Genomic DNA, 53,903 nt, shown 5'->3' with positions numbered 1-53,903 from the left:
CTGAGGTGACGACCGCCTTGGTATGGTAGCGCGCCTCGACAGCGCGGATCATCGAGACGAGTTTCGGCTCGAAGCAGCTGGTCTGCACGTCCGGACGCTGCACTAAGAGGCCGTTCGGCGCCATGCGGGCCATGCCCGAGAGCGAGGCGACCTGGTACGTGCCCTCGTCGCCGTTGGCCTCTTCGAGGATCTCCGCATCGTAGTCCGCCGAGGCACGCTGGCCGATCTCGAACAGCGAGGCACGGCTTTTCACGCCGGGGAGGGAGGCCATTTCGGTCGGTCCGCCATCGGCCGGCTGAGGCGCCCCCTCAGGCTTCAGGATAACGCGGCGGCTTTTGCCGACGTCCGCATTGCGAATGGGGGTCTTGGCTTCCGACTTCGCGAAAAGGGTGGCGAAGAGCGAGCTGTCGGCCTGCTTGGGGGTCTCGGCAGCGGTAATCGCCGTCTCACTGGACTGGCCGACCGTCGCACCGGCATAAGCGGCGATTGCCGTGCGCCCGGAGGCAAGCGGGAAGGGCTCGGAAGTTGCAGGTTTCGCAGAAGCTGTTTCGGGGGAAGGCTCGGCCGTGACTCGGGCGCTCTTGGTCGTGGCAGGCGCGGCGGTTTCGGCAGCGTCTGCCGGCGGGGTCGCATCGGCGGTCTGGCTGGCCTCCTGGCCTTCCACAGCGGGCTTGGCGTCGGCTGGGGCAACAGGGGCGTTGGCGGTGGCGGCGCCGTTGGTAAACCCGAAAGCCGGATCGTCGACGGCCGAGACGCAAGCGCTCAGGAGCGGTGCGGTGGCCATCATGGCCACCAGGATGCTGTTGCGACGAAGCCGTGTAGCCCAGGATTCCAGGAGCGAATTTGTCAAACCGGATCCACCCTCTCAGGGGAGGATCGGCAATGCGCCGATTGACCCCTCATGATTGAAGCCGTCCTTCGAACAGAAGAACGGCTTGAAGTGACGAACGAACACTCCCCAAGGTCCCCACCTTGCGTCGCCGTGTAATTTAGCGACTGGGAGATGTTCGTTAATCCAATTTTCGCACTATGGCTAGATTACGGCGCGAGAATGGCCGGTCAGCTTACCACTTGCCGGTATTCTGCATTGACGCCCAAGGCTCGGCCTTCGGCTTGGCAGGACCCTTCTGCAGCAGTTCGATCGACACGTTGTCGGGCGAACGGACGAAAGCCATGTTGCCGTCGCGCGGCGGGCGATTGATGGTGATGCCGGCGTCCATCAGCGACTGGCAGGTCGCATAGATGTCGTCGACCTCGTAGGCCAGGTGCCCGAAATTGCGGCCTTCGCCGTAGGCTTCAGGATCCCAGTTGTAGGTCAGCTCGAGCAGCGGGGCCTGCTCGGCGCGGCCTGAAGCCTCATCCTCGGATGCCGCGAGGAAGATCAGCGTGAAGCGCCCGGCCTCGCTCTCGGTGCGGCGGACTTCCACCATCCCCATCTTGTTGCAGTAGAAATCGAGCGACTTTTCGATGTCGCTGACGCGGACCATGGTGTGCAGATAGCGCATGAGATTCTCCCTGTTGCGAAGACGCAGTTCTAGTGCGGCATCGGCAAAGGCCAACCGTTCGACGCGGCGCGGTGTCGTCGCGCATGCTGGCACTCTGTCCTTGCGCCGAGATGTCGGGGAACCTGAGCCGAAATCTTTGAGTTGACGCAGTGGGCACCGGATCAAAAAGGATCCTTGGGATGACACGTATTTCTTCTCTGCTCGCCTCGGTCGCGCTCTCCTTGGCTTCCGCCGGGGTGGCGTCGGCTGATTGCGCCGCCGATATCGCCGCCTTGCGCGCCGACGACCTCAGCGCCACCGGTTCGACCACCGCTGAAGGTGGCAAGACCACCAATTTCGAGGCGCCGACTGGCTCGGCCATGGCGCCGAAGGCCGGACCGATCGTCCAGGACGGCACGACGGCGCCGCTTGAGCCAGCCGGCGCCGCTGCCAAGACCACCAAGGCCGCAGCCATGGCCGCGCCCTCCGGTGGCGGGACCACCACTACGCCTGGCGAAAGCGTGACGCCGGGCAAGGTCGTGCAGGATGGCTCCACGGCACCCTTGGCTCCCGAGGCCGGCGCCACCGATCCGCAGGTCGCGACGTCCGCACAGGATTCGTCGGCGCAGCAAGCCGGCGCCGCGACGGCTGCTACCACTGGAAAAGCGCTCGACGCCGCACAGAAGGCAGCCGATGCCGGTGACGAAGCGGCTTGCCAGAAGGCGCTCGAGACAATCAAGGGCTGAGCTTCATTACAACGAAGGCGGGCGCTCCGCCCGCCTTCGTCCCGGCTGCAGCGGCTTCACTACGGCCGAAAGATAGCCGGCATACAGGTCTTGAAAATTATCGCGGGGGCCCGAGTTTCGGCTTTATTCAAGTGGTCCCGTTAGTGCTATCGTCGGTAACGTCGATGATTCGTCGGGCGTGAGAGGCGGACCCCCCGCATGCCGGAAAACACCCTTGGCCGATTGCTGGACGAGCCTCACCTGTCCGATGGACCGGCTGAGCTGGACGTCGCTTCCGGTCACATCAAGTGGTTCGATGCCTCCAAGGGCTTCGGCTTCGTCGTCCCCGATGCGGAGGGCGACGATATCCTCCTCCATGTCAGCTGTCTGCGCCGCGGCGGCTTTGCTAGCGCGCTGGAGGGTGCCCGCATCGTCTGCGAGGTTCATCGCGGCCAGCGGGGGCTGCAGGTGCTGCGGATCCTGTCGCTCGATGCGTCGACGGCGGTCCACCCGTCGCAGCAGCCGCAGCGAACCCTCAATCCAGTTGAGGCGACGAGTGATCTCGAGCCGGCGACCGTCAAATGGTTCAACCGCAGCAAGGGTTACGGGTTTCTGTCGCGCGGCGAGGGGACGGCCGATATTTTCGTGCACATGGAAACCCTCAGGGTCTTCGGCATGACCGAACTCCGTCCGGGCCAAGCAGTCCTCGTTCGTTTCGGAGAGGGCTCCAAGGGCCTGATGGCCGCCGAGGTGCATCCGAGCGGCGGCTCCGACTTGCCGGCGTCGCACTGATGGCGGCGGTCGTTCAAGATGGGCGGCCGACGTCCCGGCGGCTGATGCTGGTTGTCGGTGTGCTCGCGCTCGCCGCGCTCGTCTTCTTCACCCTCCTGTCCGCCGGAGCGTCCTCGACCGGACGGCTTCAGACCGCCAGCGGGCCACATGAGATCGTCGTCGAACTGGCCTCGACCGAGAAGGAGCGCGAGGTTGGGCTGATGAACCGCGACAGCATGCCGGCCGACCAGGGCATGCTGTTCGATTTCAAGGAGACGCGGCTCGTCACCATGTGGATGAAGAACACGTATATTCCGCTCGACATGGTGTTCATGGACGAGGCTGGTCGCGTCACGCACATCGCCGCCAACGCCCAGCCGCTGTCGCTCGACATCATCTCGTCGCGGGAGCCGGCCCGGTATGTGCTGGAACTGAACGGCGGGGCCGCGGCGCGTTACGGCCTGAAGGCCGGCGACCGTCTCGAGCATCCCGTCATCCCGAAGGCTCCGTAAGGCTCGAGGTCGGCGCTATAAGCTGACCAGCATAGAGTTGCTGACAGTCACGGGCACACATAGCGCCTCGCATATACCGGGGTCAGAACTCGATCTTGCGCGGCACGTAGCCGCCGCGGCGCAGGATTGCCGCGATGGCAATCTGTTCGTGCAGCGGCTTGCTGAGGATCGGCAGGACGCGGCTTTCCCAGACGCTGCGCTGCGCTGGATCGAGGCAGGACTGGCCCTTCTCCGCCACCAGAAGCGCGACGGCGTATTCCGGCGATGCCTGGTCGAGCAGCGACGCGTCGATCACTTCATGGATCAACGCGCTCAGTTCCTGGTCTACCCCTCGGCCCATCCGATGTCTCCGCTTCACTTGCAGCGCGGAGGTAGGCGAAGCCAACGGCGCTTCAAAGACCGAGAAAAACATAATTTTCTCGGCTTGACCGACGCCCGACATCCCGTCAGGCGCCGCGCCCGCCGTGGCTTCCCAGGACGACGAAGCGTCCGGTCCGCGGGCTGCCGGTCTATTCCCGGCGCCCTCGACCGACGCCGTCACATCGATCGCGGCGCTTTGATCGGCGCCTGCCGCGATGTCTCCCATTTCCGTCTCCCGTCCCATGCGAACGGGATAAGCGGCAGGGCGCGCGTTGGTTGCGCCGGCGACAGCAGATCACACGGCTGTCATCGCGCGCGGGGAGACCGGCGTCGTCCAGCTTCGGCGGGGAGGGCCCGGATGCGCGCTCTGTCGCCGCCGAAGGTATCGCCAGGCGAATCGAACAGTGTTTCCGACAGGCGTTTCCGGCGAGGTAAAATGCCGGCGTTAGTGCCCCGTCCGACGCCGCATTCCGCTTGCATTCGACGGGCCGTCCACCGACACTCCAGCCTTGCGACAGCCCGCATGGTCACTTCTCGCGCAGGATTGGTTGCCTTCGCGCGGACGAGGAATTGGTCGCCTTTCGCGCGGAAGAGGAGTTGCTGATGCTGATGGTCCGCCTGGCACTGCTGTCCACCCTTGTTGCCACCGGCGCCCAAGCGGCCGAGCCGGCGCATCTCCTGTCGGCCCAGCGGACGGTGGCGCAGGGCATGGAGGCGGGGCTGCGCTTTGTCGGTCTGACCGATGCCGGTCTTCGGCACCCGATCTTTGCCGACCGCAACCTCAGCTGCGCCGACCTGTTCCGGCGCGACGTGATCGAGATCTGGTCGGAGACGACGCAATCGCGCTGGTTCCTCCTCGCCCCGCGGCGGCTCGGCAAGGCGCGCAGTCCCGCAGGGGTCTGACGCCTCTTCTGTTCAAGCCGGGTGCCGCTCAAGCCACGCGCCGTTCAAGCAGCGCGCTGTTCAGTCAGCGTGCCATCTAGGAAGCGTGCCGTTCAGGCGGCGCGCCGCTCCGGCGCCAGTGGCAGCGACGCCAGCTGCTGAAGCTCGTGCACGCCAAGGCTCGGAAGGTTGGCCTCGAGATGGCGCCGGACCTCGCGCTGGATGAACAGCGCGATCGCCTCCGAAGAGAGTTTCAGGCGCGTCTGGCCATCGCGGCTACGGCGCCGGCTCAAGCCGGCGACCAGGCAATGGTCGCGCATCGCCATCGGCGAAAGGCCGAGCAACTCGCCGGCTTCGGCATAGGTCATCCAGATCTGCGGCATCGCGGTGCTCCTGCTGTTCCCCGCGCACCATCGCAGCCAGCCTTCACCCTTCGATTGCCCCGATCGCTAAACTTCGACGCACCGGTCGTTTTCGTTTCCCGCCATGGCATCTTCTGTGCGGAAGCGCCGAATGTCGGGGTTACGCCCAAGCAATCGTCCACCCGAACCAACTTCGCGCTTGCGCCGCCAGTCCAATCTCTCTAGGGCTTGCGGCAACGGAGCGTAGCGCAGCCTGGTAGCGCATCTGGTTTGGGACCAGAGGGTCGCAGGTTCGAATCCTGCCGCTCCGACCATCTCACAGGACGCCGCGTTCCGGCGGCGCGACGGAGCCGAAATCATGGTTGCGCGCATCTATCGCCCCACCCGTACCGCCATGCAGTCGGGCAAGGCGCTGACGAGGGACTGGGTCCTGGTGTACGAGCCGGAAATCGCCAAGCGCGTCGAGCCGCTGATGGGCTACACTTCTTCCAGCGACATGAACGCCCAGATCAAGCTGTCCTTCGAGACGCGCGAGATGGCGGTCGACTACGCTGAGCGCAACGCCATTCCCTACCGGGTGGAAGAGCCCGAGGAAGCCAAGCGGCGGAAGATCTCCTACGCCGAGAACTTCAACTGGAACCGCCAGCAGCCCTGGACCCATTGAGGACGCATCGATCGCCGAGCCCTGTCCGTCCGTTCACGCCATGTGCGCGGTCCGCTGACCGGGCGACGATCCAGGCGTCACACGCTTCGGCCCCGTAGCTCAGAGGATAGAGCACCGGCCTTCTAAGCCGATGGTCGCTGGTTCGAATCCAGCCGGGGTCACCACCTCTTCATCGCCCACGCCGGCAAACGACCGGGCGAAGCGCCGACAGCCTGAGCCGCGCAGCCCGCATCGACGTCTAAAGCCTGACGCCTTCTGGCCGTCCGCACGGGGACGCCGATGGGCGCGCCATGCCGCGGGCTCGCATTTCCCCATCCCCACCACCCGCCGCCTTGCCGTCTTCGGCCGAGGTTTCCAGACGTCCCGCCTTGCCCCGTCAGCGCAACGGGCGCCGGTCAGACCGCGCGGCGGGCCTCGGCAGCGGCCGGGTTGATCCGGTCGAAGGCGAACTGGTGGCCGTTCTGGCGGGTGATGCGGTGGAGCGTGTCGGGAAGGACGTCGATGTCGCCGGCAGCGGCCTTCACGGCGATCTCGCGGAGGGCGATCGCGGGCCGTCGCCAGTCGATCGGCGCGCCCCGCATCCTCGCGACGTCGTAGCGCCACCAGGGCGCGCGCTGCAGGGCGGCGATGGTGGATGCGTCGAACCGCCAGCGGATCAGCTTGGCCGGAACCCCGCCGACGATGCTGTAGGGCGCGACGTCCTTCGTCACCACGCTGCCATAGCCGACGATCGCCCCGTCGCCGATGGTCACGCCGCCCATCACCGCCACCCGTGAGCCGATCCAGACGTCGTTGCCGATGGTGACGGGCGAGAGCTCGTCGTGACGTTCCGAGGGCGGGAAGGCGGCACCGACGTTGAAGACGTCCTTGTAGGCGAGGGGGCTGGTCGTCAGCCAGTCGGCCGGATGCTGCGTCGGGCCGATCTCGCACTGCGCCCCGATCGAGCAATAGCGCCCGACATGGACCCGGTTGAGCGTCGACTGGGGGGAGACGTAGCTGTAGGCGCCGAGGTGGCAGTCGAGGAGCCTGGCATTCGCGAACAGCCGGATGGTCGGCTCGAACTGCAACTGTCCGGTGATCAGCGGCTCGGAGTCGGTGATCAGGCCACGCTGCAGAAACCAGTCGCGGTTCTTGTAGATGGGTGAGGGGGTCATGGGCAGCCTTGTCGGCATGAGCTTTTCTGTCGGTTGCAAGCCGACACAGGTGATCGAAGGGCCTGTTTTCGCAGGCAAAAAAAAGGGCGGCCCGAAGGCCACCCTCTCTAAAATTCTAAAGCCTTAAGCGACTACGTCGCCAGCGAAATTCGGCGCAGTTGTAACGCCGGTCAGCTGGATGAACACGTCGTTAGCGGCCACACCCGTGCTGGCACCCGAGGCTTCGTAGAGGACGTAGGTGTTGCCACCAAACGTCGCGAAAGACACGCCGTTGTCGGTGGTGTTTGCCGTTGCCATTGCCGACTCGATCTGAGCCGCCGTCGAGCCAACAGCCAGCGCTGTAACAGCCGTCTGAACTGCTGCCTGCTGACCCGACACCACGTCCGTCACGCCTGTGAACTGAAGCTTGTCAGTTCCCGAGACAAAGTCGGAGATAGCATCGAACTGACCGAGTGTTGCACCCGAGGTCGCGGCACCAGCAACGCCGCTGAACGAGAAGGTATCTGCACCAGTACCGCCGGTCAGGACATCGCTACCCGTACCGCCGATGATGGTATCAGCACCAGCACCACCGTTGATCGTGTCGTTGCCGCCGTTGCCGAAAATCATGTCAGCGCCGGCACCGCCGGTGATGTCGTCAGCACCGTCCAAAGCGTCGGTCTGTCCGTTTCCACCATAGATCGTCGATGCGCCACCAAAGCCGCTGGCGTCGATCGTGTCGTTGCCAGAGTTGCCGTAGAGGATCGCCGTCGAAACGGTATCCGTGCCGGACAGGTTGATCGTGTCATTGTCTTGGCCTGCGAAGACAGTCAGCGAAGCGCCGCCATCGATCGAAGCATTGACGACGTCGTTGCCGGCATTCGAGTAGATCGTGTGAACACCGCCCGAAACGTCGAGGTTGACGGTCGTCACGAGATCCGCGGTGTCCGTTTCGCCATTGCCGCCGTAGATGGTGGTGTTGCCACCGGTCCCGAACACGGTGATGTCGTTGTTGCCGGTGCCGCCCTGGATCAGGTTGTCGCCGAGCGCATCACCAACGACGGTGTTGACCGTGATCGCGTCGTCACCAACACCGCCGTAGATGCTGTTGTCGCCGCCGCCGACAACGGAGATCTGATCGTCGCCGCCATTGCCGAAGATCATGTTGTTGCCGTCACCGGTCACGGTGATGGTATCAGCCAGATCGTTCGTCGCGGCGAAAGCCGAACCGCCGTAGATGGTGTTGTTGCCGTTGCCGTTGATCGTGATGGTGTCGGTATCGTCGACGCCGCCAACGATTAGATTGTTGCCATCGGCGCCGTTCACGGTGATTTCGTCGTTACCAAGGCCACCGTAGATGCTGTTGGCACCCGAACCAGTAATGACAACGGTGTCGTCGCCTGCGTTACCGTAGACGAGGTTATCGCCGCCACCGGTGATGGAGATCTGATCATTGCCATCGACGGTCGAGGTAGCGCCCGTGCCACCGTAGACGGTGTTATTGCCGCCGCCGACGATTTCAATCGTGTCGGCATCGTTGAAGCCGCCGACGACCAGATTGTCGCCGTTCGCAGGAGCCGCTGTGGCGCCGAGGGTGATCGTGTCACCGTCCAGGCCGCCGTATACGGTGCTCGACGCGTTGGCATAGATGCTGATGATGTCAGCGCCAGCATTGCCATAGGCGATAACGCCGCCAGCAACAGCGACCGTAGCGGTACCTGCATTGATGGTGTCCGCGCCATCCATCGTGTCGTTCAGCGAGCCGCCGCCGAAAACGGTAGCAACCTGACCAGCCGTCGGGGCAACCGTGATGGTGTCTGCACCAACGCCGCCGTAGATCAGGTCCGCGCCGACGCCGGAAGTGATCGAGTCGTCACCGCCGTTGCCGTAGATGGTGTCATTACCGTTAGAGCTGGTGATGATGTCATCGCCGTCCGCAGCATCGGTCAAGGCACTGCCGCCAAAGATGAGGTTGTCGCCGCCGTTGCCGACGATCGTGTCGCCACCGCCGAGGCCCATCAGGACGTCAGCAAAAGCAGTGCCAGCAGGCACGGTATTGTCGCCAGCGTCAGCAGTCGCTGCGGCAAGGCCGTCACCGAACGACACCGAACCGCCGCCCTGGAGGACGAAGTTGGTGGTGGCGAGGCCGGCAAGGCTGACGCCGGTGATGGTGAAGGAAGTCGCGCCGGTCTGAATGACGACGTTCGCGCCCGACTGGCTAATGTTGGTGATCGAAGCAGGCGCGATGTTCAGCGTGTAAACGTCAGCGGCGGCGTAGGCCGTCGTTACGCTCGCAGCGCCGGTATAGGTGGTGCTAGCCATGTGTCGTCTCTCCTCGAGTCGTTTTTTAAGGACGGGTGCCGGCGTGCACGCCGCGCACCGCCCGTCTCAGATCTCTGCAACCCATTGGGGTCCAATGGTGACGCATGGGAAGGTATGCACGGCGACCCTTAGCTAAGCAATAAGATGATCAACCAATTTATTCCTCTACGTCAGCCTGATGCCGTTTGATCACAGCGGCCCGCGTCCATATTGTCGGCCTTACGAAGCGTAAGCCTTGCAACCTAAGGCTTTTCACTTTCGCAGGCTGCTATCGGCAGCCGCGCGGCGCACAGGGCGATCGGCAAACTTTTCGAGATGCTGCGGCCGGCCGGGGGCCGCCGACGCCGCTAAGCACCTGCAGAAAGAGCGCTTTGTGATTCGGTAGGCCGTCCGCACGGCGATCTGGTCAGGCCGTAACCAAGGCCTGGAAGCCGGAAATCTCATTCTCCGATGAAGCCAAATCGGAGCCGCAAGCAAACGCGTCTTCGATATAGAGGCCGTAGTTAATGTCCAATTTGCGAATGCAAACCGGCTACTGACTTCGCAAACATCATGCAAATAGTACTTTATCGTAAGCCTTATGTATAAAGCATATAGGAATATATACGGGGATCTATTGTTAGGCATCGACGCGCGAATAAAGGAACAAGAACCTTTAGCTGCACTGCTAAATCGTATAGGGGATCAATAGGAATCCCTCTGTATCGCCGTTGATTTGCTGGAGGGGCAATTTCTACAGGGCGGTGAGGCGGAACGGGATTTTGCGCGCTGGGCTGGCGGCGGGATGGTCATGCCGGACGGTCGGGTCGATCGCCTGCTGGCAGTCGGCCGCAGGTCCGGTCTCGGATTGCTGCCGGCCGCCTCTGGTCACGGCCTGTTGTCGCCGGGCGTGCGGGTGAGGGGCGGTCTGGTCCGGGCCGGGAGGTGGTGGGATTGCCGGGGCGGGCCGTGCCGGGCGGGCGCGAGGATGCGCCGTCCGGGCGGCCGAGATTTTGGCGCAGGCGGGCGGGCGGTTTTGGGAGGGCGCGTCTCTTATAGTAGGCGCTGGCCGGTCCCGCTTTGTCCGGGGTGCGTCTCAGGACGGGGTCAGCAGCGCCGTGCGGATCTTGTCGAGGGCGGCCTCGCGGGGTGCGCCGTAGGGGATCATGCCTTTCAGGCGGCCGTCCTTGCCGACCAACATCAGCGAGACCGTGTGGTTCATCTGGTAGCCGCCGTCGGGGAGCGGCACGCGCTCGGCGGAGATGCCCCATTTGTCGATCGCCTTCCGCATCTCTTCGGGGCGGCCGGTGATGCCCTCGATCCGGTCGGAGAAGGCCTCGACATAGTCGTGCAGCACCGCGGGAGTGTCGCGCTCGGGGTCGATCGAGAAGAAGTAGACCTTAATGTCGTCGCCGGCCGGCCCGAGCACGTTCAGCCAGTCGGTGACCTCCATCAAGGTGGTCGGGCAGGCTTCCGGGCAGCTAGTATAGCCGAAGAAGACCAGCGCCGGATGGCCGGTGAAGAGGGATTCATCGACCGCCGCGCCGCGGTCGTCGATCAGGGAGAAGCTGTTGCGGAAGGCGCTGCGGTCGGGCTGCTGCAGGAAGACGGCGCCGAGAAAGCCGAGAAGCACCAGCATCAGCACGCCGGCGCCGCCGGCGGCGAGAAGGGTTCCGGGGGTCCGCGTCATGCTGTTTCCTCGACCGTCTGAGGGTCGGCGGCCTCGGCCGGTCCGCGCGCTCCCATCCGGAGAGTGTGCCACAGGCGCGGGCGGCCGGTACTGGACAGTTTGTCCACGCGCGCCCGGCGCCGGGCGGTTCTGTTTCGCGCGGTCGGTGAAGGTGAGGGGGCGAGAGCGCCGGTGAGGGGCGTGGCCGGCGGCAAGGGCCCGGCACCGCAGCCCCACGTGCAGCTTGGCCTGAGCGCGGCAATACTTTGGCCCGCTGTCATGCGGCCGTCGCAGAGATTTGCCAGAGATCGATCAATACATCGTCTCCCTCCAGTCGCGCTGTATTCTTCAGAGAGGCCCGCCATCGCCGATGGCGGGTCTTTTGTCGTGGAGAAGGCGACCACTCGGCCCGATTGTCTTGAAACTGTCATGTAACAAGGCGCCGCCGATTCGCATCGACTGAGTTAATGGGGCTTTCTGATGTGTATTGGGCGCACATAATACTAATTGCGTCTTAATTCTGTCTTGCACGATATTTCACTTGTTTGTGAATGTTGCCGGCGATACCGAGGCGGAAGGAGCGAATAATCGATCCTTGGCAAGAACGCGGGAAGTAGAACCGATGGTTCTCCAGTAACCCGCGTCATTATTTCGTTAGCTGGAGAAATGACATGAACTTCAAGACTGTTCTTCTGGGCTCCGCGGCGGTTCTGATCGCGGTGTCCGGGGCGCGTGCTGCCGATGCGGTGGTGATGGTCGAGCCGGAGCCGGCCGAATATGTCCGCGTCTGCGACGTCTACGGCGCCGGCTTCTTCTACATCCCGGGCACCGAGACCTGCCTGAAAGTCGGCGGCTACGTCCGCATGCGCCTGCAGGGCAACGACCAGGAGAACAACAGCGATCTCGACAACGCCGACGACAGCCGTTTCGGCACCCGCGTCCGCGCCCGCCTCGATTTCGACGCCCGCGAGGAGACCGAGCTCGGCACCTTGCGCGCCAAGGTCCGCGTCCAGGCGACCAATACCGGCGCCGGCTTCAACACCGGTGACGCCAACTACGGCATGGACGAGGCCTACATCCAGCTCGGCGGCCTGACCATCGGCTATCTCGACACCGTCTGGACCTCGAACGACGGCGGCTTCAGCGACGGCCTGCTGCTCGAAGAGGCCGACTGGGCCGCGGGCGATTCCCAGCAGAACCGCATCTCCTACACCTTCGCCAGCAACGGCTTCTCGGCGACGCTCTCGGCCGAAGACGACGGCACCGGCGACTTCATCCCCGACGTCCTCGGCAAGCTCGCCTACAAGGGCAGCTTCGGCGGCATCTACCTGATCGGCGTCTACGACGAGGAATCGGCGAGCGGCCGCTATACCGGCTTCGACGGTCGCCGCCTCGGCTACACCGCGCTCGACGGCGTGGCTTTCGGCAACATCACCGCCAACGACTATGACGGCAGCGACAGCGCCTTCGCGCTGAAGGCCGGCATCCAGCTGGAAAACCTCTTCGCCGAGAAGTCGATCCTGAAGATCGAGGGACATTACGCCTTCGACCCGACGGAATATGCCGTCGTCGACGACGTCTTCCGCGCCGAGATCGGCGGCAACACCTCCGGGCTGCGCGACATTCCGAGCCAGTTCCAGATCGGTGCCGCCTATTCGCAGAAGTTCGGCAAGCTGACCGCCGCGCTGAACGGCGTCTACGGCCAGACCTTCGACCTCGACGTCACCTATCCCCGCGTCGCCTTCGTCGATCTCGACGGCGCCGACTATTACGGCGTCGGCGCGAACCTCTCCTACGACATCACCAAGAACTTCCAGGTTCTGGGCGAGGTGAACTACCGCGACGTCGACCTGCCGGCCGGCATCGACGATTTCGACGAGACGCAGGGCCTCATCCAGTTCAAGCGCACGTTCTGACGCGCCCGTTCTAAAGCGTATCTGGCGGGGTGGCGTCACCCCGTCAGGGCCGGAAGGATCGCCGCATCGGCGAGACCTCATGAAAACAGAGAAGCCCGGCAGCGATGCCGGGCTTCTTGCGTTGGAAACAGGAAGGGGGCGATGAGCGACGGTGGGACACCGGGGCGGGTGTCCGTCCGAAAGGCGATCAGGCCTTCTTCAGAAACTCGGTCCGCAGCACCAGGCCCTTGACCTTCTCGGCATTGCACTCGATCTCGGCGGGGTCGCCGGTGAGGCGGATGTTCTTGATCAGCGTGCCGCGCTTCAGCGTCACCGACGTGCCCTTGACCTTCAAATCCTTGATAACGGTCACTTGGTCGCCATCGGCGAGTATGTTGCCGTTCATGTCCTTGACGTCGCTCATGCCAGTTCTCCGAAAAAGGGGGCGCGCCTTGCCGTGGCCGGCGACAACGGCCGTCCGTCCGCTGCCGGCGCTAGCCGAGCGACGTTCACCGCAGCGGGCGCTGTCGCCCGATAGCGGAAATCGCCGCCGCCTGCACGCGGTCATTGCCGCTGCGGCGGCGATCCGGCGACTTTACGGGGCGACGTCTGCGGGCGGCAGGCTTGCGAGGGCCGCAAAGCCGCGCTCGAGGTCGGCCTGGAGGTCCGCGGTATCCTCGAGCCCGATCTGCAGCCGGATGACCGGCCCCTCCGCGGGCGCCTTGGCGTGGACGCGGTCGGAGAGGTCGACGAGCACGGCAAGGCTCTCGAAGCCACCCCAGGAATAGCCGAGGCCGAACAGCTTGAGGGTATCGAGGAAGGCCGCGGCCTCACGAAACCCGCCGCCGTCGAGGACGATCGAGAACAGCCCGCTCGCCCCCGTGAACTGCCGTTTCCAGAGATCGTGCCAGGGAAAGGACGGCAGGGCCGGGTGCAGCACGCGCGCCACCTCCGGCCGGGTCTCCAGCCATTCCGCAAGCCGCAGCGCGCTCTCCTGGTGGCGCTCGAGGCGCAGCCCCATCGTCTTCAGCCCGCGCAGGACGAGATAGGTGTCGTCGGGGGCGGCGTTGACGCCGATCGCCATCTGCGTGTCGCGCAGCCGGTCGAACGTCGCCGCATTGGCCGAGACGCTGCCCATCATCACGTCCGAATGGCCGCCCGGATACTTCGTCAGTGCGTGGATCGACAGGTCGACGCCGTGGTCGAGCGGCCGGAAGAGGAGCGGCGTCGCCCAGGTATTGTCGATCATCGTCACCGCGCCGCCGGCATGGGCGATGGCGCAGGCGGCGGCGACGTCGATCATCTCGAAGGTGTTGGAGCCCGGCGCCTCCAGAAACACCACCTTGGTCTCCGGCCGCATCAGGCTGGCGAGTTCGCCGGCGCGGGACGGATGGAAGTACTCGACGGCGATGCCCATCCGCCGCAGCACGGTGTCGGCGAACAGCCGGGTCGGCGAATAGACGGAGTCGATGATGAGCACGTGGTCGCCGCTGGACAGGAAGGCGAGCAACGGAAAGGTCACGGCCGCAAGACCCGACGGCAGGAGGATAGTGCCGGCCGAGCCTTCCAGATCATCCAGCGCCGCTTCCAGCGCATCGGTCGTCGGCGTGCCCCGCAGGCCGTAGATGTATTTGGACTTCCGGCTACGCATTGCCTGCGTGTCGGTGAAGAGCACGGTAGAGGCATGGTAAACCGCCGGATTCACGAAACCGTGCCGGTTTTGCGGGTCATCGCTGTGAATGAGCCGCGTATTGGGGCCGATGACGCCGGCGTCAGAGCTTGAATCGTCCACGATAATGTCCTGAATTCGGGTAAGGGGACATCACAGCCTGTGGGTCCCTGAAATAAAAACTGTCATCTGCTTGACCTGCCAATTTTTATGGCATGAGATCACAACGCAACAAACCATCCGCTGAGCGGCCCACCCGGGGCGGCCGTCGGGACCAAGCCGACCGGCTCCTTTTCGGTTCGCAAGGCAGCCCGTGTCCAGCGCAAAAATCAAGAACCGAAACAGATAACGGGAAGGTATTCTTATGAAATTGAAGCTTCTGACAGCAGCGCTCGGACTTTTCGTCTGTGGCACCGCGGTGACCAGCGGGTCGGCTGCGACGCTTGACGACGTCAAGGCGCGCGGCACGCTCAGATGCGGCGTGAACACGGGCCTGCCGGGCTTCGCCTCGCAGAACGACAGTGGCCAGTGGCAGGGTCTCGACGTCGACTATTGCAAGGCCGTCGCAGCCGCCGTGTTCGGTGACGTCAGCAAGGTGCAGTACGTGCCGCTCTCGGCCGTGCAGCGCTTCCCGGCTCTGCAGAACAATGAAATCGACATGCTCGCCCGCAACACCACGTGGACGATGAACCGCGACACGGCGCTCGGTCTCGATTTCGCGGGCATCAACTACTACGACGGCCAGGGCTTCATGGTGAAGAAGGAGCTGAACATCAATTCGGCTCTGCAGCTTTCCGGTGCGACCGTCTGCGTGCAGAGCGGCACCACTACCGAGCTGAACCTTGCCGACTATTTCAAGTCGAACAACATGACGTTCAACCCGGTCGTCATCGAGGCCCAAAACGACGTGAACGCCGCCTATGACAGCGGCCGTTGCGACGTGCTGACCACCGACCAGTCCGGCCTCTACGCCTCGCGCCTCGAGCTCGCCAAGCCGGACGACAGCGTCGTCCTGCCGGAGATCATCTCCAAGGAGCCGCTCGGACCGGCCGTTCGCGGCGGTGACTCGCAGTGGCTCGACGTGGTCAAGTGGACCCATTTCGCGCTGCTCGACGCCGAGGAGCTCGGCATCACCGCGGCCAACGTCGAGGAAATGAAGTCCTCGCCGAACCCTGAAATCCAGCGCATGCTGGGCGTCGGCTCGACCTTCGGTGCCGATGCCGGACTGCCGAACGACTGGGTCGTCAAAATCGTCCAGGGCGTCGGCAATTACGGCGAGGTCTTCGAGCGCAACATCGGCGCGGCGACCCCGCTCGGGATCGCCCGCGGCCAGAACGCGCTGTGGACCAAGGGTGGCCTGCAGTACGCGCCGCCGATCCGCTGATGCGGCCTCGGTCGGTTGGCCCGTTGACGGCCGGCTGACCTTCGGGTGAAACGTGCCAGGGGTCCGCGCCGCAAGGGGCGGACCCCTGGACCTACCCTCCTCAGGCATCCCGGTCCGACGTTCTACGTCCCGTGGGCGGGCATATCCGAGGGGTGGGCTGATCCGCCGATGACCCGACTTTTCTCCCCTCGAGGAGGCTAGCGCCGCTTCATGACTGCCGAAACCCATTCCTTGCCGCATGGCGCCACCAAGGATTCCTGGCTGACCAATCCGACTGTCCGCAGCACGCTGATCCAGATCGTGCTGATCCTTGCCGTCGTCGCGTTCGCCTGGTGGATCATCGACAACACCGCACGGAACATGGCGCAGGCGCGAATGGCGTCGGGTTTCGGCTTCCTCGGCACCCGTTCCAGTTTCGAGATCGGCCAGGCGGCGATCCAGTATTCCAGCGACTCGACGTATGGCCGCGCCATCGTCGTCGGCCTGTTGAACACGCTGATCATCGCCGTTTCCGGCATCATCTTCGCCACCATCGTCGGCTTTATCGTCGGGATCGGGCGGCTATCGCGCAATTTCCTGATCCGCGGCCTTGCCACCGTCTACGTCGAGACATTCCGCAACATTCCGCCGCTGCTGGTGATCCTGTTCTGGTATTTCGGCGTGCTGGGGCTTTTGCAGGCGCCGCGCAACCTGCCGGTATCGCCGATCGGCGTCTATCTCACCAATCGGGGCCTGCAGATTCCGGCGGCGATCTTCGAGCCGATGGCGATCTCTATCCTCATCGCCTTCGTCGTCGGCATCGCTGCGACCTGGTTTCTCGCCAGGCGTAACCGGGCGCTCCAACTCGCCACCGGTGAACGGCGCCCGCTGCTGCTGCCGGCGCTCGGCCTGATCATCGGCCTGCCGATCGTCGCCTATGTAGCGACGGGCTTTCCGATCGGCCTCGAAGTCCCCGCGGCGACCCGCTTCAACCTCGTCGGCGGCTGGCAGGTGAAGCCGGAATACATCGCGCTGTTCCTGGCGCTGTCGATCTACACCGGCGCCTTCATCGCCGAAATCGTACGCGCCGGCATCCTGTCGGTTTCGAAGGGGCAGTCGGAAGCGGCGATGGCGCTGGGGCTGACGCGCGGCAAGTTGCTGCGTCTGGTGGTCGTGCCGCAGGCATTCCGGGTGATCATCCCGCCGCTGACCAGCCAGTATCTCAACCTCACCAAGAATTCCTCGCTCGGCTTCGCCATCGGCTATCCCGAGCTCTACTCGATCGGCTCGACGGTCGCCAACCAGGCGGGCCAGACCGTCGAGGTGGTCGCCATCTGGATCTGCGCCTATCTTGGCATCAGTCTCGCAGCCTCCTTCCTGATGAACATGTTCAATGCCCGCATGGCATTGGTCGAACGCTGAGCGGGAAGACAGAGACATGGAAGATCCCACCCTGCGTTTCGTTTCGACCGAGCAGAAGCAGCCTTTGCCGCCGCCGCCTGGCGAGACCGGCTGGCCCGCCCGGATCCGCCGCAGCCTGTTCGCAACGCCGCTCGACACCGCGCTGACGCTCGTCGCTGGGCTGCTGATCGCCTACGTCGTCACCAACCTCCTGGAATGGGGCGTCTTTAACGCGGCTTTCGTCGGGGCGGACCGGACGGTCTGCTTGCCGAGGGACGGGCACGAGGCTGGCGCCTGCTGGGCTTTCGTCGGGGCGAAGTTCGAGCTGTTCATGTACGGCATCTATCCAGATGCAGAGCGCTGGCGGATCAATGCGCTGCTGGTGATGCTGGTGCTTCTGGTCGTGCCGATCGCCATTCCAAGCGTGCCGTACAAGCGCCTTAACGCGATCCTGCTCCTCGCCGTCTACCCATTCGTCGCCTTCGTGCTTCTAACCGGCGGCCGGTTCTCGATCTCCGGCGGCGGCATCGCTTTCTTCATGGCCGTCGCTGCTGCGATCACGCTTTACAGCGCCAGCGGCAAGATCGGCTTTCGCTGGAGCCATCCGCTGGTGCGGGTGGCGAGCGGGCTGCTTCTGGTCTCGCTGGTGCTGGTGCTGATCGCGGGGATCGTCTCTTCCGACCAGGTCCTGTTCCTCGACCAGCGCTTCTCGGTGCTGTCGATCGCAGCCTTCGCCGCCGCGCTGCTCTCCGTCGCCGCCACGGTCGCCTCGGCTTTCGGCGGGCCGGACGGTGCAAAGCGCGCCTTGTCGGACCTCGTCCCGTTCATCGCCGTCGTCGCGGCACTGGTGGTGGTCACCGCCGATTTCGGCCTTGAACCGGTGCGCACGAACTCGTGGGGCGGTCTCCTCCTGACGCTGGTCGTCGCCATCTCGGGCATCGTCGCCTCGCTGCCGCTCGGCATTCTCCTGGCGCTCGGCCGCCGCTCGCAGATGCCGGCGGTCAAGCTCTTCTGCGTCGCCTTCATCGAGTTCTGGCGCGGCATTCCGCTGATCACCGTGCTGTTCATGGCAAACTTCATGCTGCCGCTCTTCCTGCCGGCCGGCGTCAGCTTCGACCAGTTGTTGCGGGTGCTCGTCGGCGTCTCGCTGTTCTCCGCCGCCTACATGGCCGAAGTGGTGCGTGGCGGCCTGCAGGCGATCCCGAAAGGCCAGTACGAGGGCGCCGACGCGATGGCGCTGACCTATTGGCAGAAGATGCGGATGATCATCCTGCCGCAGGCGCTGAAGCTGGTCATTCCCGGTATCGTCAACACCTTCATCGGTCTGTTCAAGGACACCAGCCTCGTCGCCGCCGTCGGTCTCGCGGATCTTCTCGGGCAGGTCCGCCGCGGTTTCAGCGACCAGAACTGGTCGACCGAACAGACCCCGGCCACCGGTCTCGTCTTTGCCGCCTTCGTCTTCTGGCTCTTCTGCTTCTCGATGTCGCGCTATTCCGTCTATATGGAACGGCACCTCGACACCGGACACAAACGATAAGGATCTCCCAGCATGTCTTCCGTCGAGCCCATCGCCGCCGCCCCGCGGCCCGCCATGACCATCTCCAACGAGGTCGCGGTCGAACTCGTCAACGTCAACAAGTGGTACGGCGAGTTCCACGTGCTGCGCGACATCAACCTGCGCGTTCGCCGGGGTGAGCGGATCGTCGTCTGCGGCCCGTCCGGGTCCGGCAAGTCGACCATGATCCGCTGCATCAACCGGCTGGAAGAGCACCAGAAGGGCCAGATCGTCGTCGACGGCACCGAGCTCACCAACGACCTGAAGAAGATCGACGAGGTCCGCCGCGAAGTCGGCATGGTGTTCCAGCACTTCAACTTGTTCCCGCACCTCACCATTCTCGAGAACTGCACGCTCGCGCCGATCTGGGTCCGGAAGATGCCGAAAGCCAAGGCCGAGGAGATCGCGATGCATTATCTGAAGCGCGTCAAGATCCCCGAGCAGGCGAACAAGTATCCCGGCCAGCTCTCCGGCGGCCAGCAGCAGCGCGTCGCCATCGCGCGTTCGCTCTGCATGAGCCCCAAGGTCATGCTGTTCGACGAGCCGACCTCGGCGCTGGATCCGGAAATGATCAAGGAAGTTCTGGACGTCATGGTGGGTCTTGCCGAGGAAGGCATGACCATGGTCTGCGTGACGCACGAAATGGGCTTTGCCCGCCAGGTCGCCAACCGCGTCATCTTCATGGACGCCGGCCAGATCGTCGAGCAGAACGAGCCGACGGCGTTCTTCACCAACCCGCAGCACGAGCGCACCAAGCTCTTCCTGTCGCAGATCCTGCACTGAGGGCATGCGTCGACCGAAGGTAGATCGATGGTCGCTCCACCTTTGACAAGCTGTCGGCGTCGCGAGCTTTCGTTGTATCGCGATCGATAGAATGCTGTCGGGCGGGCGACCTTGAGACGAAAACTTCGAAGCGGACGGCGCTCGCGCCGTCCGCTTTTTTGTGCGTGGATCCTGAGGCTCGCAGAGCGAAAGCGGTGAGATCCGAATCGCTTGCGCCGTCTTGCCGCCGTTTTGATTCAAGGGGTTGAGGCAGGATGGCATGAAAAAGCCGGCGGGCCTCAGGGGACCGCCGGCTTCTGTTTTCGTCTAAACCGGATGGATCAGCGTGCGGCCGATGTGATCGGCTTGACCAGAGCCGTAATGCGCCGAAGCGTCACGCGCCGGTTCTCTCGGTTTTCCGTCTGGGTCGCGACCTTCAGGTCCTCCTCGCCATAGCCCTGCGTGATCAGGTTTTCGGCGGGAATGCTGAAATACTGCGATAGGGCGGTAGCGACGGCCTCGGCGCGCTGGTCGGAGAGCGCGAGGTTGGCGACGTTGCTGCCCACCGCATCGGTATGCCCCTCGATCAGGAAGGTCTCACCCGGGTTGTCCTTGATGACGCGGGCGACCGCATCGGCTAGCGCCTGCAGGTTCTTCACTTCGGCCTGCGAGATCGCCGCCGACCCGAAATCGAAGTTAATCGTGTTCACGTCGATACGCCGCACCTTGTCGCGGATACGGGCGGAACGGCGCACCTCGTCGACGGAGTAGATCCGCTCGACCGTCTCCACCGGCGGCGCCACGATGGTGTCGAAGTAGAGCTCCTCGTCCGGCTGGTCGACATCGACGATGTAGCGGTCGCGCGGGATGCGGATGTCGAGCGGTGGCAGATCCTCGCCTGGGTCATCGTAGTAGTCCGGGCGCGGACCGTCGTCCTCGGAGTAGGGGTCGTAGAACAGAACGACCTCGCGGCCGTCCGGATCGATGCGGGAGCGCTGGACGACATCGCCATACTCGTTGGTGATGGTCACCACCTGCGCTCCGTTGCCGCGCACGATCGTGTCGCGCGTCCGGCCGCGGGGCAGCCGTTCGCTGTACTGTTCGCGCGAGTCCACCGCGAGGCGGTTGTCGTCGTTCGACCGGATGAAATACCCGGCGGCTGCACCGACCGCTGCGCCGGCCGCGGCCGCCCCGACGATCGAGATGATGTCGCGGTCGCCAACCCGTTGCACGACTTCGCTCTCGGGCCGCTGGCGGTAGCGGGGCGCCTCCTGCAGGCGCTCGCCACGTTCGCTGGTGATGGGCTGCTCGACGACAGGGCGCGAGAGCGACTGAACGCGGGCGTCGCTCTGGTCGATGCGACCCTGCTCGACCGGCGCGTTCTGCACTTCCACTGGAACGGGCTTCGGAGCCTCTACGGGTGGCGCTGGCGCCGGCTGTGGGGCCGCCGCCGCGGGGGCTGGCGCTGCCGATGCTGCCGCGGGTGCCGGTGCTGCCGGTGCTGGTGCTGCGGGAGCACCGGGCTGCACACCATCTGCTGCCGGGGCCGGGGCTCCGGGGGTCGGCGGAGCAGCGGCAGGGGCAGGGGCGACTGCTTCCGGCTGCGCAGGCGCTGGCGCGGCAGGCGCAACGGTGCCAGGTGCTGGTGCTGCTGGCGCTGCGGCATCCGGTGCCGCGGCGGGTGCTGCAGCGTCGGGTGCGGCAGCTGGCTTTCCCTGTCCGGGCGTGCGGGCGCGGCGCTCGGCAGGAGCGGCGCGTTTTGCCGGCGGTTCAGTCGCAGCGGGGGCGGGCGCGGTCTCGGATGGTGCCGGCTCGGCAGCAGCCGGCGGTGCGGCGGGAGCTGGCTCAGCTGGAGCGGGCGCAGGCTCTGCTGGTGCGACTGGCTCCGCGGGCGCTGGCGCTGGCGCTGGTTCGGCTGGCACTGCCGGCTCGGGTGCTGCCTCTACCGGCGGTGCGGGTTCTGCCGCCTTTGGCCCGGCAGCCGGGGTTTCCGGTGCCGGCTCGCGGGCTGGCGCAGGAGTCTCGGCTTCGGGACCCGGCGCCTCCGGTTCGGCCGCCGGTGCGGGTTCAGGGGCTGCTTCAGGTGCAGGTGCTGGCTCCGGTGCGGGTTCCGGCTCTGGTGCTGGCTCGGGCGCGCGCTCCGGTTCTGGCGCCGGAGCGGCTTCGGGCTCGGGCGCTGTATCAGCTGGCGGCGCGGCATCGGTCGGCGCTTCCTCTGCCTGCGCCATGCGGATCGCGGCGTTCTGCTGCGCATAGGCGAAGGACGGACCGGACAGAGTAGTGGATGCAGCCAGCGCCGCGACAGTCAGGAGGCGTCCAGTGTTTCTCATCAAGGGCATCGATCATCCTCTTTGGTGCCGTCGGATATGACGGCGAGAGTTCCGAACTGTGGCTCGCTTACTGCTGCGGGCCTCGGAACTCGGCCGGTACCGTGGAAGTCGGCCGGCCCGTCATCCGTTCCGTGAAATATCCGAGACGCCGCCGCGCGGCCCGCCAAGGACGGGGGGCCGCCAATCATAGAGCCAGGCAAGATCGCGGGCGAGGGCGGCCTTCGGCCGGAGGCTCAGCGCAAGGTCACGCGCGAGCGACAACGGAAAGGGCAGGTGGTAGACCCGGCGGTGGAAGGCGACGCGTCGCAACACTTTCGCGATGCGGGGAATACGCTGTTCGTCGAAGCTTTGCCGGGCGTCCTCGAGCGTCGCATGCGTCGCAACGCAATGCGCGGCGACGAACGCATCTTCGATGGCCATGGCCGCTCCTTGCGCCGCATAGGGCAGCATGGCGTGAGCGGCATCGCCGATGACGAAAAGGCCGGGCGGGACCCCGGCATGGTCGAGCGGCGGGCGCGTCGACAGCGGCCAGGCGGTGGCCGGCCCTGCCGAGGCGATCAGCCCGAGCAGCGCGGGATCCCAGCCGGCGAAGCGGGCGAGCAGCTGATCCTTGGCGGACGAGGATGCGGGGCCCCCGGTAACGTCGCTGGCGCGGCCGATGAGGACGAGGTTCGTCTCGCGACCGCCGCGGATGGGATAGGCGACGGCATGGCGACGAGGCCCGAGCCAGGCCTCGATCCCGGTTGCGGCGGGCCGGGGGGATGGGCCTCCTGGCTGTGCGCTTGCGGTCATCCGCCAGGCGATATCGCCGGAAGGCACGGCCGCTGGTTGGACGAGCAGGCGAGCGATCGCCGACCCGACACCATCGGCGGCAATCACGATGTCCGCGCGCCGTTCCAAGGTCTCGCCGGCGGCGCTGGAGAAGCTGAGATCCCAGCTTTGACCGCCGTGCCGTGCAGCGATGCACGTGGCGCCGAGGGTCAGGACGATCCGCCTCTGCTGCCGGACGGCGGCGAGGAGGGCAGCCTGGAGGTCGGCGCGGTGCAGCGAGAGATAGGCGGTGCCGTCGCTTGCGGCGACCGGCACCTCGGCGATGCGACGGCCGCTCGGTCCCGACCGCAAGGTGACTCTGGACGCGGCGACGCCGTTCAGCGCCGAGGTTTCGATGCCGAGGGCCGCGAGGGTGCTGAGAGCGTTGGGAGAAAGTTGCAGTCCGGCGCCAGCCTCCTGCAGCCGTTCGGCGCGCTCGAGGACTTCGACGTCAAATCCGGCCTTGGCGAAGGCCAGCGCTGCCGTCAATCCGCCGATGCCGCCCCCGACGACCACGACGCGCGGGGCCTCGGCGCCGCGATCCGGTGCCGTCAGCACCGCAGAGACCGCCTCAGGCGGCGTTCCGGTCCGTGGCTTCGAGAAACAGGCAGCCGGCGGGAAGCGTGTCGGTGCCATGCAGCGCCGCGTTGAAGCGGTAGAGCGTCGAGCAGTAAGAGCAGACCTTCTCGCCGTCGTCGCCGAGGTCGACATAGACATGCGGATGATCGTGCGGCGGATTGGCACCGACGCACATGAACTCGGTCACCCCGATCTCGATCACATCGTGGCCGGCATCGTTCTGAAAATGCGGGATGATATGTCCGGCCATCGCTCGTCGTCTCCGTGCTCTATCTTTCGGGGCCTAGGGCATCATTCTTCGATCGGGTGAGTCCACCCAGTTGCGGGATGCCCCAGCAATTGCGCGGGACCATAATGGCCGGCGTTCTGAAAGGCCAGAGGCCGGGGCGGGGCGACGCAAAACCGGCGGCCGGACTTGCGCTTGCCGCACTGAGGCGGTTAGCCAGGGCGCGAAGACGACAGAGGACGATCATGGAATTTTTCGAGAACGACGGCCTGCGGCTCGCCTTTCGCTCCGACGGCGATCCCGCTGCGCCGGCGGTGATGCTGCTGCACGGCTTCGCGTCGAGCATGACGGTGAACTGGGTGGACCCCGGCTGGGTCTCGACCTTGACGGCGGCGGGGTATCGCACCGTCGCCTTCGATCACCGAGGTCACGGTGCGAGCGACAAGCCGCATGACGGCGCGGCCTACACGCCGCAGAAGATGGCCGGCGATGCGGCGGCCCTGATGGCCCATCTCGGCATCGCCGAGGCCGCGCTCTTCGGCTACTCGATGGGGGCGCGGGTCTCGGCTTACGCTGCGCTGGCGACGCCGGCGCTGTTCCCTCGGCTGGTCTTCGGCGGGCTCGGCATCGGGCTCGTCGATGGCGTCGGCGATTGGGATCCGATCGTCGCGGCCTTGCTGGCGCCTTCGCTCGATGAGGTCGAGGACGCCAGGGGCCGGATGTTCCGCGCCTTTGCCGATCGCACCAGGAGCGACAAGGTGGCGCTGGCGGCCTGCATCCAGACCTCGCGCACCGAGCCGACCAGAGAAGAGGTCGGACGGATCGCGCAGCCGACGCTGATCGGCGTTGGGACAGAGGACGACATCGCAGGCTCGGCGGCTGAACTTGCTGCCTTGATGCCGCGGGCGACGGCGTTCGACATTCCCGGCCGGGATCATATGCTGGCCGTCGGCGACCGGCGGTTCAAGGCGGAGGTGCTGCGTTTTCTCGGCGAAGCCCCGGCGCACGCAGCAGCGCCGCGCCCACAGGACGACGCTTGAACGGACACGTGTTGCAGGCGTTGAAAGATGGCGGCCGGCCCCGGCTTGTTCAAACCGGGTCCGACCGCTATTTTACCAAACAGTAGAATTGGCCGAGATGCCAGCGAAGGAAGTTCCGATGAGCGTTACCAGGCAGGCCCATGAGCGGCTGCTCGCCGTCGATCCGATCTGGGCGCGGGTCCGGGAGGAGACGCTGGAGGCCGCCGAACGGGAGCCGATGCTCTCTGGCTTTCTGTATGCCACCATCCTCAACCATGTGAGCCTCGAAGCGGCGGTCATCCACCGCGTGTCTCAGCGGCTCGATCACCCAGACGTTCCGGCGGTACTGATCAGCCAGGCCTATGAGGGCTTGCTCGGCGACAACTCGCAATGGTCGGAGACGCTGCGCAACGACATCCAGGCGGTGTTTGACCGCGATCCCGCCTGCGAGCGCTACATCGAGCCGCTGCTCTACTTCAAGGGTTTCCACGCGATTCAGACCCACCGGCTGGCGCACTGGCTGTGGCACGAAGGTCGGCGCGATTTCGCGCTCTATCTCCAGGCGCGATCGTCGGCGGTATTCCAGACGGACATTCATCCGGCGTCCAAGATGGGCCGCGGCATCTTCCTCGATCATGCGACGGGCCTCGTCGTCGGCTTTACCGCGGTGATCGGCGACAATGTCTCTATCCTGCAGGACGTGACGCTCGGCGGGACCGGAAAGGAGTTCGGCGACCGGCACCCGAAGATCGGCGACGGCGTCCTGATCGGCGCGGGGGCGAAGATCCTCGGCAACATCAAGGTCGGCAACTGCTCGAAGATTGCGTCGGGCTCGGTGGTCCTGAAGGAAGTGCCACCGCATGTCACCGTCGCCGGCATTCCGAGCCGGATCGTCGGGACCACCGACGACTGCGGCCGCGAGCCGGCGCGGGCGATGGACCACATGTTCGGCCGGGACGAGTAGGGCGGACGAGGAGGGCTATTGCTTTCGGCGCTCGGGTGCTAGCTACACGCTCCCCCGACATCGGCTGCAGGAGATGCCCATGAAGCCCGACGAGATCAAGAAGCTCGAGACCTATCTGAAGACCCTGTTCAAGGGATCCTCGGTCAGCGTTCGCGCTCTGCCGCGCAAGAACGATTCTGCCGAGCTCTACGTCAACGACGAGTTCGTCGGCACGGTGTCGAAGGATACCGACGAGGGCGAGCTGTCGTACCACGTGACGATGACGATCCTGGAAATGGATCTCGAGGCCTAAAGTCCTCGACCCGGTTGCGCCCGATACGGGCGGATCGTGGGGGCCGGGCGGATAGCCCCGGCTCCACCAGGCGAAGCCGGCACCGCCGCCGCCCTTAGAAATATCCGAAATGCCCCACCGCTGGTCCAAGCCGCCGCGCCGCCGATACATCTGCCGTGCGGATCCGCGTCGTTGCGCCGCTGCAAGACTTAACGACGTCTGAATTCCGGCGCTTCGGGCGTTAAGGTTTGGCGGTCTCGGCGACGGGCTTCCAAAAATTTCTTCGCAAGCCTTGGCAAGATGGTTAGCGAAATTCTCGGCTCAGCAGGCCGTCCGGCGGACGTCGGGCATGAAAAAACCGACCCTCTTGCGAGGGCCGGTTTCGGCAGGTCGGGACGGAGAGGTCGAAGATCCTGCCGCGAGGCCTTACTTGACGCTGCCGACCAGCATGTCGCGGTCATCGGCGATGCTGACCCACTTGGCCGAGTTCTTCTCGGACTGGCGCTTGAGGTAGCGGTATTCGGTTTCCTTCCAGTCCTTCACCTCGTCCTTGAGGTTGTCGAGGATGAAGTCGCCGCGGTCGGTGCGGACGGTGAGGACGGCGTGGCCGTCACCATTGGGCTGGCGGACGACGGTGACGAGGAGGGCGGAGCGCGGCAGGTCCGCCCGTTCCAGCATATACTGCTTCAAGAGGACGTAATCCTCGCAATCGCCCTCGGTCTTCGGGTAGGTCCAGTATTCGGCCTGGCCGTAGAGGTCGAGGTCGGTGCGCGGCAGGATGCCGGTGTTCACGGCGTTGTTGACTTCGACGATCTTGTCCCAGGTGCTGCGGGTCAGCTTGACCACGGAGGGGGCGTCGTTCTTCTGGCATTCGTCGGGGTAGCGCTTGCAGAAGTCGTAGTGACCGACCGGCTGCGAGGTTCCACCCATCACCGGCATCGGCAGGTTGTTGGCAGAAGCGCTTCCGCCCGACAGCGCCGCGGTCAGTGCAACCGCCATGGTCATCAGTAATCTTTTGATCATTGTTTCTCTCCGCCTCTGGAGTTGACAATGACGTTGGGTTTTTACTTCTGCGGCAAATTGAGATCGGCAAATTAAGTCAAATTATCCGCATCTCGTTCAGGTCCTATACTTGCAGATTTCTGGCGATAAACCGGAGGATTCGCCAGATCAAAAGCGTCGCTTATTAACCCTTTCGGGCTGCTTATCGTTAAGCATAGCGATGCCGCCGGTGCGCGGGGCATCGGCGGTCAGCCGTTGGGGCGTGTCGAGAGTGCTGGGCGGCGCTTAACTGCCCGGCGCTACCCCGAGGCAGAGCGCCAGGCATTGGGCGAAGGGGCAAGCGGACGACGCGCCACGATGCGGGTCAGCACCGGCTTCGGCCGCGCTGGCGAGCCGGGCAACGACCGTTCGATGCGGGGATGCCGGGAGCGCTGTCCGCGTGCGACGGTGCGGGCGCTACTCGTTCAGAGCTGTTCGAGCGTCTCGCGTTGCTGGACGGCGGCGAACTCGATGGCGAGGCCTTCTTCCAGATGGCGAACCACGCGCCCCTGCATCGTGCCGATGACGATGCGCGAACCGATGGCGGGGCGGACGGTCGATTTGACCGCGGCGCCCGAGAGCGAGAGATCGATGATCCGCACCTTGTACTGGCGGCCGTCGTCGAGGGTGATGTCGATGAACGGATTGCGCGGCTGGATACGGTCGTGCCGGCGGTCTTCCGGCAGGTCGAGTTCGTGCCGGTTGGCCAGCCAGGTCAGCTGCGCCGCCAGTTTTTCGCGCTTGCGGTCGGTGCCTTGCACCGTCATGGCGAAGCCGCCGGAATAGCCACGCGTCACATCGCCCTCGATCCGGCCGATGTGGTCGACGTAGAGGATAACGCGCTCGCCGGCCGTGGGCGTGATGGGCGTGACGACCGAAACGTCGCCCGGCGACATGTTGTCGACCCGGCACGGAAACTCGGTGCGATTCTCCAGCATGAAGCGGCCGAGCAGATCGACGGCGACGCGGCTGAACCGGCGGCGCTCCTCGGCATCGATGGTCTGGGCAGGTGCTGAGTTTTGCATGTCTGACCCGTGGCTCCGAGCCGCGCGCAGGCGGTTTCATCAACTGACACGCTATGCGACGAAACTTAACGTGAAATGAGCGTAGCCGCCAGACGGAAGATTTCTCTTAACCTTAGTCAGTAGCGCTTCGGATACGCTGCGTCGCCACGCCCGGTTTGTCTCGCGGCCCTCTGATCCGGCAGTGCTGCTGGTGGCCTGCTGTCTTTTCCGGCGATTGCAGGTATGAGGGCCGGCGGGGCGGCCGTCAGACCACCGCCAAGCCGCCAATCGGCCCGGGAGATGCGACTTGACCCTCGACGAAGACACGCAGCCGCCTGTCCGGCGGGTCAATCCGCCAGCATTCAACGTGCCGGGCGTCGTTCTCCTGCTTCTGGTCGTGCTGGCATTGGTCCAGGCGCTGCGCAGCTTCGTGCTGACACCTGAAACCGACGACTGGGTGCTGACGCAGTTCGCCTTCATTCCCGGCTGTTATTCCGAGTCCTGCGGCCTGTTCCTCGACCGCAATCCGGGCGCGCAGATCTGGTCGCCGCTCAGCCATGCGTTCCTGCACGGCGACTGGACGCATCTCGGGCTCAACACCGTCTGGCTGCTGGCTTTCGGGACGCCGGTAGCGCGCCGGTTCGGCGCCGAACGCTTCCTGGCTTTCTCGGCGCTCGGCGCCGTGGCGGGGGCTGCGACGTTCTATGCCTTCAACACCTCGTTGATCGTGCCGGTCATCGGTGCATCCGGCACCGTTTCGGCGCTGATGGGCGGCGCCTGCCGCTTCGCCTTCGGCTCGATCAGCCGGTCGGGCGTGCCAGCCGACCGCGCGCCGCTTCTGTCGTTCCGCCAGGCGCTCGGCGACCGGACCATCCTCTTCTTCATCCTGATCTTCCTCGCCACCAATATCCTGACGGCCACGGGCTATTCCGCCTTCGTCGACGGCGGCGCCTCCGTCGCTTGGGAGGCCCATGTCGGCGGGTTCCTGTTCGGCTTCCTGGCGATCGGGCTGTTCGACCGTCGCGCCTGACTGGCGTCCGTCAGGGGCGAGATCCCTTGCGGTCCGCTTCAGAGTGACGCACCATCCCGTCGGGCGACCGTACGGGAGGAATGGTCATGAGCGTAAAGCAGATCCTGGAAGAGAAGGGCCACGACGTCTTCACCCTCAGCGACAGCGCAACGCTGGGGGACGCAGCGAAGGCGCTGGCCACGCGGCGGATCGGCGCGCTGATCCTGCTCGATGCGGAAGGTCAGCTAGCCGGCATCCTGTCGGAGCGCGACGTGGTGCGGATGATCGGCACCACGGGACCGGATTGCCTGACGCAGGGCGTCGCCGACGTAATGACGCGGACGGTGACGACCTGCGGCGAGAACGCCACCGTGAACGAGGTGATGGAGCTGATGACCAATGGCCGCTTCCGGCACATTCCGGTGGTCGAGCGCGGCAAGCTGGTCGGTCTCATCTCGATCGGCGATCTCGTCAAGCGCCGCATCGAGGATGCCGAGCGCGAGGCCGAGGACATGCGCACCTACATCGCGGCAGCAGGCTAGGGGCGGCGGTACGGTTCGCCTTCTCGGCGCATCAGGCGTGTCGACAAGTCCGTTCTGCGGACGGTGCTGCCGGAAACTGTTCAGCTCTGCACATAGCCCTCGGTGACACGCTCGATCTCTGGAAGGCGACGCATCGTCTCCTCGTAGCCGAACTGGATGGCCTCGGCCGCGCGATAGAATTCCGACAGCCCGATATCGCGGACCTTCGGCTGCAGCGAGAGGTCGGGCGGATCACCGGCAAGGCGCGATCGCGAGATGCGGTCCTGCACGATGTTGAAGGCATCCGCCATCGAGCGGGTGATGCCGATCTTCTCGCGCCGGCGGATCGCCTCCAGTGCCGGCAGGTCCAGCTCATCGTCGATCGGCATGGGCGGGGACTTCAGCTTCAAGGCCGGCGGCGTCGCGCGCATCCGCAGCACCGCGGCCCGGCCGAAGAGGTCGTAGTTGAGGTTCACGGCGACGACGAGCTGGGCCTCGTAGGCGCGGCAGACCGAGACGGGGACCGGGTTGACCAGCGCGCCGTCGACCAGGCGCCGGTCGCCGACCATCACCGGCTCGAAAACGCCCGGCAGCGCATAGGACGCGCGCATGGCAAGGACCAGCGAGCCGGAATCGAGCCACACCTCATGGCCGCTGCGGGCTTCGGTGGCCACGCAGACGAGCGGCCGGTCTAGATCCTCGATCTCGGCGTTCTCCAGCGTCTCGATCAGCCGCCGCGTCAGCCGCATGCCGCCGAGGAGGCCCGCCCCGCCAAAGCGCACGTCGAGAAAGCGCACCAGGCCGCGCCGGGTGAGGGACCGGGCAAAATCCTCCAGTTCGTCGAGCCGCCCGGCGAGATAGCATCCGCCGACCAGTGCGCCGATCGACGTGCCGGCAATCATCGAGACGTGAATGCCGGCTTCATCGAGTGCCCGCAAGACGCCGATGTGCGCCCAGCCGCGTGCGGCGCCGCCGCCCAGCGCCAGGGCAATCTTGAACTTCGTCCGGGGCGCGGGCTCCACGGGGACTGATAATGCGGGGGTCCGCGGCTTCTGTTCGCTTCGTCTGAAAACCCGTTCCAACATTGCATGAGGTCCTGGTTCGCCGTGTGAGAGCCACGTGTCCCGCGGGGCGCGCGAAGAACGGGTGGTCTGTCGCCGCCGACACGGCGCCGTATCCCGGAAACGCCCGAGGGACAGCGCCGCGCCGGCGACATCGCATCAGCTTAGCGCAAAAGCTTTGCCGCTTTTTAAAGGCTGTAATTTCGGTTCTGCGGGGGCGTGCGCCGATTTCCAAGGCGTAGAAGACGCCTCAACTCTCCGGTGTCCCGACCTGATCGCCGATCAGGGCGTGTCCCAGCGCCGATGCTTCAGACAGGCGCATCCGTCACGAGCGAGAGCTCGGCGCCGTCGCGATCGACGCGGCGGTAGAAGCAGGTCTCGCGGTGCGTGTGGCAGGTTTCTTCCGGCTTCGAGACGTCGACCTTCAGCCAGACGGCATCCTGGTCGCAGTCGACCCTGATCTCCCGGACCGTCTGAAGGGCACCCGAGGTCTCACCCTTCTTCCACAGGCTCTGGCGGGAGCGGCTGAAGTAATGGGCGATGCCGGTCGAGATGGTGAGCTCGAGCGCTTGCCGGTCCATGTGCGCCACCATCAGCAGCGTGCCGGAGGTCGCGTCGGTGACGACCGCCGTCACCAGCCCTGTTGCGTCGAAACGCGGCGCGAGGACGTCGCCTTCCTCCTGGTCGGCGGCCCTCTCGAAAGGTGGATGGAAATCCGCCATCAGCGGTGTCTGATCATGTCGAGGAAGCGGACGCGCTCGTTGCCGTCATCGGCGAAGACGCCGAAGAAACTCGTGGTGAGCGTCGTCGAGCCCTTCGTCTTGATGCCGCGCATCGACATGCACATGTGCTCGGCCTCGATCATCACGGCGACGCCGCGCGGCTTCAGCACGTCCTCGATCGTCGAGGCGATCTGAGCGGTCATCGTCTCCTGCGTCTGCAGGCGGCGGGCGAAGATGTCGACGACGCGGGCGATCTTGGAAAGGCCGAGAACGCGGCCGGCCGGCAGATAGGCGACATGCGCCTTGCCGATGATCGGCACCATGTGGTGTTCGCAGTGCGAATGGAAATCGATGTCGCGCACCAGCACCACGTCGTCATAGCCGGCGACCTCGCCGAAGGTGCGGCCGAGAACGTCGGTCGCATCCTGCGCGTATCCGCCGAAGAGTTCCTCGTAGGATTTCACCACGCGCGCGGGCGTCTCGATCAGGCCCTCGCGGCTCGGATCGTCACCCGCCCACCGGATCAAGGTGGAGACGGCGGCCTGCGCCTCCTCGCGGCTGGGACGGCCGTGCCGCTTCTCCGCATGCCCCTCGGCGATCTTCCTGACGATGGCGTCCATCACATACTCGCTACAAGGCGTTCCAAACGGGGTGCAGCAAGCTGCATGCCGCGTCATTCCCTACATCGAAGGGCCGTCTTCGTGAACCGGCTTCCTGCATTATGCTTTCACATCCCGTCTGGGACGAAAGCCGGCCTTTGTCTTTCGGGATCGTGATCCCGCTCCTATATAGCCAGAGCGGCCTCACCTTGTAGCCCGCACCGCCCATCATCCGCAGGACGAAGCCGTGCTCGACGATATCTACAATGCCCGGATCCTCGACTATGCCGGCAATATCAGCCGGATCGGCCGGCTGGAGGCGCCCGACGCCTCGGCCACCGCGCACTCGAGGCTTTGCGGCTCGACGGTGATCGTCGATCTGAAACTTGGCAAGGGTGTGGTCACCGATTTCGGCCATGTGGTGAAGGCCTGTGCGCTGGGCCAGGCCTCGTCCGCGATCATGGCAAAGAGTATTCTCGGCGCGACCCCGGAAGAGCTTCGCGCCGTTCGTCTCGAGATGCAGCGGATGCTGAAAGAGAACGGCACGCCGCCGACCGGTCGTTTCGAGGACCTGAAGTATCTGGAGCCCGTGCGCGACTACAAGGCACGGCATGCCTCCACGCTGTTGACCTTCGACGCCGTGGTCGATGCGCTCGACCAGATCGACGCCAAAGCCGCGGCGAATGAGCCAGTCTCCGCCTGATGTGCGGCGACGCGCCTGAGATCAGCGATGCGAAGACGCCGGTGCCGGTGCCGGTGCCGCGGCGCAAGCTTTCGTCGCGCAACTACACCGGACCCTGGCCGCGGACGCCCGCGAGGCTTCTCGGGACGTGGCTCGTCCGGCTCTATCAGTTGACGCTATCCGGCTTCGTCGGCGGCAATTGCCGGCACCTGCCGACCTGTTCGGAATATGCCTACGAGGCAGTCGCCCGGCACGGGCTCTTCGCAGGCAGCTGGCTGACGGCCCGGCGCGTCGCCCGCTGCGGACCTTTCGGCGGAGCGGGAATTGATCCGGTTCCGCCGCCGACGCCGTAGACAGCTTCGCTTTCCGAGAGGATCGAGAACCGATAGGGCCAGGCGACGTGGCGTCCGCAGGATAATTCGCCGCTGCGCTTGTCTGTGCGCGGGCGGATGCTATGACGCCACCTCCGGTCGCAGGCCGGGCCAGTTCAATCGATCTTCAGGGCTTTCCCGCGTGGTATGCGGGGGTGAGCGGAAAGGAACAGAGATGATCGACGTCATTTTTCCCGATGGCTCCATTCGCCAGTTCACGGCCGAGACCACCGGTGCCGAGATCGCCGGCGGGATTTCCAAGTCGCTGCTGAAGAAGTCCGTGGCCTACGCCTTCGAGGGCGAGCTGCGCGATCTCGCCGATCCGGTCGGCGCCAGCGGCAAGATCGAGATCGTCACCCGTGACGACCCGCGCGCGCTCGAGCTGATCCGGCACGATGCGGCGCATGTGATGGCCGAGGCCGTGCAGGAGATCTGGCCGGGCACGCAGGTGACCATCGGCCCGGTCATCGAGAACGGCTTCTACTACGACTTCGCCAAGGAAGTGCCGTTCACCCCCGACGACCTGCCGGTGATCGAGAAGAAGATGGCGGAGATCATCCGCCGCAACGCGCCGTTCAAGAAGGACGTCTGGTCGCGGGCGAGGGCACGCGAGGTGTTCGCCGCCAAGGGCGAGACCTACAAGCTCGAGCTGATCGACGCGATCGGCGAGGACCAGGATCTCAAGATCTACAGCCAGGGCGACTGGTTCGACCTCTGCCGCGGCCCGCATATGGCGTCGACCGGCCAGATCGGCGAGAACTTCAAGTTGATGCGGGTGGCCGGCGCCTATTGGCGCGGCGACAGCAACAACCCGATGCTGTCGCGCATCTACGGCACGGCCTGGGCGACGGCCGAGCAGATGCAGAACTACCTGCACATGCTGGAGGAGGCGGAGAAGCGCGACCACCGTCGGCTGGGCCGGGAAATGGATCTCTTCCACTTCCAGGAGGAGGGACCGGGCGTCGTGTTCTGGCATCCGAACGGCTGGTCGATCTTCCAGGAGCTCGTCGCCTACATGCGCCGCCGTCTCGTCGGCGCCTATCAGGAGGTCAACGCTCCGCAGCTGCTCGACAAGTCGCTCTGGGAGATCTCCGGGCACTGGGGCTGGTACCGCGAGAACATGTTCGCAGCGACCTCGGCCGGCGATGACACCGAGGACGAGCGCGTCTTCGCGCTGAAGCCGATGAACTGCCCTGGCCATGTGCAGATCTTCAAGTACGGCCTGAAGTCGTACCGCGACCTGCCGATCCGCCTGTCGGAGTTCGGCGCCGTGCACCGCTACGAGCCGTCCGGCGCGATGCACGGGCTGATGCGCGTGCGCGGCTTCACGCAGGATGACGCCCACATCTTCTGCACCGAGGCGCAGATGGCGGCCGAGTGCCTCGCGATCAACGACCTCATCCTCTCGGTCTACCGCGACTTCGGCTTCGAGGACGTGATGATCAAGCTGTCGACCCGGCCGGAGAAGCGGGTTGGATCGGACGATCTCTGGGACACCGCGGAGACCGTGATGATGCGCGTGCTCGAGGAGATCGAGCAGCAGTCGGGTGGGCGGATCACCACCGGCATCAACCCGGGCGAGGGCGCCTTCTACGGCCCGAAGTTCGAGTACACGCTGAAGGACGCGATCGGCCGCGAATGGCAGTGCGGCACGACGCAGGTCGACTTCAACCTGCCGGAGCGTTTCGGCGCGTTCTACATCGACGCGGACTCCAACAAGACCGTGCCGGTGATGATCCACCGGGCGATCTGCGGCTCGATGGAGCGCTTCCTCGGCATCCTGCTCGAGAACTTTGCCGGCCACCTGCCGCTCTGGCTGGCGCCGGTGCAGATCGTCGTGGCGACGATCACCTCGGAGACCGACGGCTATGCGGAGGACGTCGTGCAGCAGCTGCGCGAGGCCGGCCTGCGGGTGAAGCTCGATGTCCGCAACGAGAAGATCAACTACAAGGTCCGCGAGCACAGCCTCGCCAAGGTCCCGGTCATGCTCGTCTGCGGCAAGCGCGAGGCGGAAGAGAAGACGGTGAACATCCGACGTCTCGGCTCGCGCGACCAGCAGTCGGCGACGCTCGCCGAGACCCTCGAGAACCTCGTCGCCGAGGCGGTCGCGCCGGATCTGAAGCGCAGCCGCGAGGAGCGCCTGGCTCGCAGCACCGCGGCGTAAAACACGGTGGACCCGGCCGCGCGGCCGGGTCCATGACGCCCGCCTGATCGCGTCATATCGCTGTTACGTCCGGGCTGGTATAGCCGGATATCTCCATGGGGATGGGCGATGACGAAGCGCTATGCGGAACTGACCTATGCCCGGCCGGACGACCGGCTGTTTCGCCGCTGGGCTATCCGGTCGATCGAGCAACTGTCCGGCAAGCGCAAGCTCGCGCGCCTCTATGGCGTCTGGCGCCAGGACCTTGCGGCCGGCCGCAAGGATGCCTTCAACGCCATGCTCGACCTGATGCGCATTCGCCTCGACATCGGCGGGGTCCTGCCGGTCGGGGCAGCGCTCCCGGCGCGTCTGGTGATGGTGGCGAATCATCCTTTTGGCATCGGCGACGGCGTCGCGATCCTGGCGCTGGCCGAGCGCCTCGGACGGCCGTTTCGCATCCTCATCAACAACGACCTGATGAAGATCCCGGAAATGTCGGCTTACGGCCTGCCGGTCTCTTTCGAGGAGACCAAGGCGGCGCTGGCGATGAACATGGAAACCCGCAAGGAAGCGACGCGGCTCCTGGCCGAGGGAACGACGATCATCGTTTTTCCCGCCGGCGGCGTTGCGACGGCACCGACCATGTTCGGCGCGGCCGACGACTTGCCCTGGAAGCAGTTTACCGCCCGTCTGATCCAGACCGGACGGGCCGCGGTGCTGCCGATCCATTTCGAGGGCCAGAACGGGCCGTTGTTCCATCTCGCCAGCCGCCTTTCGCTGACGCTGCGCATCGGCCTCCTGATCGGCGAGTTCCGCCGGCAATACGGGCGGGCGATCCGGGTCAGCGTCGGGGACGTTCTGGAATTCGAGGAACTGTCGCGGATTTCCGACCGCCGGCTGCTGACCGAGCGGCTGCGGGATGCGGTGTTCTCGCTGGCGGGTGTCGCGACGCCGGTCCTCTCGCCGCTGCTCGAGGCCTGAGCGACGGAGACGGCGCGCTTGCAAATCTAACGATGAGCAATGCGCTCAGTCGCCGGAGCCCTGACTGTTGTCGGGCGCGGCCATGACGTCCGAGGTGAGCACCTCGACGTCGGTATTGACGCCGGCCTCGACGGTGAAGTCGCGCTGATAGGAGCGATCCTTGTTCTTGGCGACGATCGTGTAGGCGCCCTCGGCCAGCACCATGGAGGGAAACGCGCCGACGCTCTCGCGGATCACGTCGCCCGAGCCGTTCGAGATCGACCAGGCGGTGTCGGCGATGGCCTCGCCACCCTTCTCGCGCACCAGCTTCATGGTCAGTTGCGCCGCGCGCTGCTGCAGCGTCACGTCGGTGATCTTGCCCGGCTCGACCTTGACATCGGCCTTCACCACGGCGTTGACCGAGCCGAAATTGGAGACGACGTGATAGGTGCCGGCATTCAGCTGGACGACCTTGCGGGGGGCGATGTCCTCGGCCACCAGCTTCCGGTCCCGCTCCTCGGGTGCATCGCTGTAGATGTCGAAGGTCAGCGATTCCGGCGGGATCGGCACGTCGTCGGCGGCGACCGCGTTGAGCTTCAGGCCGCCGGCCTCGAGCACCACGACCTCCCGCGTCTGCTCGCCGCCGAAATCGACCCGCTTGGTGATGCCGGCGCGGCCGAAGCCGACATGCAGCAGATAGGCGCCCGACGGCACCTCGAAGCTCGCCGTGCCGCCATGGGCCGAGGCGACCAGCGGCAGCTTGCCGTCGATCGCGGGGATCGGCGAGAACAGGCGCCAGATCAGCCCGTTCGGGATGGGGGCGCCATCGGCGGCGAGCTTTGCTTCCAGCACCAGCGTCTTGCGGCTGCGCAGGAGGTCGAGCGAGGGAAGCTGGCGCGGCGCGTAGGATGGGAGGCCAGGAAGGTCGATGCGCGGATTGGCAAGCTTCGGGGCGAGATCGGGGAGGGCGATCGGGTTCAGTTTTTCGAGCGCACGGGCGCCGGTGCGGGGCAAGGCGTCACCGCTGGGAATGCTGTCGGGCGAGACGTAGGCGCCGCTCGGCCTGTCGCCGCCGCTGCCCCCGCCGAAGATGCCCTTGAGGCCATTGCCAAGAAATCCGCCGCCATTGCTCTCCTGCGCCACTGCCGGGGTACCGGCCAGAACGGCAAGGCCGAGCAGCGCGCAAGCTGCCGGTCGCAAGGGGATGAGGCGGAGGGAATGACGCAACATGATGACTGTTTGAACGGCAGATCATGGCCGAATTCAAGGCGTGGTTCCGCCGAACGCTGCATCTCCTTCCCTCGGCGAGAGGATTTGCGGGGAAAGGCTTTGCATTCCGGCTGGCGAGAGTTAGCTCAAGCCGCAGAACAGAGGACATCGTCATGACCGAGACCACCCGCTACCTCGAATCGCGCCGCTCCATCCCGATCCCCGCCCTCGGCCTTCCGGCGCCGGACGCCGGCGAGATCGAGGCTATGCTGACCATCGCTGCCCGGGTGCCGGATCACGGCAAGCTTGCGCCGTGGCGGTTCATCCTCTACCGCGGCGAGGTCGCGGTGAAGATCGGCAAGGCTTTGGCGGACCTTGCCGAGACGCGCGATGGGCCGCTCAGTGACGCGCGCCGCGCCATGGAGGAAAGCCGCTTCAGCCGCTCGCCGCTGGTGGTGGGCGTGGTCTCCAGCGCCCAGCCGCACGTCAAGATCCCGGAGTGGGAACAGGTGCTGTCGGCCGGCGCCGCCGCGATGAACCTCGTCCATGCCGCGCATTCGATGGGCTTTGCCGCCAACTGGGTGAGCGAATGGGTCGCCTATGACGAAGCGGCGAAGACGATCCTTGGCATTTCGCCGGAGGAAAAGACCGTCGGCTTCATTCACATCGGAACACCCACCACGCCACCCGTCGACAGGCCGCGGCCGGCGCTTGCCGATATCGTCACCGAGGCCGTCGCGCCGGCAGGGATCTGAGCCATGTTCTACCGCACCGACACGAACCAGCACGGCCTGCCGCACGACCCTTTCAAGGCGATCGTCTCGCCGCGGCCGATCGGCTGGATCTCGACGCGCTCGAAGGAGGGCGCCGTCAATCTCGCGCCCTACAGCTTCTTCAACGCCGTCTCCGACGGGCCGAAGCTGGTGATGTTTTCCTCCGCGGGCATGAAGGACAGCGCAGCCTTCGCGATCGAGAGTGGCGAATTCGTCGCCAACCTCGCGACGACGGTGCTGGCGGCCGCCCTCGTGCGCAGCTCGGCGCCGGCGCCCCGCGGCGTCAGCGAGTTCGCGATCGCGGGTCTCACCGAGGCGGCCTGCGAAATCGTCGCGGCGCCGCGCGTTGCCGAAAGCCCGGCCGCGCTGGAGTGCAAGGTCACCGAATGGTTCTGGCCGAAGGGCCTCGATGGCCAGCCATCGGAGAACGTGATGGTGATCGGCGAGGTCGTCGGCATTCACATCGATCCGTCGATCCTCGTCGACGGCATGATCGATACCGCGCTGGCGCAGCCGCTCAGCCGGCTCGGCTACCTCGACTATGCCGGCGCCGGCCCGGTGTTCCAGATGCCGCGTCCGAAGCGGCCGGATGCAAGCGACCTCTGAGCATCCTTGCCTCGGCCGGCGCTCCGGTCGCGGCCACATGGTGAATCCGGTGATAAGGGAGATGGTGAACGAATCCTAAACCATTGGCGGTCAGAGTGGCCCAGACAGATCGAGAACCATCCAGGGCCCTTGCCACATGATCGTGCAGCGTTTCGTCAAATGGTGCGAAACCGCCACCACCCGCGAGCGCGCGGAAGGGGTGGCGATGCTCGGCCAAGCTTTGGCGAGAGGTGAGGTCGCAGCAGGCGATCGCCCGGCCACGGTGGCGGCGATGACGCTCGTGCTCGAGGATCCCTCGCCCAAGGTCCGGCTCGCGCTGGCCGAGGCGCTCGCCGCATCCGGCAACGCGCCGGTGACGATCATCCGCGCCCTCAGTGCGGACAACGAGGAAATCGGCTGCCTCGTCGCCGGCCTTTCGCCCGTGCTGACCGATCTCGACCTGATCGACCTTGCCGCCGCCGGCGGCAAGCGCCTGCAGACGGCGATCGCCGGCCGTGCCGCCGTCTCCGTCCGCTTGGCCGCGGCGATCGCCGAGATCGGCGGCCGAAGCGCCTGCGCGATGCTTCTTGCCAATGCCGGTGCCGTCATTGCCGGCGTCAGCCACCGCCGGATCGCCGAGCGGCATGGTTCCGATGGCGAGGTGCGCACCCTGCAGCTGCATCGTCCCGATACGCCCGTCGACGTGCGCCAGACGCTGATCCTTCACCTCGGCCAGGCACTGGCCGGATCCATGATGGTGCGCAGGATGCTCGGCGACGCGCGTGCGCAGGTGCTGGTGTCGGAGGCTTGCGAACGGGCGACCGCTTCGCTCGCCCTCTCCGTGCCGCCGGCCGAGCTGCCGGCCCTCGTCGAGCATCTCCGGCTGTCCGGGCAACTGACCACCGCTTTCCTCATCCGCATCGTCTGCGCGGGAAACATCGATCTCTTTGCCGCGGCGCTGGTCTCGCTATCCGGCCTGACCGAGCGTCGCGTCAGGGCGATCGTCGTCGATGGACGCGAGGCAGCCTTTGCGGCGCTGGTGACGAGCTGCGGGCTTGTCCAGGCGGCAGCACCCCTGTTGCGGACGGCGATCCAGGTCTGGAAACAGGCGATTGCCCGCCACGCTTCTCCAGATGTCGGGAGCGTGACCGCCGAAGTGATGGCACGGCTCTGCGCGGTGCATGCGGCGCGCCAGGACGCTGCCGGCTTCGCAGCGTTGACGACGCTGCTGCACCGGCTGGAAGGCGAGAGCAGCCGCCACCATGCTCGCGATCAGGCCGAGCAGATGCTGGCGGCCTGAAACTCCGATGGTCTCGGCCGTGCAAACCGATCAGTAGCGGAACTGCTCCGCCAGAATGCGCTCGTCGCCGGAATGGTCCTGGTCGAAGAGGATCAGACTGCGGGCATCCCGCGCGATCCGGATCGTCACCTGCACCACCGACTTCACCTCGGTATGATCGGCCACGGCGTTCACCGGCCGCTTCTCCGGCTCCAGCGTCTCGATGACCACGGTCTGGTGATTCGGGAGGAGGGCACCACGCCACCGGCGCGGGCGGAACGCGCTGACCGGCGTCAGTGCCAAGAGGGGCGCATCCAGCGGAATGATCGGGCCTTGGGCCGAGAGGTTGTAGGCCGTCGACCCGGTCGGTGTCGCCACCATGACGCCGTCGCAGATCAACTCCTCCATCCGGACCTGCCCGTCGATGACGATCTTCAGACGGGCAGCCTGGTAGGACTGGCGAAAGATCGAGACCTCGTTGATCGCGAGCGCGGTATGCTCGAGGCCATCGCCGTCGACCGCCATCATCTCGAGCGGGCGGATCTTGTTCTCGGTCGCGGTCTTCAGCCGTTCCCGAAGGCCCTCGGCCCGGAATTCGTTCATCAAGAACCCGACGGTGCCCTGGTTCATCCCGTAGATCGGAACGTTGGTGCCCATGAAGCCGTGCAAGGTCTGCAACATGAAACCGTCGCCGCCGAGAGCGACGACGATGTCGGCCTTCTCGGGAGGGACGTTTCCGTAGAGCGAGATCAGTTCACGGGCGGCGTCCTGTGCCGGCTCGGTCTCGCTGGCGAGGAAAGCGATGGACGATGCGTCGCGCTTCATGGCGTTCATGCTCACTGATGGCTGGCGACAGGTCGCAACGGCGGCAATCTACGCACTCCAAACGAAAGAGATAGCCAGGAAATCCCGCGGTGCCGAGATATCTGTCGGAAGGCCGCAGGGTCAAACCTTCCCGCTGAAACAGAAAAGGCCCACCGAGATGGGCCTTTAGCAGCGTGATTATCACGTAGAAGTATGGAGTTCAGCAGTGCCGCTAAGCCAACGACTAGGTCGGCTGGCCGCCTTCCTCTTCCTCGAACGTCACGGCGACGTCGCCATTGGCCGACAGGCGAACCTGGTTGCCTTCGACGTCGGCGACGAGGCCGAGCGAGATGAAGTGGTGATGACCCTTGTGAGCGCCTTCGCCGCTGTCCTGCTTGGTCAGCTTGATGCGCTCGCCCACGACGCGGTCGACCTTGCCGACATGCGCGCCATCGGCACCGATGACTTCCATATGTTCCTTGATCGCAGTGACGTCAGCCATGGAAACTCTCCGTTGATGGATAACTGATCAACGCGCCATGCCCATCATGGATGCAAGCCGGAATCACTGCGGCGACGCCTGCCGGATGTTCGGCAGGTCGCGACCGCTTTCCTCCGGATCCGGTTCGATGGGTGGCGTGTCCTCGTTGGGCTCGCGAATTTCGTCCGGACGCGGATCGCCATCGGGGTCCGGATCTGGCGAGGGGCCTGTGGGGTCGATGATGTTGGGCTGGATATCGGACATGCGCTTTCCTTCAGACAAGAGAGGATGTCCTAGCAAGCGCGGGTTGGGTCAAAGGTTCCAAGACACCAAAACCCCGGCGCCATCGGTTGAGAAGGCTAATGAGAACAGGGGCTTGCGATAGCATTGCCAGGATGCATGGCAGCTATGCACGAAAGGGGATGGCGGTGTGCACTGCAAAAGGCTTTTATTGCTTTGCAAACGTTTCCTCCCAGATCCTTTGCATAGACTCAGCCCGCTGACTTCGGTCGGTGGGCTTTTTTTTGCCTTCCGCCCGGTATGCATTCCTGGTCCGCTCGTCAGCATGGCACCGGAATTCGAGCCGCGCGGCATTTTCAGCTGAGCGTCACCCAGGCAGGAGCATGATCGCTGGCGCCTTCCATGCCGCGGACGGCGCGGTCGACGCCGGCGTCCTCGAGCTGGTTCTTCAGCGAGGGGCTCAGGAGGATGTGGTCGAGCCGCATCCCGGCATCACGCCCCCATCGGCCGCGCTGGTAGTCCCAGAACGTGTAGAGCGGAAGCTCCGGGTGTCGGGTCCGGAGCGCGTCTGTCCAACCCTGCGACAGAAGACGTTGATAGGCGGATCGGCTTTCGGGCTGCACCAGTGCATTGGTCGCCAGCGACGTCGTCTTGTAGATGTCGAAATCCGTCGGGACGACATTGAAGTCGCCGGCCAGCACGACCGGCAGCCCGGTCTCCACCAGGCCTGCGGCGTGCTCGATCAATCGCTCGAACCAGGCGAGCTTAGCCTCGAACTTCGGGCCGGGCTGGGGATTTCCGTTCGGCAGATAGAGCGACGCGACGAGCAGTCCGCGACAGGCGGCTTCGATGTAGCGGCTCTCCCGGTCGGCGTCGTCGCCCGGCAGGACGTTTCGGGTCAGCACCGGTTCGGCACCTCGCACGAGAAGGGCGACGCCGTTCCACTGCTTCTGCCCGTTCCAGACGGCGTGGTAGCCGAGGTCGCGCAGCGCCGCTTGCGGGAAGTCCTTCTGGGAGGCCTTCAGTTCCTGCAGGCAGACGATGTCGGGCTGCGCTTCGCCGAGCCAGGCCAAAAGGTTCGGCAAGCGCCGGTTGACGTTGTTGATGTTGAAGGTGGCGATTTTCACGGCTCAGTCCGATCGAGCGCGAAACGGCAGACAAAAAAAGGCCCCGCCGAAGCGAGGCCCGTTTTGCTGTGTGCTGAAGCTAGGCTCAGACCTGCTGAAGATTGATAGCCTTCGGGCCCTTGCCGCGCGGATCCGGCTGGGATTCGAAGGAAACCTTCTGGTTGTCGGACAAGGACGACATGCCGGAGCGCTCGACGTCCGAGATGTGGACGAAAACGTCTGCGCCGCCGTTGTCGGGGGTGATGAAGCCGAAGCCCTTGTCCGCGTTGAAGAACTTCACTGTGCCAGTCTGGGCCATAACTACCTATCCTATTTATCTCGGACACCTGTCCAAGCGAGGGGACCATGCGGAAATGATCGCCATAATTCAACCCCACCCTTGCCGAGAAATGCTGCCTTAAACCCGTCGTGACGAAGAATGCTGCGTTTTCCCGTTATGAAACCGCTTTACCTGCCTACCCATGCCGCAAAAAATTAAGCTATCCGGACGTCTTTCGAACGCATGGCCTTGGTTTTTGGGTTGTGGTCCGGCTGTCCAGCGATCGAATTCTGCTTCTTTGGCCGGTTCACGACCGCGCGCTAGCAGGTTCCAGCATCTGGAATGGCGTACGGTAATTCGACGCAGGAACCCTAAAGCAGGCTCATCACCCAACCCGCCGCCGATGGAAATGCGCCTAGTTCGCCGGGGATACCTCGGATACCACGACCTTGCGCTTGCGCTTGACCGGCACCGCGACGACGGACGCGGCCGCCAGTTGTTCGGCTTCGTCCCGCGCGATCCGGGCGGCCTTCAGTCGATCGTTCTTAGCGCGCGTCTTGTCGGCGTCCGCTGCGATCATCGACATCGCCGAGCCTTTTTCGGCACGCATCGGCGTCTCGCGGAAATACTGATGGCCGGCCAGTACGGCGGGGGATTCCTTTTCGGACATGTTTTGCTTTCCGGAAGAGTCTCGGCCGGGCGGCCGCCGACGCGTCTGCGCCGTTGTTCGGAACGCTGGTGTTCCGCAAATCTTAACGATCTCACGCCGCACCAGTTGCCAACTGTCCTCGTCGATCTCTCCAACGTTCGTTATCGTACGTGATGCGTCGCGGGGAGGCGCTGGGCCATGCCGTTCTGAGGCCGGCCGGAACGCCCGAAGGCTCGGTCAGTTTAGGACGGCGGACGGGAAGAACATTGCCGACTGCCACGACCGTTCTTCGTGCCGATGGTCATGAGCGGGAACGCGGGATAACGAGCGGCGACGAAGTGGTTCCAGGCGGGAGCGATCAGCGCATGCATGAGGAAAGCCGCCATCTCGGCGAGGTCACCTGGCGCTATTCGGCAGGAGAGCTATGGGCCGATGGTGCCGTCCACGTCATCGGGCTGATTCTTGCAGCTGTGGGGACGGTGTTCTTCGCAGCGTTTCTGGTCGATGCGGGCGATACCACCTATGCCGCGGCGGTCGCGCTTTACCTCTCGACGCTGATGATCTCGATCAGTGCTTCGGCGGTCTACAACATCTGGCCGGTGTCGAAGACAAAATGGTGGCTGAGGCGGATCGATCACTCGGCCATCTATCTGCTGATTGCCGGTACCTACACGCCGTTCATGGTGAAGATGAGCACGTGGTGGATGTTGTCCGGCGTGTGGGCGATCGCCATCGCCGGCGTCGGGTTGAAACTCTTGCGTCCCGGGCAGTACGACCGGCTGTCGATCGCCCTGTATCTCGGCATGGGGTGGAGTGGCGTGGCCACCTATGACAGTCTGATCGGCCGGCTCTCGCCGACCGTGATCTGGCTGATCGTTGCGGGGGGACTCATCTACTCGCTCGGCGTGATCTTCCATCTCTGGGAAAACCTTCGCTTCCAGAACGCGATCTGGCATGGGTTCGTGCTTGTCGCGGCGGCGATCCATTACGCCGCCGTCTGGTGTGCAACGCTCGCCTGACGCTTTGATGGCGATCCGCCGGGCGCTGCCAATTTCGAATTATCGCGGGTGTCTGAGACAGTCTACCCCGCCATACGGTGCTGGGTTCACCGAGCCCCGGCGCGGTGCTCAAGGTGACCCGTCGAGCGGGACGCATTAATTGAATTCCGGGCGCGACCTTCTGCCTGCACGTAGAGTTGGTCGAGCTTCTCCACGAGCGCCTGTTCGGTGGCCTCTGCCTCGGTGATCAAACCTGCCTCGTAGGCGCCGAGCGTTTCCGTCGCTGTCATGTGAGCCTCCTTTTCCTTTCGGGTCCTGTGCGAATCCCGCCATCCTCGATTTGGTTCCCGGCAGCGGTCGATGTCAGCGGTCATTTCACCGTCAGGACCCCCGTAACGAAAAGCAGAAATGCGAGGACATGAAGGCCGGCGATGGCGAGAAGCCGGTTTCGGAACGGCTGCTTGCTCGTCTTGTGCCGGAAGACGCTGCTGGCCAGCAGCGCACCGCCGCTGCCGCCGGCAAGAGCGAGGAGCAGCAGCGTGCGTTCGGGGACGCGGCGCCGGCCCGCTCTGGCAGCCGCCTTGTCGAAGGCGAAGGCGGCGAAGCACAGCATGTTCACAAACGACAGATAAAGCAGCGTCATCACGTTCACGTCTCGACGGTCAAAGCGGGGCATGGCAGGGATAGCGGATCGACCACTGCGGGTAGGCGCAAGGGTTAGGTAGCATGGCGATCATCCCGATCCCCTGCTGCGTTTCTGCAGCCCGCAAAGCTAGCAAGGAGTAGAGAGATGCTGAGTGAAGCGGACAAGGACGCGATTTCCGAGAAGATCTCGACGCTGTTCCAGGGTCTCGAACTGACCGAGGTCGCCGACGTCCTCAAGATCCAGCTGGCCATGCTGGTCACCCAGGGCGCCGACGACGAAGAGGGTGCGATCGAGTTTCTCGACGAGATCACCGATGATGTCGAGGACATCATCAAGGGCTATCCATTCGGCGAGGACGACGACCTCGACGAGGGCGCGGAAGCCCCGAGCGAGCCGACCAAGCCTGCCTGACGCGGGTTCTGGAAGAGGAGGCCGGTCGCTAGACTAAGACCTGCTCCTCGCCGACTTTTCCAAATAACAACAGCCGTCCCACGTGAGCGGGACGGCTTATCAAAGCCTGCAGTAAAGGCCGATGCGCCTTATTGGGCTGGTGCGGTCGAGGTTGCGACCTTCGGCACGATCGGGTTGCCGGTTCGCACGTCGTATTCCATCCGCACCTCAGCGCCGTCCTTCATGTAGAAGACGATCTGATAGACGCCGCCGGAGTAGCTGACCTGGTCGATGAACGAGAACTCCGGGCGTGTCTCCACCTTGGCGACGATGTCGGAGAGTTTCGCGGCATTGGCCGGAGGTGCCTCCGGAGCGACGGCGAGGGCGCCGGTGGTCATCAACAGCGAGAAGGCGAAAAGGGCGGCGGGGGTACGCATGCGCATGCACTCCATTGGAATGCTGCCGGAACCATGCCGAGGCTTTTTGGTTCCGCACCCCTCGGTCCCGGCGCCGTCGATGGTTGATGCCGCGTTTCCCGCGGCGAAAACCTTCGCGAAATCTACTTCCCGCCCTCGATCGCCTTCCGGATAGCGTTCGCCATGTCGTCCGCCGGGTTGGCGGCTGGATCGCCGATCGGGGTCTGCGACGCGCCGGCCGGTTCGGCGGCATTGCGCTCGCCCAGCAGGAAAGCGATGCCGAGGCCGGCCAGCGCCGAAACCGCCAGCACGAACATCATGCGACGGCTCATTCTTCCCGGAACTCCTGCGGGAGGGTGCCGTGCCGGGCGAGGATCTCCGGCGTCTCGACCACCTCGTCGGTGTCGAGGTCGATGGTCTGGGCCAGCGCCACCACGCCGGCCATGCGGCTGGCATCGCGATCGGCCCGTGCAATGGCCTCGTCGGCCGTCTTGAACTCCATCACCCGTCCGGCGACGAGCTTCTTGCCCATCATCTCGAACTGCTGGACGATGTAGAGGGTTTTCTCGGCCATCGGGCACGCCTCCGGGGGTGATGGCGGGCGACCTGCCCGCGATGTCGCGTTGGCGACCTCGCTACAGCATCCCGCCCGCGATCGGAACAGATATTCCGGCGGATCGAAGGCCGGGCACCGACCGATGGCATGGGCGCCATCGGCGGGAGGCCCGGCAGTCCCGATCAGAGTACGCCGGGCTCGATGGCGGCGAGCGAGGCGGCGCCGGAATACCGGCGGCGGCGGCCGACCAGCATCATCGGCACGCTGGCGAAGGACAGCAGCAAAGCGGCCGCGGCGAACAGGCCGATCGTCGGGTTCTCCTCGACCGCCGTGGTGTAGAAGATAAGATAGCACTCGTAGAAGAACGCCGGCGGGCAGACCGTGAACAGCGCGGCGCCGGCATAGCCGAGGGTGCGGAAGCGGGTGGTGACGAAGGTGTCGTGCGAAACCATGGAAATCTCCTGACAGATGCCGCACGCCTCGCATGCGGGGCTTGCGCGAGGCGATCCATTTCGCAGTGCGGTACATCGTCGACGCCGAGGGCCACCGCCAAGAACCAAGTCTTCAAACGAAAACACCCCCCGTCCGTGCGGACGAGGGGTGCGCTGATCCAGCTATGTACCGCGGATTAGCTGCGGAACAGCGACAGGATGTTCTGCGTCGAGGTGTTGGCGATCGACAGCGCCTGGATGCCCAGCTGCTGCTTGGTCTGCAGCGCCTGCAGGCGGGTGGATTCTTCGGAAAGGTCGGCGTCGATGAGGTTCGAAACACCTTTGTCGATAGTATCCATCAAATTTGAAACGAAGGTCGACTGTAGTTCAATTCGAGCGGAGATGGCACCAAGTGCGGCTGCTGCAGACGTCACGTCCTTGGCGGCGGCACTGACGATGTCGACGAAAGCTGTGATCGTCGTCAGATTCGCCGTCGTTACATCGATGTCGAGTACCGATGAGGCGACCGTTGCGGGTACGCCATTGACAGTGTTAGTGCCGCCAATGTTCGCGACAGTTACCGCTCCCGAACCATTCTTTGTGGCAATGCCAACAGTGAAGGAGTTGGCGCTGGTGTACGAGATAACTCCGCCATCAGATACCTTAGCAACTAGGCCAGAAACTTTTGCATCGCCCAAAGCTTGGTTCAGGACTTTTTCAAGCTGTGCCGTGGTGCTGATCTGTCCACTCGACAAGCCAGCTTTCGTGGCGGTTGTAAGATCGAGGGTGACGCTCTGCGAACCCGAAACTGGATTGGTCACATTGAACGAGAAGGTATCATTGGCCGTCATCGTGATGCCGGCCGTCAAAACTCCGTTCGTAGCGCCTACAGTTGCGCCTGTCGCGCTGTAGCCAGCATCGCCCGCTCTAACCTGGGTCAGGATGCCACTCGTTGTATCGATAGCTCCAGTAGAGGTCTTCACGACAAGAGACGTCGAGGCTGTGCTAATGTCGACAGTGCCGATAGTAACGGCGCCGGTAGCGTCACGCGTAAATGATGCTACGACTGACTTCGAAGTACTGTCAGTCGACGCACGGGAAAGCCAATTTTCGCCAGAGAACGATGAGGACGAAGCGATGCTGGTCAATTGCGCTTTTAGAGAGTTGATCTCGGCCTGAATAGCGACTTTGTCGACGCCTGACTGGGTTGCCGCGGTCAGTTTGGACTTGATTGCGTCCAGTACCTCCAGGCTTTTGTTAAGGCCTTGGTAAGCCGTATCAACGGTGCCAGCACCCAAAGCCAACGCATCCTTGACGGTGCTCATCGTCTTGTTGTCGGACTTCAGCGTGGTCGAGATCGACCAGTAGGCGGCGTTGTCCTTGGCTTCGCCGATCTTCAGGCCGGTCGAGACGCGGTTCTGCGAGGTTTCGAGCGCGGAATTGGTCTGCTGCAGCGTGCGCAGAGCGGTGGTGGCGGCGGAATTGAAGTTGATGGAAGTCATGTGAAGTAGTCCCGAACGCGAGAATCGAGGGACATGGCGGATAGACCGCCTACAGCATCGGCATCATGCCAGGCGACTGCCGGATGTGCCGGTCTTTCGCTGCTGTACTTATGAAGTAGAGGGAGAGCTTAAATAAAACTCTAACGCTTCTCAAAAATGAAATAAGCTAGCTAATATTAAAACATTCTCTACAGTGAATTAGCTAGCTAATACATTAAATAGGTGGCTTTGTTGTTTAGGGCATATGTGGCACTCGGCCGGAAAGGCCGGCCGCTGTTCACCGTTTTTGAGCGCCCAATGCGGGCGAATGGGCCGACCGTGCTGGGTATGCCGGGAACGGTAGAGGCGAAGCCTGCTCGGCCGTATTTCAGGAAGTATCGGCAGTATTCCTAGCCGCGTCGTGTTGAGGCAGTCATCCGCCGACGCGTGTGCCGGGCCGGCGGGGTCTGCGTTTCCCGTGCGATCAGACGCCCGGCGTGATCCGGTCGAAGGCGCGGTCGGGGAGGTCGTCCTCGGCGGGATCGCGGCGCTGCAACTCTTCGCGTTCCAGACGCTCGAGATCTGCCTGCTCCGTCGAGACGGAATTCTCCGTCGCGGAAGCATCTGCCGCCTCGACGGTTTCCCCGTCGACGGCGGCGATCTCCTCCAGGAGGCCATCCTCGACAAGATGGTCGGTGATCACGTCGCCAGTCGGGGCGGGATGCAGCGGATCGGGCTTGATGTCGGACATGGCATATCTCCTCGTTGACTAAAACAAAGGACTGCCGGGCCGGCGGTTCCGTTTCGCCACTCGCGGGCCGTCAGCAAGGTGTTCGCCTAGGCGTCGGAACCGGCGGGCTGCAACCCGTTCTCTTGCCTACGCCTCTGGTACCCGAGACGCCGGTAAAGCCGGGGAGGCCGCTGGAACTGGGAGGAAGGTGCTGATCTCTTCGGCGAACACCGATCCTCATCGAGAACGCGGCTTTCGGGCATGCTTGGCCCCGACCGAAGTTATCACCGCATGCTGCTGCGTTCGTGATATGGCAGAAGTGTCGGCTCGCCGATCTCCTCAACCCCGCCGGTGGACCGACCATGAAGCGCTCTGCATTTCTCGCCCTCTCTTTCTCCCTCGTCCTCGTCGCCTCGGCGGCTTCCGCCCGCGACATTGCCTTAACGCTCGACAACCAGACGAGCTCTCCGGTGACGGAATTCTACCTGTCGGCGCCGGACGTGGACAACTGGGAAGAGAACCTCGTCACCGCGCCGATCCCGCCCGGCGGCAATGCGCCCGCCACCATCCGCGGCGCGGACACATGCGTCTTCGACGTGCGCACGGTCTTCGAGGATGACACCAGCACCGAGGACGCGGCTACGACCTCTGCGAAAACCCGGACTACACCATCGAAGAAGAATAGCCGCATAGGGCATGACCTCGACGCGGTGATGCTGCATTAACGTCCGTAACGATGGGTGAGGCGGGCGTGAGCTTGCTCTCGGTGAGGCCTGCTGGTTACGCCACGCCTAAGGCCGGACGCGAAAGATCCGCAGCGGAGCTGGCCCCGGAACGATCTCCAGCCAGTCCACGGCGTCGCCGGCCTTCAGCTGTCCGTAAAGGTTGCCGGGCACGGCATCGTAGGGCGGTGCGATCGCGTCGCCGCAGAGGGCGACATAGGCGATGCCTCGGGCGCGGACGAGCGGCTGGGCCGCGTCCGGTCTCGCGTTCAGCAGCTGGTATGCGGCGAGAATGCCGTCGGGCATCCGGTGATAGGGCGCCGCCAACACCGAATGCGGCGTGAAGGCAAGGATCATCGGGCCGAGATCGACGTCGGCGAGGACGAGACCGGGCGGCAAGGTGGCCAAGGTCCTGAACGCGCCCTCGACGTTGCAGGAAGCCTCGTCGGCTTCTGCCGCCGTCGGCGTCGCGAGCGCCCGGTAGGCCGCGAGCGGTGCGATCGGCGACAGAGCGAGGGTGGCGAGGAGCGTCGGCAGCAGCAGAGACCGCCATCGGCGCATCAGGTGCGTCACGGCGGCGCCTGCGACGGGCGCTGCGACAAAGGCGGCATAGGGGCTGCCCTTCGGCGCCTGGAAGAGCATCATCAGCACGGCGAGAGCGAGGACGGCGAGGGCGGTCAGCCAGGCGGCATCGCGCCGCCCCGGCACTGCGGCGAGGCACCAGACGCCGACGCCCAGCGCGGCCAGCGGGGTGGCGGCCAGGGCGATCGCCATCTCGGGCGCGCTGGACCAGATGACGGCAAGCGGCGCGACCTCCTTCACGAGGTCGAGCCAGATCGGGTAGAGCCGGGCGTCGACATCCGCAAACGGCCCGCGAAGGCAGCTCGGATCGAGGCCGAGATAGACGGCGGCTGCCGCCAGGCCGACGGCGACCACCGCGATCAGGCGTCCGCGACCGCCGAGGCGACCGCGCATCGTGGCCTCGGCGGCCAGCGCAAGGCCGGCAGCCGCGACCAGCAATCCGGCGAGGAGGTTGATCGCCAGCGCGTCGCAGGCGGGCGCCGTCCAGCGCTGCGGATCGGTTTCCGCGAGGAAGCCCAGCGCCGCCGACGCGCCATGGCCGAGCGCGTATCGCTGGGCACCGGCGGCCGCCGTGCCGGTGACCGCCAGCCGCAGGGCGATGGCGACGCCGATGGCGGCCCCGAGGATCAGGCCCTCGAGCCCCACCGTCACGAGAAAGCCGGTCGCGATGCCGGCAAGCCATCCTGCGCCGCGCCGACGTTCCAGCCAGACGGCGCCGGCAAGCGCCGCCAGCACCGCGACGATCTGCAGGTCGTGATGGTCGACGCGTCCCGGCACGAACTGCGCGAAGGCCGCCGGCGACAGGAGAAGCAGCACGGCACAGGGGAAGACCGCTCGCCGGCCGCCGAGCCGCACGGCAATCGCAAACGCCGAGAGCGAAGCCGGCAACAGCCAGAACAGCGGCCAGAGGGTCCGGACCAGCGCCTCGGCGCCCGTGCCGGCGAACGGCGTCGCCAGCCGGATCAGCCCGGCCAGCGCCCCGTCGATCAGGCGCGACCAGTGCATCTCCAGTCCGAGCGGAGGCTGCAGGCGCGGAACGCCATGGTCGAAGAAGGCCTGGCCGCCCAAGAGATCGCGCACCATGACCATGCGCATCGCGTCGTCGGTATCGCCGAAGGCCTCGGTCAGCAGCGTCTGCCGCCCGTAGTAGAACGCCCCGGCGAGGACGACGAGAAAGGCGAGGAGAAGCCGGGCGCGCTGGCTGCCGAGATCAGGCGTGCGCAGCGTCAGGCCGTGCGGCTTCGCCTCGGCCGCGGCGGTCGCGGCGGTGCCCTTTTCGTCCGGGCGGGATGGCAGCGGCATCGGGGCACCCATGCAAAAGGCCACCATCGCAGAGCGGGCCTTCCGGCCCGTTAAGGAGGGAAGTCATTGACCGCGTCGTAACCCTCTTCGTCTGATATGCGGCGGTCGAGCCGCGGAGCGGGATGAGGGAGAGGCAAAGGCATGTCGCTGCAAGGGGTCGAGGCGCTGGCTGCTGCCCGGGACCGGCTGGCCGTTCGCCGCTTCGGCACGTTCCTCGCCGTCGGCCTCGTTGGCCTCCTGGCGGACGCGGCCGTTTTCCTGGCCCTCAGCGCCGTCGGCACGACGCTGGCCCCGGCGCGGGCGGTCTCGATCTCAGCGGCAACGCTGGTCACCTGGCAGTTGAACCGCCGTTTCACCTTTCGAGCGAGCGGACGCGGCCGTCTGGACGAGGCGCTGCGCTATGCGGGCGTGGCGCTCCTCGCGCAGGGCGGCAACTACCTCGGCTTCCTCCTCCTCTGCCATTTCGCACCCGCCGTGCCGCCGCTCATCGTCCTCGTGGCCTGTTCGGCCGGCGTCGCGGGCGTCTCCTTCCTCGGCCAGCGCGTCTTCACCTTCGGTCAGCGCTAACGAGAACCGCGATTTTTCGCGCGCGCTTAACCGTATCGGCAAGGTTTTCCCGGCATGTTCGGCGCTGCAACCGACGCGTCCAGGGATCCCCATGCTTGTCGAAACCGAGACGCTGATCATCGGAGCCGGGCCCGCCGGCCTCACCGCCGGCTACCTGCTGACGAAGGCCGGGCGTGACGTCGTCGTGCTCGAGCGGGATCCGGTCTATGTCGGCGGCATCAGCCGCACGGTGGACTACAAGGGCTATCTCTTCGATATCGGGGGCCACCGCTTCTTCTCGAAGTCGCAGGAGGTCGTCGATCTCTGGAACGAGATGCTGCCCGACGATTTCATCGAGCGGCCCCGGCTGTCGCGGATCTATTATGGCGGCAAGTTCTACAGCTACCCGCTGAAGGCGTTCGAGGCGCTGCGCAATCTCGGCCTCGGCGAAAGCCTTGCCTGCGTCGCCTCCTATGCCAAGGCCCGCGCCAAGCCGATCGCCGAGCCGAAGACCTTCCACGAATGGGTCCGCAACCAGTTCGGCGAGCGGCTGTTCTCGATCTTCTTCAAGACCTATACCGAAAAAGTCTGGGGCATGTCCTGCGACGACATCTCGGCGGACTGGGCCTCGCAGCGGATCAAGGGCCTCGACCTCGGCGCTGCCATCCGCAATGCGCTGGTCGGCTCGCTTCCCTTCGCCCGCCGCCGTCGCCAGAAGAAGGGCGCGGTGATCAAGACGCTGATCGAATCCTTCCGCTATCCCCGACGCGGGCCCGGCATGATGTGGGATGCCGCCGCGACCAAGATCCGTGCGCAGGGCGGGACCATCAGCCTCGGGCAGTCGGTCGACGGCTTGCGCTGGGACGCGGCCTCCGGCCTCTGGACGGTGACCGCCGTCGACGCCGCGGGGGCGATCGTGACCTATCGCGCGCGCCACGTCGTCTCCTCGGCGGCGATCCGCGAACTCGCCGGCGCCATTCGGCCCGCACCGCTCAGCCTGTTCAATGCCAAGTCCCTGCAGTACCGCGACTTCCTGACCGTCGCCCTGATCGCGAGGTCCGGAAAATCCTTTCCCGACAACTGGGTCTACATCCACGATCCCGCCATGCAGGTGGGTCGTGTCCAGAACTTCCGGTCCTGGTCGCCGGAACTGGTGCCGGACGAGGGCATGACCTGTCTCGGCCTCGAATATTTCTGCTTCGAGGGCGATGGCCTCTGGAATGCCAGCGACGACGAACTTGTGGCCCTGGCGAAACGGGAGATCGGCGAGATCGGCCTGATCGACCCGGAAGATGTCGTCGATGCCTGCGTCGTCCGCCAGCCGAAGGCCTATCCGGTCTATGACGACGCCTATCGCGACCATGTGACGAGCATTCGCCGCGACTTCGACGCGAGCTACCCGACGCTGCATCTCGTCGGTCGCAACGGCATGCACAAGTACAACAACCAGGACCATGCGATGATGACCGCGATGCTGACGGTCCGCAACATCCTCGCCGGCCATCGCCTGCACGACGTCTGGAATGTCAACGAGGACGCCGGATACGCCGAAGCCGGCGTCGAGGGTGCCAACGCTGCTCTCGCCAGCGAACGCCTGGTGCCGCGGCGAGCGGCGGCGTGAAGCTTGGCGTGGCGAGCGCTAGCGTAAGGCATTCTGACAGGCAGCTTGCCTGAAGAGTTCCAACCGGCTTCCCCGCACACTTTTCGTCCTGCCTCAGCGACATCTCCGCTTGTCGACCGCGATGGGCGCGCTGCGTGCGCTTCCGCGATCACTTCCTGCACGCGCGCGCCGGCTTCGACGTCAGGTGCTTGTGTTCCCGCCCCGCAAGCTCTATGTCGCGGCCGTATTCGCAACAGCTCATCAAGGGTTTCGGACG

General features: G+C 65.1%; 60 protein-coding genes and 2 tRNA genes (1 of these 62 running past the window's edge). 29 read left to right on the top strand and 33 right to left on the bottom strand.

Going from position 1 to position 53,903, the window contains the following annotated elements; all coding sequences use genetic code 11:
• Positions 1-784: the 5' portion of a YcbK family protein gene (locus ACZL02_RS08415; protein ID WP_472937462.1), read on the bottom strand. Its footprint begins 236 nt before the window's first position; the window shows 784 of its 1,020 coding nt (coding positions 1-784); it begins with the start codon at positions 782-784; its stop codon lies off the left edge, out of view.
• A 280-nt stretch (positions 785-1,064) separates the two neighbouring features.
• Entirely contained in the window at positions 1,065-1,505 is a 441-nt protein-coding gene (locus ACZL02_RS08410; protein ID WP_472935073.1) for a VOC family protein, read from the bottom strand.
• Between the two features lie 179 nt (positions 1,506-1,684).
• On the opposite strand from ACZL02_RS08410, the gene ACZL02_RS08405 reads away from it, so the two are divergent.
• From ACZL02_RS08405 to ACZL02_RS08395, 3 genes are all read left to right on the top strand, one after another.
• Positions 1,685-2,230 carry a hypothetical protein gene (locus tag ACZL02_RS08405; RefSeq protein WP_472937463.1) on the top strand — a complete coding sequence of 182 codons (546 nt, stop codon included), beginning with the start codon at positions 1,685-1,687 and terminating at the stop codon, positions 2,228-2,230.
• A 198-nt stretch (positions 2,231-2,428) separates the two neighbouring features.
• The gene (locus tag ACZL02_RS08400; protein ID WP_472937464.1) at positions 2,429-3,001 is read left to right on the top strand and encodes a cold-shock protein; all 573 of its coding nucleotides are present in this window, start codon (positions 2,429-2,431) and stop codon (positions 2,999-3,001) included.
• 44 nt (positions 3,002-3,045) lie between these two features.
• Positions 3,046-3,492, top strand: coding sequence for a DUF192 domain-containing protein (locus ACZL02_RS08395; protein WP_472937465.1), 447 nt, complete (start codon positions 3,046-3,048; stop codon positions 3,490-3,492).
• A gap of 82 nt (positions 3,493-3,574) precedes the next feature.
• Here ACZL02_RS08395 and ACZL02_RS08390 read toward each other — a convergent pair whose 3' ends face one another.
• On the bottom strand, positions 3,575-4,078 hold the full coding sequence (locus ACZL02_RS08390; RefSeq protein ID WP_472937466.1) for a hypothetical protein: 504 nt from the start codon (positions 4,076-4,078) through the stop codon (positions 3,575-3,577).
• Positions 4,079-4,455: 377 nt separating this feature from the next.
• On the opposite strand from ACZL02_RS08390, the gene ACZL02_RS08385 reads away from it, so the two are divergent.
• Positions 4,456-4,755, top strand: a complete 300-nt coding sequence (locus ACZL02_RS08385) for a hypothetical protein (RefSeq protein ID WP_472937467.1) — start codon at positions 4,456-4,458, stop codon at positions 4,753-4,755.
• Positions 4,756-4,847: 92 nt separating this feature from the next.
• On the opposite strand, the gene ACZL02_RS08380 is transcribed toward ACZL02_RS08385, so the two are convergent.
• Entirely contained in the window at positions 4,848-5,117 is a 270-nt protein-coding gene (locus ACZL02_RS08380; protein ID WP_472937468.1) for a hypothetical protein, read from the bottom strand.
• 216 nt (positions 5,118-5,333) lie between these two features.
• Between ACZL02_RS08380 and ACZL02_RS08375 the strand changes: the two genes are divergently transcribed.
• From ACZL02_RS08375 to ACZL02_RS08365, 3 genes are all read left to right on the top strand, one after another.
• Positions 5,334-5,410 (top strand) — tRNA-Pro (locus ACZL02_RS08375).
• Positions 5,411-5,454: 44 nt separating this feature from the next.
• The gene (locus ACZL02_RS08370) at positions 5,455-5,760 is read left to right on the top strand and encodes an ETC complex I subunit (protein WP_472937469.1); all 306 of its coding nucleotides are present in this window, start codon (positions 5,455-5,457) and stop codon (positions 5,758-5,760) included.
• A gap of 88 nt (positions 5,761-5,848) precedes the next feature.
• Positions 5,849-5,924: transfer RNA gene (locus tag ACZL02_RS08365), tRNA-Arg, on the top strand.
• 231 nt (positions 5,925-6,155) lie between these two features.
• On the opposite strand, the gene ACZL02_RS08360 is transcribed toward ACZL02_RS08365, so the two are convergent.
• The 3 genes from ACZL02_RS08360 to ACZL02_RS08350 all read right to left on the bottom strand — a co-directional run bounded on the left by ACZL02_RS08360 (position 6,156) and on the right by ACZL02_RS08350 (position 10,884).
• Positions 6,156-6,914, bottom strand: coding sequence for a CatB-related O-acetyltransferase (locus tag ACZL02_RS08360; RefSeq protein ID WP_472937470.1), 759 nt, complete (start codon positions 6,912-6,914; stop codon positions 6,156-6,158).
• Positions 6,915-7,037: 123 nt separating this feature from the next.
• Positions 7,038-9,215, bottom strand: coding sequence for a beta strand repeat-containing protein (locus ACZL02_RS08355; RefSeq protein ID WP_472937471.1), 2,178 nt, complete (start codon positions 9,213-9,215; stop codon positions 7,038-7,040).
• A gap of 1,075 nt (positions 9,216-10,290) precedes the next feature.
• The gene (locus ACZL02_RS08350) at positions 10,291-10,884 is read right to left on the bottom strand and encodes an SCO family protein (protein WP_472937472.1); all 594 of its coding nucleotides are present in this window, start codon (positions 10,882-10,884) and stop codon (positions 10,291-10,293) included.
• A gap of 650 nt (positions 10,885-11,534) precedes the next feature.
• Between ACZL02_RS08350 and ACZL02_RS08345 the strand changes: the two genes are divergently transcribed.
• Positions 11,535-12,779, top strand: a complete 1,245-nt coding sequence (locus ACZL02_RS08345) for a porin (protein WP_472937473.1) — start codon at positions 11,535-11,537, stop codon at positions 12,777-12,779.
• Between the two features lie 187 nt (positions 12,780-12,966).
• On the opposite strand, the gene ACZL02_RS08340 is transcribed toward ACZL02_RS08345, so the two are convergent.
• Positions 12,967-13,182, bottom strand: coding sequence for an alkylphosphonate utilization protein (locus tag ACZL02_RS08340; RefSeq protein WP_472937474.1), 216 nt, complete (start codon positions 13,180-13,182; stop codon positions 12,967-12,969).
• Between the two features lie 171 nt (positions 13,183-13,353).
• The gene (metC, locus tag ACZL02_RS08335) at positions 13,354-14,550 is read right to left on the bottom strand and encodes a cystathionine beta-lyase (protein WP_472937475.1); all 1,197 of its coding nucleotides are present in this window, start codon (positions 14,548-14,550) and stop codon (positions 13,354-13,356) included.
• A gap of 241 nt (positions 14,551-14,791) precedes the next feature.
• Between metC and ACZL02_RS08330 the strand changes: the two genes are divergently transcribed.
• The 4 genes from ACZL02_RS08330 to ACZL02_RS08315 all read left to right on the top strand — a co-directional run bounded on the left by ACZL02_RS08330 (position 14,792) and on the right by ACZL02_RS08315 (position 19,529).
• Positions 14,792-15,811 (top strand): amino acid ABC transporter substrate-binding protein, encoded by a 1,020-nt coding sequence (locus tag ACZL02_RS08330; RefSeq protein WP_472937476.1) that lies wholly within the window; start codon positions 14,792-14,794, stop codon positions 15,809-15,811.
• A 210-nt stretch (positions 15,812-16,021) separates the two neighbouring features.
• The gene (locus ACZL02_RS08325) at positions 16,022-17,212 is read left to right on the top strand and encodes an amino acid ABC transporter permease (protein WP_472937477.1); all 1,191 of its coding nucleotides are present in this window, start codon (positions 16,022-16,024) and stop codon (positions 17,210-17,212) included.
• A gap of 16 nt (positions 17,213-17,228) precedes the next feature.
• Entirely contained in the window at positions 17,229-18,728 is a 1,500-nt protein-coding gene (locus ACZL02_RS08320) for an amino acid ABC transporter permease (protein WP_472937478.1), read from the top strand.
• 54 nt (positions 18,729-18,782) lie between these two features.
• Positions 18,783-19,529: an amino acid ABC transporter ATP-binding protein gene (locus ACZL02_RS08315; RefSeq protein WP_472938130.1), complete on the top strand. Its 747-nt coding sequence runs from the start codon at positions 18,783-18,785 to the stop codon at positions 19,527-19,529.
• Positions 19,530-19,849: 320 nt separating this feature from the next.
• On the opposite strand, the gene ACZL02_RS08310 is transcribed toward ACZL02_RS08315, so the two are convergent.
• The 3 genes from ACZL02_RS08310 to ACZL02_RS08300 all read right to left on the bottom strand — a co-directional run bounded on the left by ACZL02_RS08310 (position 19,850) and on the right by ACZL02_RS08300 (position 23,477).
• Complete coding sequence (locus tag ACZL02_RS08310; protein ID WP_472937479.1) at positions 19,850-20,902, bottom strand: OmpA family protein; 1,053 nt, start codon at positions 20,900-20,902, stop codon at positions 19,850-19,852.
• Between the two features lie 1,056 nt (positions 20,903-21,958).
• On the bottom strand, positions 21,959-23,206 hold the full coding sequence (locus ACZL02_RS08305; RefSeq protein ID WP_472937480.1) for an FAD-dependent monooxygenase: 1,248 nt from the start codon (positions 23,204-23,206) through the stop codon (positions 21,959-21,961).
• Between the two features lie 13 nt (positions 23,207-23,219).
• Positions 23,220-23,477: a zinc-finger domain-containing protein gene (locus ACZL02_RS08300; protein WP_472935092.1), complete on the bottom strand. Its 258-nt coding sequence runs from the start codon at positions 23,475-23,477 to the stop codon at positions 23,220-23,222.
• 221 nt (positions 23,478-23,698) lie between these two features.
• On the opposite strand from ACZL02_RS08300, the gene ACZL02_RS08295 reads away from it, so the two are divergent.
• The 3 genes from ACZL02_RS08295 (at position 23,699) to ACZL02_RS08285 (ending at position 25,728) form a co-directional block, all read left to right on the top strand.
• Positions 23,699-24,493, top strand: a complete 795-nt coding sequence (locus ACZL02_RS08295) for an alpha/beta fold hydrolase (RefSeq protein ID WP_472937481.1) — start codon at positions 23,699-23,701, stop codon at positions 24,491-24,493.
• Positions 24,494-24,611: 118 nt separating this feature from the next.
• Positions 24,612-25,436, top strand: coding sequence for a serine O-acetyltransferase (cysE, locus tag ACZL02_RS08290; protein ID WP_472937482.1), 825 nt, complete (start codon positions 24,612-24,614; stop codon positions 25,434-25,436).
• A 79-nt stretch (positions 25,437-25,515) separates the two neighbouring features.
• On the top strand, positions 25,516-25,728 hold the full coding sequence (locus ACZL02_RS08285; RefSeq protein WP_472937483.1) for a DUF3126 family protein: 213 nt from the start codon (positions 25,516-25,518) through the stop codon (positions 25,726-25,728).
• A gap of 405 nt (positions 25,729-26,133) precedes the next feature.
• On the opposite strand, the gene ACZL02_RS08280 is transcribed toward ACZL02_RS08285, so the two are convergent.
• Both ACZL02_RS08280 and ACZL02_RS08275 read right to left on the bottom strand, forming a co-directional pair.
• Positions 26,134-26,730, bottom strand: coding sequence for a transglutaminase-like cysteine peptidase (locus tag ACZL02_RS08280; RefSeq protein WP_472937484.1), 597 nt, complete (start codon positions 26,728-26,730; stop codon positions 26,134-26,136).
• 443 nt (positions 26,731-27,173) lie between these two features.
• Positions 27,174-27,773, bottom strand: a complete 600-nt coding sequence (locus tag ACZL02_RS08275) for a PilZ domain-containing protein (RefSeq protein WP_472937485.1) — start codon at positions 27,771-27,773, stop codon at positions 27,174-27,176.
• Positions 27,774-28,059: 286 nt separating this feature from the next.
• Between ACZL02_RS08275 and ACZL02_RS08270 the strand changes: the two genes are divergently transcribed.
• Together ACZL02_RS08270 and ACZL02_RS08265 are read left to right on the top strand one after the other, a co-directional pair.
• Positions 28,060-28,782, top strand: coding sequence for a rhomboid family intramembrane serine protease (locus ACZL02_RS08270; protein WP_472937486.1), 723 nt, complete (start codon positions 28,060-28,062; stop codon positions 28,780-28,782).
• Between the two features lie 86 nt (positions 28,783-28,868).
• Positions 28,869-29,303, top strand: a complete 435-nt coding sequence (locus ACZL02_RS08265) for a CBS domain-containing protein (protein ID WP_472937487.1) — start codon at positions 28,869-28,871, stop codon at positions 29,301-29,303.
• An 80-nt stretch (positions 29,304-29,383) separates the two neighbouring features.
• On the opposite strand, the gene ACZL02_RS08260 is transcribed toward ACZL02_RS08265, so the two are convergent.
• From ACZL02_RS08260 to folE, 3 genes are all read right to left on the bottom strand, one after another.
• On the bottom strand, positions 29,384-30,367 hold the full coding sequence (locus ACZL02_RS08260) for a patatin-like phospholipase family protein (protein WP_472937488.1): 984 nt from the start codon (positions 30,365-30,367) through the stop codon (positions 29,384-29,386).
• A 284-nt stretch (positions 30,368-30,651) separates the two neighbouring features.
• Entirely contained in the window at positions 30,652-31,068 is a 417-nt protein-coding gene (gene hisI / locus ACZL02_RS08255; protein ID WP_472938131.1) for a phosphoribosyl-AMP cyclohydrolase, read from the bottom strand.
• Positions 31,065-31,685, bottom strand: a complete 621-nt coding sequence (gene folE / locus ACZL02_RS08250; protein ID WP_472937489.1) for a GTP cyclohydrolase I FolE — start codon at positions 31,683-31,685, stop codon at positions 31,065-31,067. The genes hisI and folE overlap by 4 nt, the downstream gene beginning before the upstream one ends.
• A 226-nt stretch (positions 31,686-31,911) precedes the next feature.
• Here folE and ACZL02_RS08245 point away from each other — a divergent pair, with 226 nt between their 5' ends.
• From ACZL02_RS08245 to ACZL02_RS08230, 4 genes are all read left to right on the top strand, one after another.
• A complete protein-coding gene (locus tag ACZL02_RS08245) occupies positions 31,912-32,367 on the top strand; it encodes an iron-sulfur cluster assembly scaffold protein (RefSeq protein ID WP_472937490.1) in 456 nt (151 codons plus the stop codon).
• Positions 32,367-32,699 carry a membrane protein insertion efficiency factor YidD gene (yidD, locus tag ACZL02_RS08240; RefSeq protein ID WP_472937491.1) on the top strand — a complete coding sequence of 111 codons (333 nt, stop codon included), beginning with the start codon at positions 32,367-32,369 and terminating at the stop codon, positions 32,697-32,699. Before ACZL02_RS08245 ends, yidD begins: the two co-directional genes overlap by 1 nt.
• Positions 32,700-32,892: 193 nt before the next feature.
• On the top strand, positions 32,893-34,881 hold the full coding sequence (thrS, locus tag ACZL02_RS08235; RefSeq protein ID WP_472937492.1) for a threonine--tRNA ligase: 1,989 nt from the start codon (positions 32,893-32,895) through the stop codon (positions 34,879-34,881).
• Between the two features lie 108 nt (positions 34,882-34,989).
• Entirely contained in the window at positions 34,990-35,841 is an 852-nt protein-coding gene (locus ACZL02_RS08230; RefSeq protein ID WP_472937493.1) for a lysophospholipid acyltransferase family protein, read from the top strand.
• Positions 35,842-35,886: 45 nt separating this feature from the next.
• Here ACZL02_RS08230 and ACZL02_RS08225 read toward each other — a convergent pair whose 3' ends face one another.
• Positions 35,887-37,050, bottom strand: a complete 1,164-nt coding sequence (locus tag ACZL02_RS08225; protein ID WP_472937494.1) for an RgsD C-terminal domain-containing protein — start codon at positions 37,048-37,050, stop codon at positions 35,887-35,889.
• Positions 37,051-37,202: 152 nt separating this feature from the next.
• Between ACZL02_RS08225 and ACZL02_RS08220 the strand changes: the two genes are divergently transcribed.
• The 3 genes from ACZL02_RS08220 (at position 37,203) to ACZL02_RS08210 (ending at position 39,687) form a co-directional block, all read left to right on the top strand.
• Positions 37,203-37,784, top strand: coding sequence for a nitroreductase family protein (locus ACZL02_RS08220; protein WP_472937495.1), 582 nt, complete (start codon positions 37,203-37,205; stop codon positions 37,782-37,784).
• A 3-nt stretch (positions 37,785-37,787) separates the two neighbouring features.
• Positions 37,788-38,408 carry a flavin reductase family protein gene (locus ACZL02_RS08215; RefSeq protein WP_472937496.1) on the top strand — a complete coding sequence of 207 codons (621 nt, stop codon included), beginning with the start codon at positions 37,788-37,790 and terminating at the stop codon, positions 38,406-38,408.
• Positions 38,409-38,544: 136 nt separating this feature from the next.
• The gene (locus tag ACZL02_RS08210; RefSeq protein ID WP_472937497.1) at positions 38,545-39,687 is read left to right on the top strand and encodes a DUF2336 domain-containing protein; all 1,143 of its coding nucleotides are present in this window, start codon (positions 38,545-38,547) and stop codon (positions 39,685-39,687) included.
• Between the two features lie 30 nt (positions 39,688-39,717).
• On the opposite strand, the gene ACZL02_RS08205 is transcribed toward ACZL02_RS08210, so the two are convergent.
• The 6 genes from ACZL02_RS08205 to ACZL02_RS08180 form a co-directional block, all read right to left on the bottom strand.
• Positions 39,718-40,491, bottom strand: coding sequence for an NAD kinase (locus tag ACZL02_RS08205; protein WP_472937498.1), 774 nt, complete (start codon positions 40,489-40,491; stop codon positions 39,718-39,720).
• Between the two features lie 223 nt (positions 40,492-40,714).
• On the bottom strand, positions 40,715-40,972 hold the full coding sequence (locus ACZL02_RS08200; RefSeq protein ID WP_472937499.1) for a DUF2171 domain-containing protein: 258 nt from the start codon (positions 40,970-40,972) through the stop codon (positions 40,715-40,717).
• Between the two features lie 63 nt (positions 40,973-41,035).
• Positions 41,036-41,215 carry a hypothetical protein gene (locus ACZL02_RS08195; protein ID WP_472937500.1) on the bottom strand — a complete coding sequence of 60 codons (180 nt, stop codon included), beginning with the start codon at positions 41,213-41,215 and terminating at the stop codon, positions 41,036-41,038.
• Between the two features lie 332 nt (positions 41,216-41,547).
• The gene (locus ACZL02_RS08190; RefSeq protein WP_472937501.1) at positions 41,548-42,318 is read right to left on the bottom strand and encodes an exodeoxyribonuclease III; all 771 of its coding nucleotides are present in this window, start codon (positions 42,316-42,318) and stop codon (positions 41,548-41,550) included.
• Positions 42,319-42,403: 85 nt separating this feature from the next.
• A complete protein-coding gene (locus ACZL02_RS08185) occupies positions 42,404-42,616 on the bottom strand; it encodes a cold-shock protein (protein ID WP_472935115.1) in 213 nt (70 codons plus the stop codon).
• A gap of 376 nt (positions 42,617-42,992) precedes the next feature.
• Positions 42,993-43,247 (bottom strand): hypothetical protein, encoded by a 255-nt coding sequence (locus ACZL02_RS08180; protein WP_472937502.1) that lies wholly within the window; start codon positions 43,245-43,247, stop codon positions 42,993-42,995.
• A gap of 344 nt (positions 43,248-43,591) precedes the next feature.
• On the opposite strand from ACZL02_RS08180, the gene trhA reads away from it, so the two are divergent.
• Complete coding sequence (gene trhA, locus ACZL02_RS08175; RefSeq protein WP_472938132.1) at positions 43,592-44,245, top strand: PAQR family membrane homeostasis protein TrhA; 654 nt, start codon at positions 43,592-43,594, stop codon at positions 44,243-44,245.
• A gap of 86 nt (positions 44,246-44,331) precedes the next feature.
• On the opposite strand, the gene ACZL02_RS08170 is transcribed toward trhA, so the two are convergent.
• Together ACZL02_RS08170 and ACZL02_RS08165 are read right to left on the bottom strand one after the other, a co-directional pair.
• Complete coding sequence (locus tag ACZL02_RS08170; RefSeq protein WP_472937503.1) at positions 44,332-44,514, bottom strand: hypothetical protein; 183 nt, start codon at positions 44,512-44,514, stop codon at positions 44,332-44,334.
• Positions 44,515-44,594: 80 nt separating this feature from the next.
• Positions 44,595-44,900 carry a DUF1294 domain-containing protein gene (locus ACZL02_RS08165; RefSeq protein WP_472937504.1) on the bottom strand — a complete coding sequence of 102 codons (306 nt, stop codon included), beginning with the start codon at positions 44,898-44,900 and terminating at the stop codon, positions 44,595-44,597.
• A 114-nt stretch (positions 44,901-45,014) separates the two neighbouring features.
• Here ACZL02_RS08165 and ACZL02_RS08160 point away from each other — a divergent pair, with 114 nt between their 5' ends.
• Positions 45,015-45,281 carry a hypothetical protein gene (locus tag ACZL02_RS08160; RefSeq protein WP_472937505.1) on the top strand — a complete coding sequence of 89 codons (267 nt, stop codon included), beginning with the start codon at positions 45,015-45,017 and terminating at the stop codon, positions 45,279-45,281.
• Positions 45,282-45,409: 128 nt separating this feature from the next.
• Here the strand turns inward: ACZL02_RS08160 and ACZL02_RS08155 are convergent, their stop codons facing one another.
• From ACZL02_RS08155 to ACZL02_RS08130, 6 genes are all read right to left on the bottom strand, one after another.
• A complete protein-coding gene (locus ACZL02_RS08155; protein ID WP_472935122.1) occupies positions 45,410-45,697 on the bottom strand; it encodes a PepSY domain-containing protein in 288 nt (95 codons plus the stop codon).
• Positions 45,698-45,819: 122 nt separating this feature from the next.
• On the bottom strand, positions 45,820-46,008 hold the full coding sequence (locus tag ACZL02_RS08150) for a hypothetical protein (RefSeq protein ID WP_472937506.1): 189 nt from the start codon (positions 46,006-46,008) through the stop codon (positions 45,820-45,822).
• Complete coding sequence (locus ACZL02_RS08145) at positions 46,005-46,250, bottom strand: hypothetical protein (RefSeq protein ID WP_472935124.1); 246 nt, start codon at positions 46,248-46,250, stop codon at positions 46,005-46,007. The genes ACZL02_RS08150 and ACZL02_RS08145 overlap by 4 nt, the downstream gene beginning before the upstream one ends.
• A gap of 164 nt (positions 46,251-46,414) precedes the next feature.
• Positions 46,415-46,684 carry a hypothetical protein gene (locus ACZL02_RS08140; RefSeq protein ID WP_472935125.1) on the bottom strand — a complete coding sequence of 90 codons (270 nt, stop codon included), beginning with the start codon at positions 46,682-46,684 and terminating at the stop codon, positions 46,415-46,417.
• Between the two features lie 176 nt (positions 46,685-46,860).
• Positions 46,861-48,165 carry a flagellin N-terminal helical domain-containing protein gene (locus tag ACZL02_RS08135; protein ID WP_472937507.1) on the bottom strand — a complete coding sequence of 435 codons (1,305 nt, stop codon included), beginning with the start codon at positions 48,163-48,165 and terminating at the stop codon, positions 46,861-46,863.
• Positions 48,166-48,628: 463 nt separating this feature from the next.
• Entirely contained in the window at positions 48,629-48,895 is a 267-nt protein-coding gene (locus tag ACZL02_RS08130; RefSeq protein ID WP_472937508.1) for a hypothetical protein, read from the bottom strand.
• Positions 48,896-49,236: 341 nt separating this feature from the next.
• Between ACZL02_RS08130 and ACZL02_RS08125 the strand changes: the two genes are divergently transcribed.
• The gene (locus tag ACZL02_RS08125; protein WP_472937509.1) at positions 49,237-49,599 is read left to right on the top strand and encodes a hypothetical protein; all 363 of its coding nucleotides are present in this window, start codon (positions 49,237-49,239) and stop codon (positions 49,597-49,599) included.
• 66 nt (positions 49,600-49,665) lie between these two features.
• Here ACZL02_RS08125 and ACZL02_RS08120 read toward each other — a convergent pair whose 3' ends face one another.
• Positions 49,666-51,480 carry a hypothetical protein gene (locus ACZL02_RS08120; RefSeq protein WP_472937510.1) on the bottom strand — a complete coding sequence of 605 codons (1,815 nt, stop codon included), beginning with the start codon at positions 51,478-51,480 and terminating at the stop codon, positions 49,666-49,668.
• 141 nt (positions 51,481-51,621) lie between these two features.
• Here ACZL02_RS08120 and ACZL02_RS08115 point away from each other — a divergent pair, with 141 nt between their 5' ends.
• Together ACZL02_RS08115 and ACZL02_RS08110 are read left to right on the top strand one after the other, a co-directional pair.
• Complete coding sequence (locus ACZL02_RS08115) at positions 51,622-52,047, top strand: GtrA family protein (protein WP_472937511.1); 426 nt, start codon at positions 51,622-51,624, stop codon at positions 52,045-52,047.
• Positions 52,048-52,138: 91 nt separating this feature from the next.
• Entirely contained in the window at positions 52,139-53,647 is a 1,509-nt protein-coding gene (locus tag ACZL02_RS08110; protein ID WP_472937512.1) for an NAD(P)/FAD-dependent oxidoreductase, read from the top strand.
• Positions 53,648-53,903 lie beyond the last annotated feature (256 nt).

This window comes from Mesocryomonas fontinalis, from assembly GCF_055730125.2.
Note: the sequence above shows the minus strand (reverse complement) of the source record. Positions and strands in the feature narration are given on the sequence as shown.

Bases quoted from the DNA above. Each gene is read 5' to 3' on its own strand.
- ACZL02_RS08410 (WP_472935073.1), bottom strand. From the start codon at position 1,505: ATGCGCTATCTGCACACCATGGTCCGCGTCAGCGACATCGAAAAGTCG.
- ACZL02_RS08405 (WP_472937463.1), top strand. From the start codon at position 1,685: ATGACACGTATTTCTTCTCTGCTCGCCTCGGTCGCGCTCTCCTTGGCT.
- ACZL02_RS08400 (WP_472937464.1), top strand. From the start codon at position 2,429: ATGCCGGAAAACACCCTTGGCCGATTGCTGGACGAGCCTCACCTGTCC.
- ACZL02_RS08395 (WP_472937465.1), top strand. From the start codon at position 3,046: ATGCTGGTTGTCGGTGTGCTCGCGCTCGCCGCGCTCGTCTTCTTCACC.
- ACZL02_RS08390 (WP_472937466.1), bottom strand. From the start codon at position 4,078: ATGGGAGACATCGCGGCAGGCGCCGATCAAAGCGCCGCGATCGATGTG.
- ACZL02_RS08385 (WP_472937467.1), top strand. From the start codon at position 4,456: ATGCTGATGGTCCGCCTGGCACTGCTGTCCACCCTTGTTGCCACCGGC.
- ACZL02_RS08380 (WP_472937468.1), bottom strand. From the start codon at position 5,117: ATGCCGCAGATCTGGATGACCTATGCCGAAGCCGGCGAGTTGCTCGGC.
- ACZL02_RS08370 (WP_472937469.1), top strand. From the start codon at position 5,455: ATGGTTGCGCGCATCTATCGCCCCACCCGTACCGCCATGCAGTCGGGC.
- ACZL02_RS08360 (WP_472937470.1), bottom strand. From the start codon at position 6,914: ATGACCCCCTCACCCATCTACAAGAACCGCGACTGGTTTCTGCAGCGT.
- ACZL02_RS08355 (WP_472937471.1), bottom strand. From the start codon at position 9,215: ATGGCTAGCACCACCTATACCGGCGCTGCGAGCGTAACGACGGCCTAC.
- ACZL02_RS08350 (WP_472937472.1), bottom strand. From the start codon at position 10,884: ATGACGCGGACCCCCGGAACCCTTCTCGCCGCCGGCGGCGCCGGCGTG.
- ACZL02_RS08345 (WP_472937473.1), top strand. From the start codon at position 11,535: ATGAACTTCAAGACTGTTCTTCTGGGCTCCGCGGCGGTTCTGATCGCG.
- ACZL02_RS08340 (WP_472937474.1), bottom strand. From the start codon at position 13,182: ATGAGCGACGTCAAGGACATGAACGGCAACATACTCGCCGATGGCGAC.
- ACZL02_RS08330 (WP_472937476.1), top strand. From the start codon at position 14,792: ATGAAATTGAAGCTTCTGACAGCAGCGCTCGGACTTTTCGTCTGTGGC.
- ACZL02_RS08325 (WP_472937477.1), top strand. From the start codon at position 16,022: ATGACTGCCGAAACCCATTCCTTGCCGCATGGCGCCACCAAGGATTCC.
- ACZL02_RS08320 (WP_472937478.1), top strand. From the start codon at position 17,229: ATGGAAGATCCCACCCTGCGTTTCGTTTCGACCGAGCAGAAGCAGCCT.
- ACZL02_RS08315 (WP_472938130.1), top strand. From the start codon at position 18,783: ATGACCATCTCCAACGAGGTCGCGGTCGAACTCGTCAACGTCAACAAG.
- ACZL02_RS08300 (WP_472935092.1), bottom strand. From the start codon at position 23,477: ATGGCCGGACATATCATCCCGCATTTTCAGAACGATGCCGGCCACGAT.
- ACZL02_RS08295 (WP_472937481.1), top strand. From the start codon at position 23,699: ATGGAATTTTTCGAGAACGACGGCCTGCGGCTCGCCTTTCGCTCCGAC.
- cysE (WP_472937482.1), top strand. From the start codon at position 24,612: ATGAGCGTTACCAGGCAGGCCCATGAGCGGCTGCTCGCCGTCGATCCG.
- ACZL02_RS08285 (WP_472937483.1), top strand. From the start codon at position 25,516: ATGAAGCCCGACGAGATCAAGAAGCTCGAGACCTATCTGAAGACCCTG.
- ACZL02_RS08280 (WP_472937484.1), bottom strand. From the start codon at position 26,730: ATGATCAAAAGATTACTGATGACCATGGCGGTTGCACTGACCGCGGCG.
- ACZL02_RS08275 (WP_472937485.1), bottom strand. From the start codon at position 27,773: ATGCAAAACTCAGCACCTGCCCAGACCATCGATGCCGAGGAGCGCCGC.
- ACZL02_RS08265 (WP_472937487.1), top strand. From the start codon at position 28,869: ATGAGCGTAAAGCAGATCCTGGAAGAGAAGGGCCACGACGTCTTCACC.
- ACZL02_RS08260 (WP_472937488.1), bottom strand. From the start codon at position 30,367: ATGTTGGAACGGGTTTTCAGACGAAGCGAACAGAAGCCGCGGACCCCC.
- folE (WP_472937489.1), bottom strand. From the start codon at position 31,685: ATGGACGCCATCGTCAGGAAGATCGCCGAGGGGCATGCGGAGAAGCGG.
- yidD (WP_472937491.1), top strand. From the start codon at position 32,367: ATGTGCGGCGACGCGCCTGAGATCAGCGATGCGAAGACGCCGGTGCCG.
- thrS (WP_472937492.1), top strand. From the start codon at position 32,893: ATGATCGACGTCATTTTTCCCGATGGCTCCATTCGCCAGTTCACGGCC.
- ACZL02_RS08230 (WP_472937493.1), top strand. From the start codon at position 34,990: ATGACGAAGCGCTATGCGGAACTGACCTATGCCCGGCCGGACGACCGG.
- ACZL02_RS08225 (WP_472937494.1), bottom strand. From the start codon at position 37,050: ATGTTGCGTCATTCCCTCCGCCTCATCCCCTTGCGACCGGCAGCTTGC.
- ACZL02_RS08220 (WP_472937495.1), top strand. From the start codon at position 37,203: ATGACCGAGACCACCCGCTACCTCGAATCGCGCCGCTCCATCCCGATC.
- ACZL02_RS08215 (WP_472937496.1), top strand. From the start codon at position 37,788: ATGTTCTACCGCACCGACACGAACCAGCACGGCCTGCCGCACGACCCT.
- ACZL02_RS08210 (WP_472937497.1), top strand. From the start codon at position 38,545: ATGATCGTGCAGCGTTTCGTCAAATGGTGCGAAACCGCCACCACCCGC.
- ACZL02_RS08205 (WP_472937498.1), bottom strand. From the start codon at position 40,491: ATGAAGCGCGACGCATCGTCCATCGCTTTCCTCGCCAGCGAGACCGAG.
- ACZL02_RS08200 (WP_472937499.1), bottom strand. From the start codon at position 40,972: ATGGCTGACGTCACTGCGATCAAGGAACATATGGAAGTCATCGGTGCC.
- ACZL02_RS08195 (WP_472937500.1), bottom strand. From the start codon at position 41,215: ATGTCCGATATCCAGCCCAACATCATCGACCCCACAGGCCCCTCGCCA.
- ACZL02_RS08185 (WP_472935115.1), bottom strand. From the start codon at position 42,616: ATGGCCCAGACTGGCACAGTGAAGTTCTTCAACGCGGACAAGGGCTTC.
- ACZL02_RS08180 (WP_472937502.1), bottom strand. From the start codon at position 43,247: ATGTCCGAAAAGGAATCCCCCGCCGTACTGGCCGGCCATCAGTATTTC.
- trhA (WP_472938132.1), top strand. From the start codon at position 43,592: ATGCATGAGGAAAGCCGCCATCTCGGCGAGGTCACCTGGCGCTATTCG.
- ACZL02_RS08170 (WP_472937503.1), bottom strand. From the start codon at position 44,514: ATGACAGCGACGGAAACGCTCGGCGCCTACGAGGCAGGTTTGATCACC.
- ACZL02_RS08165 (WP_472937504.1), bottom strand. From the start codon at position 44,900: ATGCCCCGCTTTGACCGTCGAGACGTGAACGTGATGACGCTGCTTTAT.
- ACZL02_RS08160 (WP_472937505.1), top strand. From the start codon at position 45,015: ATGCTGAGTGAAGCGGACAAGGACGCGATTTCCGAGAAGATCTCGACG.
- ACZL02_RS08155 (WP_472935122.1), bottom strand. From the start codon at position 45,697: ATGCGTACCCCCGCCGCCCTTTTCGCCTTCTCGCTGTTGATGACCACC.
- ACZL02_RS08150 (WP_472937506.1), bottom strand. From the start codon at position 46,008: ATGAGCCGTCGCATGATGTTCGTGCTGGCGGTTTCGGCGCTGGCCGGC.
- ACZL02_RS08145 (WP_472935124.1), bottom strand. From the start codon at position 46,250: ATGGCCGAGAAAACCCTCTACATCGTCCAGCAGTTCGAGATGATGGGC.
- ACZL02_RS08140 (WP_472935125.1), bottom strand. From the start codon at position 46,684: ATGGTTTCGCACGACACCTTCGTCACCACCCGCTTCCGCACCCTCGGC.
- ACZL02_RS08135 (WP_472937507.1), bottom strand. From the start codon at position 48,165: ATGACTTCCATCAACTTCAATTCCGCCGCCACCACCGCTCTGCGCACG.
- ACZL02_RS08130 (WP_472937508.1), bottom strand. From the start codon at position 48,895: ATGTCCGACATCAAGCCCGATCCGCTGCATCCCGCCCCGACTGGCGAC.
- ACZL02_RS08125 (WP_472937509.1), top strand. From the start codon at position 49,237: ATGAAGCGCTCTGCATTTCTCGCCCTCTCTTTCTCCCTCGTCCTCGTC.
- ACZL02_RS08120 (WP_472937510.1), bottom strand. From the start codon at position 51,480: ATGCCGCTGCCATCCCGCCCGGACGAAAAGGGCACCGCCGCGACCGCC.
- ACZL02_RS08115 (WP_472937511.1), top strand. From the start codon at position 51,622: ATGTCGCTGCAAGGGGTCGAGGCGCTGGCTGCTGCCCGGGACCGGCTG.
- ACZL02_RS08110 (WP_472937512.1), top strand. From the start codon at position 52,139: ATGCTTGTCGAAACCGAGACGCTGATCATCGGAGCCGGGCCCGCCGGC.